The following is a 56,700-nucleotide window of genomic DNA, read 5'->3' as shown; positions in this document are numbered from 1 at the left end:
CAGCGGGGCCAGCTCCTCCCCCAGCCGGTGCCGGAACACCAGCCGGGTCAGCCGCAGCGGGTCGGCCACGTGCATCCGGTCGCCGCCCCTGGCGCTCAGCGGGAACGTGACCGCCTCCGGCAGGTCGAAGGCGAGCGCCTCGCGCGCCAGCAGCGCCCGGGGGGCCTGCCGCCCCGGATAGGCCGCGTAACAGCGCTCGACGCTCAGCCCCGCCGCCTCAAGGGCGCCGTCGAGCGCGCCCGGCCCGCTCGGGTAGCTCGGGTCGAACCCGTGGGGGGCCCACTGGTCGTCGCCGCCCTCCCGGTCGGCGGGCCTGGCCTCGATGAACCGGTCGACGCCCAGGTCGTTGCGCACGCCCAGCACGAGCCGCCCGCCGGGCGCGACGAGCGCGGACAACGCGTGCAGCGACTCGATCCACGCCGCCGCCGGCGCCTCGGCCGAGTGCGTGCGCAGCAGCCCGTCGAGCGCCAGCACCAGCTCGTACGGCTCGTCCGCGTCGAACACGTCGAGCCGCCCGCAGTGGACGGCGAGCTCCGGATGCCGTTCGCCGAGGGTGCAGGCGTCGGGGTAGGACCGCAGCAGCACGGCCGTCTCGCCCGCCCGGCCCACCACGTCGTCGACCAGGACCTGCGGATGCGGCCCGACCAGCAGCACCCGCCCGGTCGCCGGGATCATCCGCCCGACCAGCTCAAGGGCCGCGCCGCGCCAGTCGGTGACGCCGGCCATGTTGGACAGGTCCGACCACAGCAGCATCTCGCCGCCGATCAGGCGGACGTTGTCGGGCGCCTCGTTCACGCGCTCGCTCATGACGTCACCCCGTGGAGCAGGACCGGCCGCCCTGAGGCGGTCGCCTTCGCCCATGGCTCGGGCCGCCCGGCCCCCGCCGCGCCTCCTCCTGCCGGCGCTCCTCCGGGCACCCGCTTCCATCCGAACATTCGCCGTAGCTCCTCCGGTGTCGCCTGATGTTCGAATCCCAGCTCCTGCCGCGCCACCTCGGCGGCCAGCTCGGGATCGACGTGCGTGCCGTGCAGCTCGGGCCAGAGCCGCATGCGGCGCGCCGTGCCGCCGTACTCGGGGCGCTCGTCCTCGTACTGCATCGGGTCTCCGTACACGGCGACCTCGCAGCCGACCGAGGCGCCGTAGAACAGCGCGCTGCCGAGCCGGTTGGAGGCCACCCTGCGGTGGCGCCGCAACTGGATCAGCTGCCGGCGCAGGAAGTCGCGCCCCTTGGTCTCCCACCGGGAGCCGCGCTCACCGTGACAGATGACCTTGAATCCCCTCGATTCGTACGCCCGCCGGATGTCCGGATTCGCATATTCCAGCCAATATAGACAGACAGTTACCGGTTCGGTCTCGACATTTCGGATTTCGTCGGCGAGGTGGGCGTGGTCCCCGATCACGGAGGACTTTTCCCAGCCATGAAAGGGATACCAGATCGTACCCTTCCGCTCGGAGACCACGCCCAGATCCGGCTCCAGGTGAAGGAGGTAGATCCAGGGCGCGCCGATGAGATAGTGGCCACGTCTGCCCATCGACCAGCCTCGACGACGAAGCACGTCAGACCAGACGAAACGGGGATATCCGGGGCTGCACCAGTGGTCGTTCGGGGGAAATCCGTGGAGATAGTTCCATCCGTGTTGAAGGAAGCCCTGGATTCGCTTCGGCGTCTCGTCCGGCACGTCGCAGTACCTGCCCAGAATGCGCGAGTGCCCGTACCAGTGATTGGATTCGTCCATCATTCCCCCTGTAGCGGTTGGCGCGCCTCTTGGGACATTCCCAGCCCCGAACGACGACCACGCGCCGTTATACGCTTCCATTACTCACGTCGGGGGTTTGGTTTCTCCTGCCACCGCAATCACCGCTACACTTCGTCATGGCTTGAGGACAGAGAGTGAGACATTATGAGTCATCTCGACCGCCTGCGGGCCGTCTTCCGCACGGCGCTCAACCTGCCGGCCGACACACACGTCGACCGCCTCGAATACCGCGGCATCCCCCAGTGGGACTCCCTGGCCCACATGGCGTTGATCGCGGCGATGGAGGACGAGTTCTCCGTCATCATCGACACCGACGACATGATCGACATGAGCTCGTTCGCCAAGGCGGGCGAGCTGCTGGAGAAGCATGGAATCGGCGCAGCCGCGGTCTGAGGCCCGCGTCGCCCTGGTCACGGGGTCGACGAGGGGCATAGGCCGCGCCATCGCCACCACCCTGGCCGCGGCGGGCCACACCGTCGTCCTCCACGGCCGCGACGCCGAACGCGCCGACAAGGCCGCCGCCGAGGTGGCCGCGGCGACCGGCGGCCAGACGTGGTCCGTCCACGGCGACGTCGCCGACCGGGCCACGGTCGCCGGTCACATGCGCGACATCGCCCAGCGCCACGGACGGCTCGACGCCCTGGTGGTCAACGCCGGCGTCTACGCGTCCGGCCCGCTGGCCATGGCCCGCGCCGAGACCCTCGACGAGCTCTACCGCACCAACGCCCTGGCCCCGGCCCACACGCTGCAACTGGCCTTCCGGCTGCTGCTGCGCGGGCAGAGCCCGGCCGTCGTGCTGGTCTCCTCGCTCATGGGCCGCGCGGGCGGCGCCAACCAGGCGGCCTACTCCGCGACCAAGGCGTCCGTCATCGGGCTCACCGTGGCCGCCGCCAGGGAGATGGGCCCGGCCGGCATCAGGGTCAACGGCGTGGCCCCCGGCTACGTCGAGACCGACATGCTGAAGACGCTCCAGCCGGAGGCCCGCGAGACGGCGATCTCGGTGACCCCGCTCCGGCGCATCGGCAGGCCCGACGACGTCGCCCAGGCGGTCGCCTTCCTGCTCTCGCCCGGCGCGTCGTTCATCACCGGCCAGGTGCTCGGGGTCGACGGCGGGCTGGTGCCGTGATGTTCCCGTCCGGGCAGGCCCGGCTCGTCGTCGCCGGTGACCAGGAGGGGCTGGGCGGCGACGAGCTGACGCGACGCGTCGGCCGCGTGGCCGACGCCCTGTCCAGGCTGCGGCCGGGGCCGCTGTTCTGCGGCATGCGCAACAACCTGGCGTCCGTGCTGCGGTATCTGGCCGCCTGGCAGACCGGCAGGCCGATCGCGCTGCTCGACCCCGATCTGTCGGCCGCGGCCCTGGCCGACCTGGTGAACCGATTCCGGCCCGCGGCGCTGGTGGGGTTCACCCACGCGCCCGACGGCCCGCCGGGCTCCCGCGGCCAGGCCCCCGACCCGCATCCCGACCTGGCCGTGCTCCTGGCCACCTCGGGCTCGACGGGCAACCCCAAGCTGGTGCGGCTGTCCCGCGAGGCGGTCTCGGCCAACGCCGCCGCCATCGCCTCGGCATTGTCGATCATGCCCGGCGAGATCGCGCCCACGAGCCTGCCGCTGCACTACAGCTACGGCCTGTCCGTGCTCAACAGCCACCTCCACGCGGGGGCGACGGTCGTCCTGACCGAGGCCGGGCTGCTCGAACGTTCCTTCTGGACGCACCTCGACGAGCACAAGTGCACCTCGCTCGCGGCCGTCCCCTACCAGTACGAGATGCTGCGCAGGCTCCGCTTCGACCGCGCCGAGCATCCCACGATCTGCACGCTCACCCAGGCGGGCGGGCGGCTCAATCCCGAGCTGGTGTCCCTGTTCGCCACCCAGGCCGATCGCTTCTTCGTCATGTACGGGCAGACGGAGGCCACGGCCCGCATCGCCGTCCTGCCGCCCGACCGGCTCGCCGACAAACCGGGCTCGGCGGGGCAGGCCGTCCCCGGCGGGCGGCTGGCGATCCACGACGGCGAGGTCGTCTACCACGGGCCCAACGTGATGATGGGCTACGCCGAGACCGCCGCCGACCTGGCCAGGGGCGACGACCTGGGCGGGGTGCTGCGTACCGGCGACCTCGGCCGGCTCGACGACGAGGGCTTCCTCCACATCACCGGCCGGCTCAGGCGCATCGCCAAGATCTTCGGCGTACGGGTCAACCTCGACGACGTCGAGCTCCTGCTGCGCGACACCGTGCCGGTCGCGGCGACCAGCGGCGACGACCGGGTGACGGTGTGGGCGGAGGGGCTCGACGCGGCCGGGTGCCGCAACCTGGCCCGCCGGTTGGGCGCCGAGCTGCGGCTGCACTGGAGCGGCATCGACGTACGCGCCGTCGAACGACTGCCGCTGCTGCCCACCGGCAAGATCGACTACCGGACACTGGAGTCGAACCCGGAGGCCGGGTGATGGGGCTGTCCACGGTCGGGGTGGGTGTTCCGGAGGCGCGGGTGAAGCGGCTGCCCTTGGTCGGTGCGGGTGTTCCGGAGGCGCGGGTGAAGCGGCTGCCCTTGGTCGGTGCGGGTGTTCCGGAGGCGCGGACGATGCGGCTGGCCACGGTGGGGGTCGGGTTGTGGGGGGAGGCTGGGCGGTGAGTGTGTTCACGCTCGACGCCGCCGCGCGGGAGGCGGTGCTGGCCGGGGAGCTGGCGGCGCTGACCGAGCGGCACCGGCGGGCGTGCCCGCCCTACCGGCGCATCCTCGACGCGATCGACTCCCGTCCGCCCTACGAGCGGGTGGTCGACCTGCCGTGGCTGCCGGTGCGGCTGTTCAAGACGCACGAGCTGCGCAGCGTCCCGTCCGAGGAGGTGTTCCGGGTCCTGACCTCCAGCGGCACCACCGGGCAGCGCCCGAGCCGGGTCTACCTCGACCGGGAGGCGGCCGCCGCGCAGCCGCGCATGCTGGCCGCGACCCTGCGGGCGGTGCTGGGCGAGCGGCGGCTGCCGATGCTGATCGTCGACGGCCGCTCGGTCGTCCGCGACCCGACCTTGAGCGCCCGGGGAGCCGGGGTGCTCGGGATGATGAACTTCGGCAGAGACCACACCTTCGTCCTCGACGAGCAGGGCGAGGTCGACACGGAGGCCGTCGAGGCGTTCCTGGCCCGCCACGGCAGGAAGCCGTTCCTGATCTTCGGGTTCACCTTCATGGTCTGGCTCTACCTGCTCGATCTGGGGGCCGACCTGTCCGAGGGGGTGCTGATCCACTCGGGCGGCTGGAAGCGGCTGGCCGAGCAGGCGGTCGACAACGACGGGTTCCGCCGGCGGCTGGCGGCCGACTGCGGGCTGACCAGGGTCCACAACTTCTACGGCATGGTCGAGCAGATCGGCACGGTCTTCCTGGAGGGCCCCGACGGCGACGGGCTCTACTGCCCCGACTTCGCCGACGTCGTCATCCGCGACCCCGACACCTGGCGGGAGGCCCCGCCCGGCGTGCCGGGGCTGATCGAGGTGGTCAGCACCCTGCCCACCTCCTATCCCGGCCACGCACTGCTGACGGAGGACCTGGGCATGGTGCACGGCGTCGACGACGGCCACTGGCCGGGCAAGCGGTTCACCGTACTGGGCAGGCTGCCGAGGGCCGAGGCGCGCGGTTGCAGCGACACGTTCGGGCAGGGCGGCCGATGACCGATCAATCGATCACCGCCCGGATGCCGCGGCTGGGCGACGCGGCCGGGGTCGTGGTGCGCTTCCCGCCCGGCGCCTCGCCCGTCGCCGTCGAGGACCTGCTCGCGCAGATGCGGCAGGGCGTCCCCCTTGAGGTGGGCGACGAGCGGATGCGGGCGTTCCTGGCGGCGTTCGGCAAGCGGCTGCTGCGGCCCGCGCTGGCCCGCCGCCATCCCGAGCTGGGCTCGCTGGGGTTCTTCCTACGGCCCAGCGAGCTGGCCCGCACCCTCGAAGGGCTGCGCACCTCCCACGTACGCGTGCCGCGCGGCCTGGTCTTCCACCTGCCGCCCGCGAACGTCGACACCGTCTTCGTCTACTCCTGGGCCCTGTCGGCCCTGATGGGAAACCGCAACGTCGTCCGCCTGTCGCCGCGCGCGGGGGCGGTGGCCGAGGTCATCATCGACACGCTGCGGGAGGCGCTGGCCGACGCCGATCCGGTGGTGGCGGCCACGCAGCGCATCGTGTCCTACGACCGGCGGGCCGAGGCCGTCACCGCAGGTCTCTCGGCGGCCTGCGACCTGCGGGTGATCTGGGGCGGCGACGACACCGTACGCGAGGTGCGCCGCCATCCGCTCGCGCCGCACGCCCGCGACCTGACCTTTCCCGACCGGTCGTCGTTCGCGGTGGTGAGCGCGGCGGCGTGGCTGTGCGCGCCGCGCGCGGCCCGGGTGGCGGCGGCCGAGGGGTTCGTCAACGACAGCTACTGGTTCGACCAGGCCGCCTGCTCCTCGCCCCGGACGGTGTTCTGGGTGGGGGCCGACGGCGACTGCGAGGCGGCGCGGGGTGACTTCACCGAGCAGGTGTCGCGGGTGCTGGCCGGGCGCGGGTGGGAGGTCGACGCGGCGATGGCGGTGGAGAAGCGGGTCTCGGTCTACGGGCTGGCCGCCGACGGGCTGGTGGACCTGATCGAGTTCCGGGGCAACGCGCTGGCCAACGTCACGCTGGCGGCGGCGGCCGCCATGCCCCGGCGGTGGCTGGGCGCGGGCACCTTCGCGCACGCGCGGGTGTCGACTCTGGCGGAGCTGATCCCGATGGTCGAGCGTAAGGACCAGACGTTGACGCACTTCGGGTTCTCGCTGGGCGAGCTGGAGGAGCTGGCCCGGGGGCTCGGCGGGCGTGGGGTCGATCGCATGGTGCCGGTGGGGAGCGCGTTGAGCTTCCACCGGGTGTGGGACGGGGTCGACCTGCCGGGCGAGTTCACGCGACTGGTGACCGTGGTCAGATGAGCCCTCGTCGGACGAACCGGCCGCGCACGGGGCTGGGCCACCGATGACGGCGCTCTCTCCGCCTGCCGCCAGGCGACTGCTGACGACCGTCCCACCACTCGAAGGCACACCACCCCGAAGCCCAGACGCCCGCGCCCTCTGTCCCGCCGCTTGGTGCTGAGGGGGTCCTGAGGGAGGGGCCGCCGGCCGAGGGTGAAGCGGCCGGCGTTCTGAGGGAGGGGGCGCCGGTTGAGGGTGAGACGGCTGGTCCGCTGCCTGGGGCTGTCGTTCGGGGGTGAGACGGCTGGTCCGCTGCCTGGGGCTGTCGTTCGGGGGTGAGACGGCTGGTCCGCTGCCTGGGGCTGTCGTTCGAGGGGGAAACGGGTGTGCCTTCCCGTTCGCTGGGGGCTCGGCGGGAGGGTCGGGTTTGTGGGGTTGGTTGAGTAGGGGGTTGGTGGGATGACGGTTGTTCTGGCGGAGGGGGTGGCGGGGCGGAGGGGGCTCCGGTTTCCGGGGTGGGGGCTGTCGGGGTGGGCGCCGGCGGGGGTCGTGCTCGGTGCGGCGGTGTGGGTGCTGCTGTGGTGTGGGGTTTCGGTACGGGACCTGGCGGCCTTCGCCGCGTACGTCGGGCTCGGGGTGGCGCTGCCGGGGACGTTGCTGTGGCGGGCCCTCACCGGCGGCGGACGGTCGCTCGCCGAGGACGTGGCCGCCGGGCTGGCACTCGGGTACGCGGTCGAGGTCCTGGCCTACATCCCCGCCCGCGCGGCGGGCCTGCCGCTGCTCGTGCTGGGCTGGCCCGTCACGGTCGTCGGGGCGTTCCTCGTGGTGCCGCGGTTGCGGCGTCACTGGCGGGGCCGGGCCGAACGCGAACGCATGCCCTGGTGGTGCGCCTGGTCGCTGGCGGGGGTCGCCGGTTACCTGCTGGCCTTCTGCGCCCGGTCGCTCTACCGGGTGCCGATCACCGACGCGTACGTCGACATGCCCTACCACCTGGCCCTGCTCGGCGAGGTCAGGAACCACGTGCCGCCCACGGTGCCGTCGGTGCTGGGCGAGCGGCTGTCCTACCACTGGTTCGTCTACGCCGAGATGGCGGCCACGAGCTGGGTCACCGGGATCGAGCCGCTGACGCTGGTCTACCGGCTGTCCACGCTGCCGATGACGTTCGCGATGGTCGTGCTCGTGGCGGTGCTCGGGCGGCGGCTCGGCGGCCGGTGGGGGGCAGGGGTCGCGGCGGTCGGCGTCACGTACTTCCTGTTCGCCCCGGCGCTGCAGGAGGGCGTGGTGTTCACCTCGCGGTCGATGTTCACCGCGTGGGCCAGCCCGACGCAGACGTTCGGCGCGTTGTTGTTCGCGCCCGTGGTGCTGGTGCTCACCGCCATGCGGCCGAAGGGGTGGGCGGCGGTGGCCGTGCTGCTGCTCGCGCTGACCGGGGCGAAGGCGACGTTCCTGCCGATGCTGCTGGCCGGGCTGGTGTTCGTGCTGGTCGTGCGGTTGCCGGTGGACCGGCGGCCGCGGCTGGAGTGGGTGGTGCCGACGGCGATCACGTTCGGTTGCCTGCTGATCGCGCAGTTCGTGGTGTTCGGGCGGGGGGCGCAGGGCACGGTGGTGGCGCCGTTCGCCACGATGCGCACGTTGTGGGGGGTGGTGGCGGACGTGCAGCCGCCCGCGCTGGCCGCCGAGCCGTGGGGGCCGGTGCTGGTGTTCGCCGGCGTCCACCTGTTCTGCCTGGTCTGCGTGTGGGGCGGCGTGGCGGGGCTGAAGGCGCGGCTGCTGGACCCCGCGGTGCTGTTGCCGGTCGGGATCGGGCTGGCGGGCATCGGCGCGATCATGGTGCTCGGCCATCCCTCCGACGCGCAGCTCTACTTCCTCGAAGGGGTGCGGCCGTACCTGTCGGTGGCCGCGGTGTGCGGGGTGACGGCGGCCATGGACCGGCGGCGGGTGCCGTGGGCGGTGGTCGCGGGCCTGGCCGGGCTGGGGGTCGCGGTGGCCGTCGTGGCCGCGCGGCTGGAGCCGCCGGGCGAGACGCTGGTGCGGGTGATGGTGCCGTACCTGGTGCTCGCGGCGGTGGCCGTGGTGGTGCTGGCGTTCCGGCGGAAGGGGTTCTCGCTGGCGGTGGTGGCGCTGCTGGCGGGGTACGCCGTGCCGACCTCGCTGCGGGAGGTGGTCGTGCACGTCGCGCCCGAGTCGTGGGAGCGCGAGCGGCTGATCCCGGCCGGGGCGCTGGAGGCCGGGCGGTGGCTGCGCGACCACTCCTCGCCCGGCGACGTGGTCGCCACCGACCTGCACTGCCGCAACCCGGCGCCCCGCCGTACGTGCGACAGCAGGCACTTCTGGGTCTCGGGGTTCACCGAGCGCCGGGTGCTGGTCGAGGGCTGGGCGTACGCCGAGAGCACGTTGTCGCGCGCCGAGCTGTTCGTGACCCCCTACCTCCAGGTGCCGTTCGCCGACCAGGCCAGGCTGGCGGACAACGACGCGGCCTTCCGCGAGCCGTCGGCCGCGAACGTCCGCAGGCTCCGGCAGAAATACGGCGTCAAATGGCTGTTCACCGGCAATGATCCGGCGTTGGGGAAATACGCCGAACTGCGCTTCCGCAACGCCGACTCCTCCGTGTACGAGCTCACAGCCGGGTAAAGCTTGTCCCCGTTCATGGAATGGTGACGAGAAACGGCACGCGCCCCGCTGGACGCCCCCAGCACCATTTCCGTGAACCTACCGCCACAAGCGATCAGGGAACTCTATGGACACGCGCGCCGCCATGGACCCTAGCCCCAACGTCCTGGACACCTCGGCCGGCCTGGCGACCGTCGACATCGTCATACCGGTGCTCAACGAGGAACGGGCGCTGCCGGGCTGCGTGCGCACGCTGGCCGGGTTCCTGGAGGACAGGTTCCCGCTGCCGTGGCGCATCACGGTCGTGGACAACGGCAGCACCGACGACACCTGGAACATCGCCACCGGGCTGGCCGCCGAGCACGAGCGAGTGCATGCCCGCCGGCTCGACATCCGGGGCCGGGGGGCCGCGCTCAAGGCGGCCTGGCGGGAGAGCCCGGCCGACATCGTCGCGTACATGGACGTCGATCTGTCCACCGACCTCGGCGCGCTGTTCCCGCTGGTCGCGGCGGTGGCGAGCGGGCATTCCGAGATCGCCATCGGCACCCGGCTCGCGCACAGCGCCCGCACCCTGCGCTCGATCAGGCGCGAGGTGGTCTCGCGCAGCTACAACGCGCTGCTCCGGTACGGATTCGGGGTCAGGTTCAGCGACGCGCAGTGCGGGTTCAAGGCGGCCAGGACCGACGTGGTCAGGCCGCTCATGGACAAGATCGAGGACGACGCGTGGTTCTTCGACACCGAGCTGCTGCTGCTGGCCGAGCACAACGGCCTGCGCGTGCACGAGGTGCCGGTCGACTGGATCGAGGACACCGACTCGCGCGTCCGGGTGGTCAGGACCGCGATCGACGACCTGAAGGGGCTGGCCAGGGTCGCCTGGTCGATGTCGATGGGCCGGGCCGAGGTCGAGGTGACGCGTTCGGAGCTCACGCCCACGCATCCCGACGCGGTGGTCGCCCGGCCGAGGGCGGTGACGCTGGCGAAGTTCGCCTCGTTCGCCGCGATCGGCGTGTTCTCCGTCCTGCTGTACGCGCTCATCTACCTGCCGTTGCGCGGCGTCTGGGCGCCCGCGCCGGCCAACCTGGGCGCGCTCGTGCTCACCGGGTTCGTCAACACCGAGGCCAACCGGCGGTGGACGTTCAACCGGCTGGGCGGGCGGCGTACCGCGATGCACTTCCGGGCGGCGCTGCTCTTCGTGGCCAACTACCTCCTGACCACCTCCGCCGTGCTCGGGCTGCGCAGCGTCTCTCCGGGGGCCGGGCGGCTGATGGAGATGAGCGCGGTGGTCGCCACGTACGGACTGCTCACCCTGATCCGCTTCACCGCACTGGACCGCTGGGTCTTCTCCCGCACAAGGAACCAGGTACATGGAAACCACTGAAATCCGTCGGCTGCTCGACCTGGAGGACACCCACTGGTGGTACCGGGAGCGGCGCGCGATCCTCCGCAGGGAGCTGCGCGAGCTCGGCCGTCCCGGGCGGGCCCTCGACGTCGGCGCGGCCGGCGGCGGGAACACCCGGGTGCTGGTCGAGGCGGGCTGGGACGCCACCGCGACGGACTACTGCGAGACGGCGGTCGAGGTGGCCAGGGAGCGCGGGCTCAAGGCCGTGCACGCCGACGCGCGGGCGCTGCCGTTCGAGACGTCGAGCATGGACCTGGTGACCGCGTTCGACGTGCTCGAACACATCCACGAGGACCATCTCGTCACCGAGGAGATCGCCCGGGTGCTGGCGCCCGGCGGGCACGCGCTGATCGCCGTCCCGTGCGACATGGCGCTGTGGTCGGCGCACGACGACGCCGTGGGGCACGTACGCCGCTACGGCCGCGACACGTTGACCGTCGTGGTGGAGAAGGCCGGGCTGAAGGTGGACCGGCTGTGGAGCTGGAACGTGTTGCTGCGCCCGCTCGTGGCCCGGCACCGGCGGCGGTCGCAGGGCAGCGACCTGCAGCGGACGCCCGCGGTGGTCAACGCGGGCCTGTCGATGGTGGTGCGCGCCGAGCGCTACCTGCCGGTCAGGTCACTGAAGGGCGTGACGCTCTTCCTGCGGGCCAGGCTGGGACGGTAAGCGCGCGGGCTGCCGGAGCCGGGCCGAGGGCGGGTCCCACGCCGGAGCCGGATCGAGGGAAGGTCCCAAGCTCGCGGAAGGTCCCACGCCGGAACAGGCCGCGAGCCAGGGCGCAGGTCTCAAGTCGATGTCCGCGCGCACGGGCGGGCCCGGATGGTTCTAGGCTGTCGCCTGTGGTGATTCACGCCCTCCTCGCGGCCACTCTGGCCCTGACCGCCACGCCCGCGGCCGCCGCCCCGAAGATCGACTGTGCCCGGCTCAAGTGCCTGGCGCTGACCTTCGACGACGGCCCGAGCGAGCACACGGCGACGCTCCTCAAGGTGCTCAAGAAGGAAGGGGCCAAGGCCACCTTCTTCCTCGTCGGCAAGCAGGTCGAGCGGCGTCCGGCGCTGGCTCGGCAGGAGGCCGCCGAGGGGCACGCGATCGGCGACCACACCTACTCGCACCCCTCGCTGCCGACGCTGCGCGACGACGACATCATCGAGGAGCTGCGCACCACGCAGGCCCTCATCGAGGACGCCACGGGTCGCCGGCCGAAGATGTACCGCCCGCCCTACGGGCACACCGACGAGCGCGTGCTGCGGATGGCCGACCAGCAGGACCTCGCCGAGATCCTGTGGACGGGCACCACCCTCGACTGGAAGCTGCGCGACGCCAAGAAGATCAAGGCGACGGTTCTCAAGCTGGCCAAGCGCGACGGCGTCATCCTCATGCACGACACGGTCCCGCAGACCGTCAAGGCGATGCCTGAGATCCTCAAGGAGCTCAAGAAGCAGGGCTACACCCTCGTCACCGTCCCGACGCTGTTGCGCGGCAAGGTGCCGGAGTCCGGAGTGAGCTACTTCTGAGCACGCCTCCCTCCGAAGTGCTGGAGCCATGGAGAGTGTCGGTGCCGTAGCGCGTCCCAGGCCGTGGGGCGCGCTCGCGACCTTCCTGATCATCCAGGCGGTGCTCGCCTGCTGGTGGGCGGCCTTCTACCCCGGGCTGTTCAGCCGCGATTCGGTGCTCTATCTCAGCCACACGGTCGTCGGGCCGTGGATGAGCGATCATTCGGTGGCCTACGACGCGCTGCTGTGGCTGAGCTTCACCAAGACCGGTGACCTCGGGGCGGTCTCGTTCGCCCAGACCACGGCGATGGCGGGGGCGCTGACCTATCTGGCGCGGTCGCTCGGGGCGTCGGGGGCGCCGCGGTGGGCCACGACGCTGGTGGCGGTGCTGGCGCCGGTGACGCCGACGGTCGGGGCGTTCACGGTCACGCTGTGGAAGGACGTGCCGTTCACGATCTGCGCGATCATGATCGCGGGGGTCTGCGCGCGCATGGCCGCGCGCCGGCGGGTCTCCCTGGCCGGGCTCGGCGTGCTCATGACGCTGCTCGGGCTCTTCCGCGCGAACGGCTTCCTCGTCGTGGGCATCGCCGTCGTCGTCCTGCTGGTGGTCGTCGCCACGCGACGGGTACGCCTCGCGCTCGTCGGCATGGTGGCGGCCGCCGTGCCGCTGCTGCTCACCAACCTGCTGTTCCCGCGGTTCGGCATCACGCCGCCGTCCAGCACGTACGTCTACCACACGGCCTTCGCCGACGTGGCGGTGGCGTTCAGGGAGCGTCCTGAGCTGTTCACCGAGCAGGACAAGGCGCTCATGACCTCGGTCGCGCCGCTCACCAGGTGGTGGGAGGGCGGCACCTGCGCCACGGTCAACCTGCTCATCTGGCGGCGCGACTTCAGCTGGCAGGCCGCCGACGCGCACGCGACCGAGCTGCTCGACCTGTGGAAACGGCTGCTGACCAGCGAGCCCGGGATGATCGTCGACGCCCGGTTGTGCCGGGGGGCGATCGCGTGGAGCCCGGTGCAGGACCCGTTCGTGGTGGGCGGGATGACGTACCGGTTCTCCCGGCGGCCCACCGCCGACACGTACGTGGGGCCCGGCAAGGTGCCGGACTTCGCCGGTCGTGGGGTGTTCTCGCTCCGGCCGCTGTCGGCCGAGCTGAACCAGGTGGCCGAGCCGTGGCTGACGGGGGCGCTGGCCCCGGAGTGGGACTGGGTGTTGTGGCGGGGGGCGTCGTGGGCCTACCTGTCGTACGCGGCGGTGGCGCTCGGGGCGCTGGCCCTGCGCAACCGCTATGTGCTCGGGGTGGCGGCGGTCGTGGCCGGGCAGCAGCTCGCCGTGCTGGCCAACATCTCGGCGCAGGACTTCCGGTACATGGCCACGCCGATCTTCGTCGGGCTGCTGCTGGTGCCGCTGCTCGTCGGGAGCGTCGGACGACTGCTGCTCGCCGCGGCCAGGTGGGCGTGGCGGGCGCTGCGGCGCCGGGCCACGCCCGCCGCGGAAGGCGGCTAGGCCAGATCCTGGCCGTCGGGCAGCCGGGTACGGCCGGGCAGCCGCACCACGGTGACGAAGAACTCGTCGATCTGCCGGATGACGGCCATGAACTGCTCCAGGTCAACGGGCTTGGTCACGTACGCGTTGGCGAACAGCTTGTAGCTGCGCAGGATGTCCTCCTCGGCCGAGGAGGTGGTCAGGACGACGACCGGGATCGCCCGCAGCTCCGGATCGCCCTTGATCTTCTCCAGCACCTGCCGCCCGTCGTACTTGGGCAGGTTGAGGTCGAGCAGGACGAGGTCGGGCCGGGGCGCGCCGACGTGCGCACCGCGCTGGTAGATGAAGTCGAGCGCCTCCAGGCCGTCGCGTACGACGTGGAGGTTGTTGCGGATCTTGTTGTCCTCGAACGCCTCGCGGGTGATGAGCTCGTCACCGGGATCGTCCTCCACCAGGAGCACTTCGATGGGCTGGACGGTCATTCGGGTGCTCCTTCGTCGGTGACGGCGGGCAGGGTGAAGCTGATCCGGGCTCCCTCGGTGTGGCCGGTGTCGAGCCAGATCGTACCGCCGTGGTTCTCCACGATCTTCTTGCACATCGCCAGGCCGATGCCGGTGCCGCTGTACGCCTCCCGGCTGTGCAGGCGCTGGAAGATGACGAAGATCTTATCGGCGAACTCGGCGTCCACGCCGATGCCGTTGTCGGTGACCGAGAACAGCCACTCCTTCTCCCGCTGCTCGCAGGTGATCCGGACGCGGGGTGCGCGGTCGGGGGCGCGGAACTTCAGCGCGTTGCCGACGAGGTTCTGCCAGAGCATGCCGAGCATCGTGGGGTCGCCGATCACGTTCGGCAGCGGGTCGGGCCGCTCGATCTCGGCGCCGGTCTCCTCGATCACCGTCGACAGGTCCACCAGTGCCTTGTCGAGCGACTCCTCCAGCTCGACCGGCTTGCGGTCGTCGTACAGGCGGCCGACGCGGGAGAAGGTGAGCAGGTCGTTGATCAGGACCTGCATGCGGGTGGCGCCGTCGACGGCGAAGTGGATGTACTGGACGCCGCGCTCGTCGAGCACGTCGCCGTAGCGCTTCTGGAGCAGCTGGCAGAACGTGGCGATCTTGCGCAGCGGCTCCTGGAGGTCGTGGGAGGCGACGTAGGCGAACTGCTCCAGCTCGGCGTTCGACCGCCGCAGCTCCTCGGCCTGGGCGTCGAGGCCCGCCGCCTGCTCGCGCAGCAGGACGTGCTGCTTGCGGGAATCGTCGAGGGCGAAGACGATCTTCGTGCGCATCGACTCCACGTCCCGTGCGACCTCGCGGATGTCGGCCGGCCCGCTGACGGGGATGACCCGGTCGAAGTCGCCGCCGGCGATGTCGCGGGCGGCTTCGCGCAGCTCGTCGAGCGGACGGCCGATCGCCCGCCGCAGCAGGACCGCCATCGCGACGCCGGCCAGCAGGAACAGGATCAGCATGATGACGAAGGCCAGGTTGCGCACCTGCTCGACCTGCGCCAGCTCCTCCTGGGCGCGCTGGCGGGTCTTGGCCAGCCGGTCGTCCTGCCGGTCGAGCAGCGCCCTGATCTCGTCGAAGGCGTGCTTGCCGCTCTCGATGCGGCTCGCGGAGATGATGCCGTCGGCCCGCTTGTCGGCGGTGAGCGGCTCGGCGTAGTCGCGCCGCCAGGCGGCCGCCGTGTCGCTGACGGCCTGCAGCTCGCCCTTCAGCTCCGGACGGTCGCCGATGAGCGCGGCGATGCGTTCGCGGCTGCGCCGCTCGGCCTCCACGCCCGCCGTGTACGGCTCAAGAAAGTCCTCGTTGCCGGTCAGCAGGAAGCCGCGTACGCCGGTCTCCTGGTCGATGAGCGTGCTGCGCAACTGGGCGGCCTCGATCCTGGCCGGCGAGATGCGCAGGATGACCTGGTCCGACAGCCGGGCGGTGCGGTCGAGCATCACGGTGGCGACCACGACGCAGGTGACCACCAGGACCGACACGGCCGCGATCATCAGCACGAACCAGCCGTGCACGGTCAGCCGCCGCCAGCCCTGCTCATCCGCCCGCGTACGGGAAACCTTCTGCACGGCCCGCCTCTCCGGAGCGGACGCCTGTCCGCTCACGATTCGTCTTTCCAGCGCAGGTGCACGACGGCGACGTCGTCGGCCGTCGCGTCGTGGACGGAGGCCGCCTCGACGTCGGCGAGGATCGCGTCGAGCAGGGCCTCGCTGCCGAGGCCGGTCCACCGGTGGGACAGCTCCAGCAGGCCCTCCTCGCCCAGCCACCGCGGCGCCTCCCCCGGCAGCCGTCGCTCGAAGAGGCCGTCGGTGTAGAGCGTCACGCCGCCGCCCTCGGGCAGCTCCAGCAGGTCCTCCTCCCAATCGGCCTCGATGGGCAGGCCGAGCGCGGGCCCCTGGCGGGGGTCGGCGAGGAGCACCGAGTCGGCCGTGTGCAGCAGCAGGCCGGGATGCCCGGCGCGCCAGACGCGCATGGTGTGCCGGTCGGGCTCCAGGACGACGGTGGACATCGTGACGAAGATCTCCGAGCCGGCCCGTTCGGCCAGGAGGATGCGTTCGAGCTGGCGCAGCAGGGGGACGCCGGTCACGCCGTTGAGCACCAGCGCGCGCCAGGCGATGCGCAGGCAGACGCCGAGCGCGGCCTCGTCGGGTCCGTGGCCGCACACGTCGCCGATCACCGCGTGCACGACCTTGTCGTCGGTCTCGACGACGTCGAAGAAGTCGCCGCCCAGCGTGGACGACCCGCGGCTGGCCCGGTAGCGGGAGGCGACCTCCAGCGGCATCTGCTGCAGCAGCGGCGACGGCAGCAGGCCGCGCTCCAGGCGGGCGTTCTCCTTGGCCCGCATGCGCTCGGTGTGCAGCGCCACGGCCGCCTGCTCGGCCTGCTTGCGCTGGATGGCGTAGCGCAGGGTGCGGCCCAGCCATTCGGCCTCGACCCGGCCTTTGACCAGGTAGTCCTGGGCTCCGGCGGTCACCGCGGCGAGGCCCGCGCCCTCTTCGGCCAGGCCGGTCAGCACGACGACGGCGGCGTCCCCTGCCTCCTCCAGCACCGACGACAACGCGGAGAACTCGTAGGAGTCGGGCAGGCCGAGGTCGAGCAGCACGCACTGGGGACGCAGCCGGGCCAGCGCCCTGCGCGCCTCGTCGACCGAGCGCGCCCACTCCAGCCGCACGGCGAGGCCGCTGTCCTCCAGCAGCTCCTGGACGATCAGCGCATCCTGCGGATCGTCCTCCACGAGCAACACCAACGGCTGCCGGTCATCCTCACTCGCATGGGCCATGTTGGCAATTGCACCCTTCGTCACCGGCACCGAGCTCTAGCGAATCGACGCCTCAGGTGCCCCACTGCCCACTCCGGCCAAGATTTGGCCCAAACTCACCGACTTTTCCCAGAAAACTTTCCGGTATGCGTCCACGGGCTGAGCAATCGTCACGGGCCAGGATCCGGCGGGCACGGCGAATCGACCTCTTTCCACCATAACCAATGCTCTGACCTGCATTAACCGCTCATGGCCGGACATGCGAACGGTCCGGACCGAAGCCGGCCCGGACCGTCAGCACAACGGCGTCACTCCCACTCGATGGTGCCCGGGGGCTTGCTCGTCACGTCGACGACCACCCGGTTGACCTCGCGTACCTCGTTGGTGATGCGGGTGGAGATGCGCGACAGGACGTCGTAGGGCACCCGCGCCCAGTCGGCCGTCATCGCGTCCTCGGACGTCACGGGCCGCAGCACGACCGGGTGGCCGTAGGTGCGGCCGTCGCCCTGCACGCCCACCGAACGCACGTCGGCCAGCAGCACCACCGGGCACTGCCAGATCTGCCGGTCGAGGCCGGCGCGGGAGAGCTCTTCGCGGGCGATGGCGTCGGCCTCGCGCAGCAGCGCCAGGCGGTCGCGGGTGACCTCGCCCACGATGCGGATGCCGAGCCCGGGGCCCGGGAACGGCTGCCGCCAGACCATGGCGGGCGGCAGGCCCAGCTCTTCGCCGGCCCTGCGGACCTCGTCCTTGAACAGCGCGCGCAGCGGCTCGACCAGCTTGAACTGGAGGTCTTCCGGCAGGCCGCCGACATTGTGGTGGGACTTGATGTTGGCGGTGCCCGTGCCGCCGCCGGACTCGACGACGTCGGGGTAGAGGGTGCCCTGGACCAGGAAGTCGACCGGGCCGTCGGCCATGATGGCGCGCTGCTCGTCCTCGAAGACGCGGATGAACTCGCGGCCGATGATCTTCCGCTTCTCCTCCGGGTCGGTGACGCCCTCCAGCGCCTTCAGGAAGCGGTCGGAGGCGTCGACGACGCGCAGCTTGACGCCCGTGACGGCCACGAAGTCGCGCTCGACCTGCTCGGCCTCGCCCTTGCGCAGCAGCCCGTGGTCGACGAAGACGCAGGTGAGCCGGTCTCCGATGGCCCGCTGGACGATCGCGGCGGCCACCGCGGAGTCGACGCCGCCCGACAGCGCGCAGATGGCGCGGCCGTCGCCGACCTGGCGGCGCACGGACTCGACGGAGTCTTCGACGATGTTGAGCATCGTCCAGGACGGACGGCAGCCGGCCGCGTCGAGGAAGTGCTTGAGCACGGCCTGACCGTGCTCGGAGTGGAGCACCTCGGGGTGGAACTGCACGCCGTAGAGGCCGCGCTCGGGGTGCTCGAAGGCGGCGACCGGCGTCTCGCTCGTGGACGCGGTCACCGCGAAGCCCTCGGGGGCCGCGGCCACGCTGTCGCCGTGGGACATCCAGACCGTCTGCGCGGCGGGCAGCCCCTGGAAGATGACGCCCTCGTCGAGCACCTGGAGCGCGGTGCCGCCGTATTCGGCGACGCCCGTGCGGGCGACCTCGCCGCCCAGCGCCTGGGCCATGGCCTGGAAGCCGTAACAGATGCCGAACGTGGGCACGCCGGTCGAGAACAGGCCGTGCGGCACGGGCGGCGCGCCTTCGGCGTAGACCGAGGACGGCCCGCCGGACAGGATGATCGCCTTGGGCTTCTTGGCCATCATCTCCTCGACGGGCATCGTCGAGGGCACGATCTCGGAGTAGACGTGGCACTCGCGCACCCGCCTGGCGATGAGCTGCGCGTACTGTGCGCCGAAGTCGACCACCAGCACTGTGTCGAATTCAGACACCGTGAGAACCCCCCAAAGGCGAAATGCGGTGCCTTCATTGTATCGGCCTCGGGTATTACGCCTGGCCTCACACCCGCACTCGTGCTAACACAGAACGGTGGATCTTGTCTGGCCGGCCTTGGCGTGGGCCGTGTGGGCCGCCGCGCTGGCCGCCGCGTTCGGGTTGACGACGCGCCGGGCCGCCTCTCCCCCGCCCGTCCCTGCTCCCCAGGCGCCGCCGTCCGTCGTCGAGCTCTTACGCGGGCTGCGCGCCGGCGAGGTCTTCCACGCCACGGTCTTCGACCTGGCCAGGCGCGGGTTCCTGACGATCCGGGGCGACCGGCTCACGCTCTCCGCGAACGGCGAGGGGCAGTTGTGGCCGTACGAGCGGTGGGTGCTCGACCGGATGGCCGCACGGCTGGCGGGAGCGCCGCAGGCGCCGGTCGTCGCCGTGATGCCGGACAGCGGCGACCTCGACGCCGAGTTCGTGCCCCTGGTGCGGCAGAGCGCCATCGACCTCGGGCTGGCCCGGCGGCGCTGGCAGAGCATGCTCGTGCCGCTGCTGCTGGCCGCCGCGCTCGCCGTCCCCTGGTACGTCACCATCTCCCAGGCGGGCGTGTCGTGGCCCGGCTGGATCGCCACGGCGGGGGCGTTCGTGGCCGGGACCGCGCTGCTGCTCGGCGGGCGCGGCTTCCTGCTGACGCCGCTCGGCCGCGAGGTCGCCGGGCCCGAGCCCGCGCCGGTGGACCCGCGACAGGAGTGGATCTTCACCGGCGACGGGTGGCGCGGCGTCCTGGTCGAGCCCGCGCCCCGCGACGGCGGCGCGGCCAAGCGGCAGGAGGTCGAGGGCCGGGTGGTCAAGCGCTGGATCGTGACCGAGCACGGCGACGACCTGTCCTCCTCGCGCACCTGTTACGTGGCGGTGCACGACGGCACCTCGGAGCGGGCGCCGGCCTACCGGGCCAAGGAGCGGTTCTACCAGGACGTGCTGCCGGGCGACTTCGTCCGGCTGCTGGTCAATCCCCGGCGTGGGAGCGTGGTGAGCGTGCTGGTCCACGAGCGCCGCTGGTAGCGCCGGGCAGGTCGCCCGACAGCAGGAGCTCGGTCTGCCTGCGCAGGCGGTCGCCGAACTCGGGGTGGGTCAGCACGAGGAAACGTTCCTCGTGGATGGCCCGGACGACGAGGGCGGCGACCTCGGCGGGCTCGACGCCGCGCGCCATGGCCGCCGCGACGGCCTCGCGGGCGGCCGACTCGTCGTCCGTCGGGGTGGTGACCAGGTCGGCCGGGCGGGAGCGGTCGGAGTCGTCGATCCGCGTCCGGACCGCGCCGGGGCAGAGCGCGGTCACGCGGAGCTTGGAGCCCACGGTGGCGAGGTCCTGGGCGAGCGACTGGGAGGCGGCCAGCGCGGCGTACTTGGTGATCGCGTAGCCGCCCGCGCCCGGCGCGGCGAGCAGCCCGGCCACGGACACGGTGTTGACGACGTGCCCCTCGGTGTCCTGCCGGATCATGCGCGGCACGAACGCGTGCACGCCGTGCAGCACGCCCCACAGGTTCACGCCGAGCAGCCAGGCGAAGTCCTCGGCGGTCCTGGTCCACATGTGACCGCCCTGGTAGACGCCGGCGTTGTTGCACAGCACGTGCACCGCGCCCAGCTCGCCGAAGCTCCGGTCGGCCAGGTGCCGCACGGCGGCCGCGTCGGAGACGTCGGTGACCTGCGTGAGCACCTCGCCCGGCCCGGCGGACGCCTTCTCCGCGAGCGCGGCCGTCCCGGCCAGCCCGCCGGGGTCGACGTCGGCCAGCATCAACGCCATGCCCTCGGCGGCGAACCGGACGGCCAGGGCCCTGCCGATGCCGCTGGCCGCGCCCGTCACCACCGCGACCTTGCCGGACAGTTCACGCACCGCCTGAACCTCCCTAGCGCTCGCTCGGTCCCCCCGACGCTACAGGATCGCGCCGAGCAAACCCAGGGGCGGCGAGCCGAGATCGAACAGCGCCTTGTGGAAGCGCTGGAGCGTGAAGCCCGCTCCCCACTGCTCGCGCGCCTGCTCGCGCAGATCGAGGATGAGCAGCTTGCCCCAGGTGTAGCGGCCGTACGTCGGGTCGAAGGAGGCGCGGCGGGCCTCCGACAGCGCGGCGGGACCGGCCAGGTGGGTGTCGGACTCGAAGCGCCTGGCGCCCTCCTCGACCGTCATCTGCCCGGTGTGCACGCCGATCGCGCAGGCCAGCCGGGTGACCCGGATCAGGGCCTCCACCCAGACGCCGATCTCGAAGCGCGGGTCGTCGGGCGCGAAGCCCTCCTCGACGCACAACTCCTCGGCGTAGTGCGCCCAGCCTTCGACGAAGGCCATCGACTGCAGCAGCCGCCGCACGTCCGAGGGGGCCCGGCGCAGCGCGCGGGCGTGCGAGAAGTGGCCGGGGGCCACCTCGTGCACGTTGATGGCGGGCAGCGTGGTGGCGCTGAAGACCTCCAGCCACTCCTCCTGGTCGCGCTCGCTCCAGGACGCGTCCGGCGGGGTGATGTGGTACCAGGAGGGCCCCTCGGGCTCGCCCGGCGAGTTCCACGCCATCATGGCCATGGCCCAGCGGCGCGACTCCGGCGCCAGCCCGACCAGGCACTCGCCGTCGTGGTAGGGCACGAGGTCCTTCTCGCGGGTGAAGGCGATGGCCTGTTCGGTGCCGATCCTGGCCGCCTCGATCACGCCGTCGGCGTCGGGGTGGTCCTTGACCAGCTCGCGTACGACGTCGAGGGGCGGTTCGGAGCGTCCGAGCTTCGCGCAGGACTCGGCGAGCAGCCCCATGAGCCGGTCGCGTTCGGCGTCGGCGCGCTCGGCCAGCCTGCCCAGGTCGACCGGCAGGCCCTCGGCGCTGCTCATGAGCTTGACCAGGGCCGCGCCGCCGAGCGCCGCGTCGGGGTCGCCCTCGGCGGCGGCCCGCGCGACGTGCGCCACGAGCCTGCCGTGGGCCTCGATCGCGGCCTCGTCGGTGATGCCCGCGGCCAGGCCCTTCACCGCGCCCAGCAGGGACGTGGCGACCGGCGCCGCGACCTGGTCGAGCGAGGCGATCGCGGCGTCCACGGCGGCCGGCCACTGCGCCAGGTGGGCGGCCTTGGCGGCGGCGCGCTCGGCCTCGGGGCCGTAGTCGCGGTCGTAGCAGGCCAGGTCGAGGTTGGACAGGTGGATCAGCGGGTTCCTGCGGTGCAGCTCCAGCTCGCCGAGCTGGGCGCGCATGGTCTCCTCGAAGATCTGCAGGTGCTCGGCGTCGTGCGGGTCGGCCGGCGCCTCGCCCTTGCCCAGGCGCTCCAGACCGGCCCGTACGCCCTCGGGAGACAGGTCCTGGATCTGGCCGTCGTACTCGTGCCTGCCGCCCCCTTCGCGCGCCTCGGACACCATCAAGTCGGTGATCGCGCGCAATCTGGGGTCAAGTTCTGTCATGTCGCCGACGCTAGCGCACGGCCCTGATCCTGAGGACCCCGACGGAGCCGACCAGCGAGATCACGATGCCCACGACGAACAGCGCCGGGTAGCCGCCCGTCCCCACCACGACGGCGGCGAGGGCGGGCGCCAGGATCTGCGGCCCGGCGTTGGCGATGTTGATGACGCCCATGTCCTTGCCCGCGTCGTCGGGGTCCGGCAGCACCTTCGTCACCAGGGCCATGTCCACGGCCAGGTAGACGCCGAACGCGATGCCGTGCGCGACGTTGTAGACGATCATGCCCTCGAACGTCGGCATCACCAGCGGGATGCCCAGGAACACCGCCGAGGACAGTCCGGCGACGAGCGCGAACAGCCGGAAGCGGCCGAGGCGGTCGGAGATCGGGCCGATCACGAGCACCGCGAGCAGCGTGGCGGCCTGGCCCATGAGCATCAGCAGGCCCATCGTGGCGACCACCTCGCCCTTGGGGATCTTGATGAAGTCCTCAAGGAGGAAGAGGTTGAAGGTGAAGATGACGAAATATCCGAGCATGACGCCGAAGCGGGACACGAAGGCCCAGGTGAAGTCCGGGCTCTTCAGCGGGCGTACGAACCCGGCCAGGAACGCCCTCAGGCCGAACGGCTCGCGCGCCATCCCCACCGAGGACGTGTCCGGCGTCGCGACCACGACCAGCACCGCCGCGACCAGCAGCAGCACCATCGCCACGTAGTACGCCCCGCCGGCGGCCAACTGCGGGAACACGACGAACATGATCGACGCCGCGATGGTGGCCAGCGGCGTGCCGAGCCCGAACAGGCCGGAGTAGGTGCCGTACCGGCTCGGCGGGACCCGGTCGGGCAGGATCGCGGTCATGGCGGCCTGGTAGCCGTTCATGATGGTCTGCACGCCCGCCCAGCTGATGCCGAGCATGAGCACGCTGCCCGCGTTGGCCTGCGCGAACAGGGCGAGCACGCCGAGCAGGACGCAACCGAGTATCCACGGCGAGCGGCGGCCGAAGCGTGACCTGGTCCGGTCGGAGATCTGGCCGAAGACGGGGTTGGCGAGGGTGGCCATGAGCGGGCCGATCGAGTTGGCCAGGCCCAGCGCGGCCACGTCGTTGACGCCGGTGATGCGCTGCACGTGCACGGGCAGGACGAACGCGCCCACGCTCATCCACAGGAACATGACGGCGACGTTGGCCAGCGGAAGCGTCAGGTGGAGCGGCCCGAGCCGCCGGGTGTCCCTCTGCGCGCCGCTCAGAACTTCAGCCATGGGGGGACCTTTCCGAGCAGTGATGATACGTATCACCGACGATTGCTCTGGACTGTAGGTCGCACGGGAAGGGCTGACAAGACGCGCGTCCAACTTGTTACGCGCCTCAGGCGCTGGCCCTGATCACCAGCCGGGGCTCGAACCGGGCGACGACCTCGCCGGCCACGGACGGCCGCTCTCCCCGGACGATCCCGTCGATCTCGCCCGCCAGGTCGGCCGGGCTCGCGGTGGCGTCGAAGTGCACGCTGGTCAGCCGGGGCCGCATGAGCGTGCAGATCGGCAGGTCGTCGGCGCCGACGACGGCGACGTCCTCGGGGACCCGCAGACCGGCGTCCTGCAACGCGCTGATCAGCAACATCGCGTACTCGTCGTTGTAGGCGAAGACGCCGTCGGGCAGGTCTCCCGCGCGGACGATCCGCCCCGCCTCCTCCTCGGAGAAGGCCAGGTCGATGCGCGCGGCGCCGGGAACGACCTCCCGCACCCCCGCCAGCCGGGCCCGTCCCATGGCGTCGACGCCCTCCTCCCGGGGCACGACGGCCGCCAGCCGCCGGCTCCCCCGTTCGACCAGGTGGCGGGCGGCCGCGGCGCCGAGGGCCCGGTGGTCGAACACCACGGCCGGCACCAGGGGGGAGGGCTGGTCGGACAGGCCGACGACGGCCCGGACGCCCGAGGCGTGCAGCAGGTCCACGGCGGGCCTGGTCAGCCGCGCGGCCTCGACGATGACGGCCGAGGGCCGCAGGGCGAGCCAGCTCCTGGCCGCCGCCACGCCCTTGAGGGTGCGCTCGCCGTACTGGACGAGGGTGTAGCCGCGGGTCCTGAACTCCTCCTCCAGCTCGTCGAACACCTGCTGCGCCAGCCGGCCCACCCTGGCCCGCGACAGCGGCATGAGCACGATGCCGCTGCGGCCCGTACGCAGCGTGCGGGCGGCGGCGTCGGGCACGTAGCCCAGCCGGGCGGCGGCGTCGCGGACCCGCCTGCGGGTCTCCTCGCTCACGCGGGCGTGGGGGTTGTCGGTGAGCACGTAGGAGACCGTGGCCTGTGAGACTCCCGCGGCCCTGGCCACGTCGACGCTGGTCGGCGGGCGGTCCCCCCTTGTCGTGTTCACGGGGTGGATGGTATCAACTGCTTATACGTATAATCAGGAGAGGTTGCCGCATGAAGCTGCACACTCGTGAATGGGGCTCGGGCGACCGCCTGGCCGTCCTCGTCCACGGCATCATGGCCGACTCGCGATGCTGGTGGCGGGTGGGCCCCGAGCTGGCCGCGCGCGGCTACCGGGTCATCGCCGTCGATCTTCCCGGCCACGGCGAGAGCCCCCGCGCCGACGCCTATCCGCCCGAGCTGTTCGCCTCGTCGCTGGCGGAGTCGGTGCCCGCGCACCCCGAGCTGGCCATCGGGCACTCGCTCGGCGGTCTCACGCTCGGCCTCGCCGTCGAACGGCTCATGCCCGTACGGGCGATCTACTCCGATCCGGCCTTCCGCCTGCCGACGCCGGAGAGCGGCGCCCTGGAGTCGATGGCCGAGTTCACCGACGAGACCGGCGAGCTGATCGCCGCTCTGCACCCCGGCTTCTCGGCCGAGGAGGTGGCGGTCGAGGTCGAGATGCTCGCACGCTGGGACCGCGGGTCGGCGCTGTCGCTCGTCGAGGCGTCCGGCATGGACTTCACGCCCGCGCCCGTCGTGCCGTCGCTGGTGCAGGTGGCCGACCCGAGTCTCCTGGTGCCGCCGGCGTTCCAGGAGGAGTTGCGGGGCAAGGGGTTCGAGGTGCGCGTGGTCACGGGGGCCGAGCACACGATCCACCGCCACCTGTTCGAGGACTTCCTGGCGGGGCTGGAGGGCTGGATCAGACCCGCTTCCGCAGCTCGGTGAGGCGTGCGGCGACGTCGAGGCCCTTGGCGGCGGCCCAGGCGTCGTCGTGGTACGTCGCCAGGTGCCGGTCGGCCGCGTCGCCCACCAGCGAGACGACCGTGCCGGTCTCGCCCCTGGCCCGCATGCGCGCGGCCAGGTCGAGCGCGGCCCACAGCGCGGTGCCGGACGAGCCGCCCACCGGCAGCCCGGTGACCTCCCTGATGAGCCGGGCCCCCGCCACGCTCGCCGCGTCGGGCACCGGGACCACCAGATCGACCAGGTCGGGCCGGAACCCCGGCTCCACGCGCGGACGACCGACGCCCTCGATCCGCGAGGGCATGCCGGTGGCGTAGTCGGGCACGTCGAGCGTCCAGCCCGGGAAGTACGCGGAGTTGTCGGGATCGGCGACGGCCACCCGGCAGCCGAACCGCCCGGCCACGGCCCCCAACGTGGCCGAGGTCGCGCCGGTGCCCGCGCCCGTCACCACCCAGTCGGGACGGACCTGGGCGAACAGCTCCTCGGCCAGATCGTGCGGCGCGGCCCGGCCGAACTGGTCGAGGAAGTGGCCGCCGATCCGCCTGGCCGCGTCGTAGATGGCCAGCGGCGGCGTGACGAACCGGCACTCGCCGCCCAGCGCCTCCACCGCGCGAGCCCGCGCCGGGTCGTGCCTCCCCGGCATGACCACGACATAGGGCAGGCCGAGCCGCCGGGCGAACCACGCCTGCGCGACCGCCGCGTTGCCGCCGGTGGCCTCGACCACGGTGGTGCCCTCGGTGACCAGGCCGTCGAGCACCGCCTGCCGGAACAGGGCCCTGGCGTGCCGGTGCCGCAGGCTGCCCGTCGGCTGGCCGGACTCGTCCTTCAGCAGCAGGCGCACGCCCGGGACCCGGACGGGGAAGTCGATCAGCCTGGTGGGGGGCCCGGCGGCCAGCGCGTCGAGCGCGCGCGTGCTCCAGCTCACCGGACCACCATGTCAGGACGAGGTCAGGAAAGCTCCACCTGTTCGCCAGGGGCGAGCAGCACGAACCGCTCGCCGAGCCCCGCGAACGCCTTCTCCAGCGTGTCGCGGCCCTGCGTGAAGTGCGCCCACTGCTCGAAGTGCAGCGGGACGACGTGCCGCGCGCCCAGGATGTCGGCGGCGGTGACGGCGTCCTCGCTGGTCAGCGTCAGGAAGCCGTCCACCAGCGGGGTGCGCGCGCCGCCCGCGAACAGCAGCGCCACGTCGATCTGGGGGAACCTGGCGGCCACGGCCCGTACGACGTCGAGCGAGGCGTTGTCGCCGCTCACGTAGACGGTGGGCAGGCCCTCGCCGCTCAGCACGAAGCCGGTGACCTCGCCCGTCAGGTGCTCGGTCCCGTCGGGGCCGTGCTGGGCGGGCACGCCGGTCACCCGCACCGGGCCGACCTCGGTCTCGCTCCAGTTGGGCAGGGCGCGCACCGGCTCGCCCACCCGCTCGGCCGCCGACGCGGTGGACAGCGCCAGCGGCACCGTGGCGAGGAGCGCGCGGCCCGCATTGTCCAAGTTGTCGGGGTGCTGGTCGTGCGAGAGCAGCACGGCGTCCACCGGGCCCACCTCGTCAGGGGCGAAGGCGGGGCCGGCCGTCTTCTTGAGCACCCTGGCGCCGACCGGGTGGTCGCCCGGCGCGTCGAAGGTGGGGTCGACCAGCAGCCGCACGCCGCCCAGCTCGATGACGGCGGTAGGACCACCGGCGTAACGAATCTTCATGTCCGTCAACGACACGGCGGCACGGCGGGTTTATTCCGCAGGCCGTCGAGCACCCGGGTCAGCGTGCGGTGGCAGAGCGCGCGGAAGTCGGGCGCCGCCATGCCCATCCGGCCGCTCAGGTACTGCTGGACCAGGCCCTGGGTGCTCGCCGTGACCGCGAGCGTGGTCTCCAGCGGGTCGTCCTCGCGCAGCACGCCCGTGCGCATTCCCTCCTCGACCAGCGCCACGACCACGCTGAACGGCGGGCCCTGGCCGTCGCGGAAGTCGTCGGGGAAGCGGCGGGCCCGCGCCCAGGCGTCGGAGGTCAGGAAGTGGTACAGGTGGGGGCTGCCGAGCGCGAAGTCGAGGAAGTCGTCGAGCGCCGCCCTCACGCGTTCCTCCAGGCCGCCCGTCCGGGGCCGGCGGGCCCACGCCTCGGCCAGCTCGCGGGCGGCGGCGTCGGCGACGGCACGCAGCAGGGCCTCCCTGTTGGGGAAGTGCCGGTAGATGGCCATGGCGGTGACGCCCACGGCCTCGCCCACGCGCCGCATGCTGACGGCCTCGGCGCCCTCCTCCAGCAGGATGCGCCGGGCCACGGCCTCGATGCGCGCCGCCGTCCCTCGCTCACTCACGTTTACAGTGTATACAGACGCAGTGCGCCCGGAGCCCGCTCCGGCACGGCCGGACTGCGGGGCGCCACCGGGGACAGCCGCACGTACGGCGCGCCCGGGGCGGGCCTGGGGTCGGGGTCGCCCGCGTTGGGCCACAGGGACATGGCCCGTTCGGCCTGCGCGGTGATGGTGAGCGACGGGTTCACCCCCAGGTTGGCCGACACCGCCGAGCCGTCCACCACGTGCAGCCCCTCGTGGCCGTGGACGCGGTGGTAGGCGTCGATCACACCGGTCTCGGGCGAGTCGCCGATCACGCAGCCGCCGAGGAAGTGGGCCGTGGTCGGGATGTCGAACAGGTCGAGCCAGGTGCCGCCGGGCACCCCGCCGATCTCGGCCGCCGCGTGCCGTACGGCCTCGTGCCCGGCCGGGATCCAGGTCGGGTTGGGCTCGCCGTGGCCGCGGGCCGACCGCAGGCCCCAGCGGGTGCGCCGGATGGTGATCGAGTTGTCCTTGGCCTGCATGACCAGCGCGATGACGGTCCGTTCCGACCAGCGGCGCAGGTCGAGCAGGCGTAGCGCCTTCATGGGCCGCGCGGCGACCTCCCGGAGCAGGCCGCGCCAGCGGGACTGGCCGCCGTCCACGAGCAGGGTGCGGAGCAGGCCCATGGCGTTGGAGCCGTCGCCGTAGCGCACGGGCTCGATGTGGGTCTCGGCGTCGGGGTGGATGGAGGAGGTGATGGCCACGCCCTTGTTGAGCTTCTCGCCGCCCGCCGAGGTGCGTTCGAAGCCGAGCAGGGCCTCGGAGTTGGTCCTGGTCAGCGTGCCGAGCCTGGGTGACAGGCGGGGCAGGTCGCCGGTGGCGCGCAGCTTGTGCAGCAGGCGCTGGGTGCCGTACGTGCCGGCCGCGAAGATCACCTGCTTGGCCGTGAACGAACGGCGGCGCAGCGCCGACCCGGTCCGGCGGGCGACGACCCGGTAGCCGCCGGAGGGCAGCGGACGCACCGAGGTGACCGTGCACTCCGGGTAGACCCGGGCCCCCGCCTGCTCGGCCAGGTGGAGGTAGTTCTTGACCAGCGTGTTCTTGGCGCCGTGGCGGCAGCCCGTCATGCACTGCCCGCACTCGATGCAGCCGCGCCGCTCAGGGCCCGCGCCGCCGAAGTACGGGTCGACGCCGTCCTCGCCGAAGTAGACGCCCACCGGGGCCAGGTGGAAGGTGTCGCCGACGCCCATCTTGTCGGCGACCCTGCGCATGATGTCGTCGGCGCGGGTGAAGGTGGGGTTCGTGACCGCGCCGAGCATGCGTTTGGCCTGGTCGTAGTGGGGGGCCAGCTCCGACTTCCAGTCGGTGATGCCGGCCCACTGCGGGTCGCGGAAGAAGGGGTCGAGCGGCTCGTAGAGGGTGTTGGCGTAGACCAGCGAGCCGCCCCCCACCCCGGCTCCTGCCAGCACCATCACGCCGGTGCCGCGTTCGCCGCGCAGCACGTGGATGCGCTGGATGCCCTTCATGCCGAGCCAGGGCGCCCACAGGAAGTCGCGCAGCTTCCACGACGTGGCCGGCAGCGTGGACTCGTCGAAGCGGCGGCCCGCCTCCAGCACGCCGACCTTGTACCCCTTCTCGCTCAGCCGCAGCGCCGAGACGCTGCCGCCGAACCCCGAGCCGATGACCAGTACGTCGAACGTCACTTGATCCGCAGCTTCCGCATCGTCTTGAGGGTGCCGGCCAGGACGTCGGCCCACGTCTCGTACGTCAGGTCGAAGGGCGGCTCGAAGCCCAGCCAGGACGCCTGCGAGGCCACGGTCTTGGACTCGGTGTACCGCAGCAGGCCCTCCGCGCCGTGCCGGCGGCCGAGACCGGACGCCTTCATGCCGCCCATGGGCGCGTCGTAGGAGGCGTAGGCCGAGCCGTACCCCTCGTTGATGTTGACCGTGCCGGCCTTGACGCGGGCGGCCAGGGCGCGGCCGCGGGCCAGGTCGGTGGTCCAGATGGAGGCGTTCAGGCCGTAGATGGTGTCGTTGGCCAGCTCGACCGCCTCCTCCTCCGAGGTGAAGGGGTAGAGGGCGACCACCGGCCCGAACGTCTCGTTGCGGCACAGGTCCATGTCGTCGCGCACGCCGGTGAGCACGGTCGGCTCGTAGAACAGCGGGCCGAGGTCGGGTCTGGCCCGCCCGCCGGTCAGCACGGTCGCGCCCTTGGCCACGGCGTCGTCCACGTGGGCGCTGACCGCGTCGAGCTGGCGTCGCGAGGTGAGCGAGCCCATCTGGACCGACCAGTCGTGGCCCGCGCCGAGCTTGAGGTTCCCGACCTGCTTGACCAGGCGCGCGGCGAAGTCGTCGAACACGGACGCGTGCACGTACAGCCGCTCGATGGACAGGCAGAGCTGGCCCGCGTTGGTGAAGCAGGCCCTGATCGCCCCCTGGACGGCGAGCGCCAGGTCGGCGTCGGCGAGCACCACCATCGGGTTCTTGCCGCCGAGCTCCAGCGAGCAGCCGATGAGCCGCTTGGCCGCCTCCTCGGCGATCTTCCTGCCACCCCTGGTCGACCCCGTGAACGCGACGTAGTCGGCGTCGTCGAGCAGCGCGTCGCCGATCTCGGCGGGCTCGCCCAGCACGACCTGCCAGATCTCGCGCGGCATGCCCAGCTCGGCCAGCAGGTCGATGGTCCACAACGTGGACATGGCGGTCTGGGTGTCCGGCTTGTGCACCAGCGCGTTGCCGGCCAGCAGCGCGGGCACGGCGTCGGTCACGCCCAGGGAGAGCGGGTAGTTCCACGGGGAGATCAGCGCGACCACGCCCTTGGGCTGGCGCAGCTCGGCCACGCGGGTGGCGCCGGGGAAGATGCCCTTGCGGCCGCGCGGCGCGAGCAGGCCGGGGGCCCGCCGCGCGTAGTAGAGGCTGCACCCGGCGACGTCGAGCACCTCCTCGAAGGCGTGCTTGCGGGCCTTGCCGGTCTCGTCCTGGACGATGTCGAGGATCTCGTCCCTGCGGTCGAGGATGGCGTCGTGCAGCAGCAGGAAGGGTCTGGCCCGCGCCGCGGCGGGCCTGGCCGCCCACTCGGCCTGGGCGGCCCTGGCTCGCTCGTAGGCCAGGCGTACGTCGTCGGCCGTGGAAATGGGCAGCTCGGCGAGCGGCTCGCCGGTGAAGGGGGCGGTGATCTGCCGGGTCTTGCCGCTGGACGTGACGTGCATGCCAGAAGGATATTCCGCTTGGCTACCGGCGGGTAGTTTTTGCGGATTCGCGGGGTGGGGTCAGAATCCTCTTATGCCATCGTTCGCTCCGCTACGGCCGGGAGATCCGGCGAGTCTGGCCGGCATGGATCTCCTCGGCAGGCTTGGCGAGGGCGGCCAGGGCGTCGTCTACCTCGCGAAAGATCATTCCGGCACGCATGTCGCCGTCAAATGGCTGCGTCCCGACCTGTCCGGCGACGACGTGAGCGTCGAACGGTTCCTGCGCGAGGTCCAGGTGGCCCAGCAGGTGGCGCCGTTCTGCACCGCGGCCGTCCTCGGCACCGGCGTCGAGCAGGAACGGCCGTTCATCGTCAGCGAGTTCATCGAAGGGCCGTCGCTGCAGCGGGTGGTGCAGGAGGAGGGGCCGCGCACCGGGTCCACGCTGCACCGGCTGGCCATCGGCACCGCGACCGCGCTGGCCGCGATCCACCAGGCCGGCATCGTCCACCGCGACTTCAAGCCCGCCAACGTCATCCTGGGCGCGGACGGCCCGCGGGTGATCGACTTCGGCATCGCGCGGGCGCTCAACGCGACCTCGACGATCAGCAGCATGGTCGTGGGCACGCCGTCGTACATGCCGCCCGAGCAGATCATGGGCCACACCGTCGGGCCGGCGGCCGACATGTTCTCCTGGGCGAGCGCGATGGTCTACGCGGCGTCGGGGCGGGCGCCGTTCGGCAGCGACACCATGCCCGCCGTGATCAACCGGGTCCTCAACCAGCAGCCCGACCTGGGCGTGCTCGACGGCGCGCTGCGTGACGTGGTGGCCGCGTGCCTGGCCAAGGACCCGGCGCAGCGGCCGACGGCCGAGCAGGTGATCATGCGCCTGCTCCAGCACCCGATGCCGGCGAACTCGCCGATCCTCGCGGCGGCCGCCGCCGAAGCCGTCCCGGCCGGGCCTCCCCGGCCCGGGCCGATGACCGCGCCCTCGCAGGGGCCCTTCCAGGGACCGCATCAGGGGCCGCCGCCGGGGCCGATGACCGGGCCCGTGCCCGGGGGCCCGCAGCCGTACCCGCAGCAGCAGCAGCAGTGGCATCCGGCCGGACCGTACGCGCAGCCCACCCACCCGAACGTGCACCCCGGGCACCCGGCCAGGAAGAGCAGGGCGCCGCTGGTCATCGGGGTCACGCTGGGCGTCGCCATACTCGTGCTGGCCGGGCTCGCCGTGCTCATCGCCAACGACAGGGCGACCGTGGCCGCCGACGACGGCCGCACGACCCCCGCGTCCGCCCAGCCGTCCGACCGGAGCCTCCCGACCGTCTCGCCGTCGGTCGCGCCGTCGGTCGCCGAGGTCTCCGTCCCCAAGGAGGGCCCGCGCCAGGCGCTGCCCGGCGCCGCGATCGGCCTGTACGAGAACACCTCCGACGCCATCGTCCTGACCTCGTACGAGATCTACGACAAGAAGAAGGACGACTGGATCGACCACGCCAGGGACTCGCTGCGCGGCCCGTTCCGCAAGTACGCCGGCAACTGGGAGTCGAACGTCTCCCCAGGCGGCCGCTACCTGGCCACCCGGGGCCGCAAGTACACCGACGACAACTACGACTACATCATCGTCAGCGACCGCCAGACGGGCGAGCGCACCACGATCAAGACCGTCCGCGGCCCGCTGATCGCCAGCATCCGCGGCTGGTCCGAGGACGGCTCGAAGATCCTGCTCAACATCGAGCGGAAGAGCGGCGAGACCTGGACCTACCCGGGCTTCGTCATCGTGGACGTCGCCACGAAGAAGGCCAGGATCGTCATGGTGGACGACACCGCCGTCCGCAAGACCGCCTTCGGCTGGGACGGTGAGGGCCAGGGCGTGGTCAACGTCTTCGGCCCCGAGAAGAACCGCAGCCTGCGCTTCTTCGACGCCGCCGGCAAGGCCACGCGCGACGTGCGCTCGATCGGCACGCTGCCCGCCGGCACCCAGGACATCTTCTCCCCCTCGGGCGAGTCGTTCCTGTCCACCTGCCCCAACGGCAGCGACGGCGACACCTGCGTGTGGGACACCGAGTCGGGCGACCGCACGCACAAGTTCACCTCCGACTGCGACAAGGTGCTCGGCTGGTACGACGACAGCCGCCTCTACTGCTGGGAACAGGACAACAACACCAAGGACGAGATCCAGGTCGTCGACTTCAAGGGCACCCTCCTGCGCAGGATCCTCGACGTGCCCGGCGACGTGGACTTCAGCCCGGTCTTCACCGCCAACCCGGCCAAGGGCTCCTGAACCATCCGGCCCGCGCAGCCGTCAAGGAGGTCATGAAGACGCTGATCCGTACGGCCGTGACCGCCGCGGCCCTCGCCACGGTCACGGCGGCCTGCACCTCGGCGGCGACGGGCCAGGCGCCCGTGCCGAAGGTCACGCTCGACGCCGTCCGCCTGGTCGCCTACGACAGTTGCGACGACATGCTGTCGGGCCTGCGGGAGCACGCCGCGGAGAACGTCGGCCCCTGGGGCTTCGGCGGCCCGCAGATCATGTACATGGAGGACACCGCCACCACCGCGAGGGCGAAGACCACCTCCGACACCCCTGAGCACTCCACCACGAACGTGCACGAGGCGGGCGTGGACGAGCCCGACCTGATCAAGACCGACGGCAACCGGATCGTCACGGTCGTGGACGGCAACCTGCGGATCATCGACACCGCGACCAAGAAGGTCACCGCGTCGCTCAAGCTCACCAAGAAGGACGAGCCGACCTTCGCCCCCGCCGACCTGCTGCTGTCCGGCGACCGCGCGCTGGTGCTGTTCCGCGGCGGCGACATCATGCTCAAGCGCTTCGCGCCGCCCGGCGAGACCCGCTACGTCGTGGTCGACCTGGCCGGGCAGCCGAAGGTGCTCAGCACGATCCGGGCGCAGGGCTCGTACGTGGACGCCCGGATGATCGGCTCCACGGTCCGGCTCGTCACCCGCAGCCAGCCCGACATCACCTTCCCCGAGCCCAAGAGCCCGGACACCACCGAGGCCGACCGCAAGAAGGCCAACCAGGCCGTCGTACGGCAGGCGCCGCTCACCGCCTGGCTGCCCACGGTCGAGATCACCAGCGGGTCCGGCACGGTCAAGAAGGACACGGTCAAGTGCGAGCGGGTCAGCCACCCCGCCGACTACACCGGCACCTCGCTGCTGACCGTCCACACCATCGACCTGGCCCAGGACGTCGCCGCGACCGGCACCGAGCCCATCAGCCTGGCCGCCGACGGCGACACCGTCTACGGCAGCGGCAAGAGCCTGTACGTCGCCAGCAACCCCCGCTGGTGGTTCCCGGTGGTCACCGACCCGATGCCCGTCGAGCCCGTGCCGACGGCCACCGACGGTGCCCCGGCCGTCGAGCCCACGCCGAGCGACCCGGCCGTGACCACCGGCCCGGCCGAACCGGCGGTCACCAGCAGCGCCCCCGCCACGCCCGCCACGTCCGAGCCCGCCCCCGACCCCACTCCGACGGCCCCGCCCGAGGAGACCGAGGTCCACCGGTTCGACATCGGCGCCCCCGGCGCCCCCACGTACGTGGCCTCCGGCAAGGTCCCCGGCCGCCTGCTGAACCAGTACTCGCTGTCGGAGTACGAAGGCCACCTCCGCGTCGCCACCACCCTCACCTCCACCGACGGCAAGAACAGCGCCAGCAGCGTGTACGTGCTCGCCGCCGACACCATGGCCAAGGTCGGCGAGGTCGGCGGCCTCGGCCGGGGCGAGCGCATCTACTCGGTCAGGTTCATCGGCCCGGTGGGCTACTGCGTGACGTTCAAGCAGGTGGACCCGCTCTACACGCTCGACCTGCGCGACCCGGCCGCCCCCAAGGTGACCGGCGAGCTGAAGATCACCGGCTACTCGGCGTACCTGCACCCGGGCGCCGACGGCCGGCTGATCGGCATCGGCCAGGAGGCCAGTGACAAGGGCAGGACGCTCGGCACACAGGTCTCGCTGTTCGACGTCAGCGACCCGGCCGCCCCGCGCAGGCTGTCGCAGCTCTTCCAGAAGGAGGCGGGCTCCGAGGCCGAGTGGGACCCGCACGCGTTCCTGTACTGGCCCAAGACCGGCCTGTCGGCGATCCCGCTGATGACCCCCAAGGAGTCGGGCGCGCTGGTGCTGAAGATCGACGACTCGGCCGTGACGAAGCTCGGCATGATCAAGCACCCGACGCACCAGGCCGAGGACTACGCCTACCAGCCCGGCATCCAGCGTTCGATCATCATCGGCGACGCCCTCTGGACGCTGTCCTGGGACGGCCTCCAGGTCAACGACGCCACGACGCTGGCCCGTCAGGGGTGGATCGCGCTGCGCTGACCCCCGCGGCCCCTCGCGAGGGCGGGTGACCGGTCCGCCGGGACGGTCACCCGCGCTCCGGCGCGACGACGGGGACGATCTCGGGCGCGCCCAGCCGGATGGCGTCGGCCTCCTGGTCGGAGTCCTGCTCCTGCGAGCGCCGCTCGGCCTCGACGCGCTTGGTGTAGTACTCCACCTCCCGCTTGACCTGCTCGGCGTCCCAGCCGAGCGGCCCGGCCAGCAGCTCGGCGGCCTCCTGGGCCACGGCCAGCCCGCGGTGGAAGGTCTCGATGGAGATGTGCGTCCGCCTGGTCAGCACGTCGTTGAGGTGCCTGGCGCCCTCGTGGGTGGCGGCGTAGACGATCTCGGCCCGCAGGTAGTCGTCGGCCCCGGCCAGCGGCCTGCCCAGCGACGGATCGCCCTCGACCAGCACCAGCACCTCGTCGATGAGCGAGCCGTAGCGCTGGAGCAGGTGCTCGATCCGGGCGACGTGCAGGCCCGAGGTGTGGGCGAGGCGGTAGCGGGAGTTCCACAGCGCCTGGTAGCCCTCGGCCCCGGCCAGCGGCACGCGGTCGGTGCACGAGCGCGGCACCCGCTGGTCGAGCCCGTGCGCCACCGCGTCCACCGCGTCGCGCGCCATGACCCGGTACGTCGTGTACTTCCCGCCGGCGATCATCACCAGCCCCGGCACCGGATGCGCCACGACGTGCTCGCGCGACAACTGCGACGTCTGGTCGGACTCCCCCGACAGCAGCGGCCGCAGCCCGGCGTAGACGCCCTCGACGTCGTCGCGGGTCAGCGGCACCGCCAGCACCTCGTTGACGTGGTCGAGCAGGTAGTCGATGTCGGTGCGGGAGGCCGCCGGGTGGCCCTTGTCGAGCGTCCATTCGGTGTCGGTGGTGCCGATGATCCAGTGGCGGCCCCACGGGATCACGAACAGCACCGACTTCTCCGTGCGCAGGATGACGCCGGTGCTGGAGTGGATGCGGTCGCGCGGCACCAGCAGGTGGATGCCCTTGGAGGCCCGTACGTGGATCTGGCCGCGCCCGCCGACCAGCTCCTGGATGTCGTCGGTCCACACGCCGGTGGCGTTGACGACCTGCTGGGCGCGTACGTCGAACTCCGCGCCGGTCTCCAGGTCGCGCGCCCGCACGCCGGTGACCCGCTCGCCCTCCCGCAGGAACCCGACCACCTGGGCGCGCGGCGCGACCCGGGCGCCGTAGGTGGCGGCGGTGCGCAGCATGGTCATCACGTAGCGGGCGTCGTCGACCTGGGCGTCCCAGTACTGGACGGCGCCGGTGAAGGCGCTCTTCTTCAGCGCCGGGGCCAGCCGCAACGCCCGTGACCTGGACAGGTGCCGATGGCCCGGCACCCCGCGGGTGAGCCCGGAGGCGAAGCCGAGCGTGTCGTAGAGCGCCACCCCGGCCCCCACGTATGGACGCTCCCACCCGAAATGGGTCATCGGGAACAGGAACGGCACCGGCCGGACGAGGTGCGGGGCCAGGCGCTGGAGCAGCAGGGCCCGCTCCTGCAAGGCCTCGCGCACCAGCTCGAAGTTGAGCTGCTCCAGGTAGCGCAGGCCGCCGTGGATGAGCTTGGACGAGCGCGAGGAGGTGCCGGAGGCGAAGTCACGGGCCTCCAGCAGAGCCACGTCGAGCCCTCTGGTCGCGGCGTCGAGCGCGGTCCCGGCCCCCACCACGCCGCCGCCGACCACGACCACGTCGAACTCCTGGGCGGACATCTCCGCCAGCGCCGCCGCGCGCTCGGCCGGCCCGAGCCGGGCCACACTCCTACCAGCCGTCATCATCCCCCCATGGGTCGTCTGCGGTCAGTACCTACCCGTACGCCCGGTTCCATGTAACGCCGGACGGATTCAGGCGCGTACGACCTTGACGCCCGCGTCGGTGAGCCGGCCGGTGAGCTCGTCGGAGAGCCGGGCGTCGGTGACCAGCGTGTCGATCTGCTCGATCGGGCAGATGCGGGAGAAGGCCCGCCGGCCCACCTTGGAGGAGTCGGCCACCACGACGACCTGGGCAGCCCGGCTGATCAGCAGGTTGTTCACGCTGGCCTCGCCCTCGTGGTGGGCCGAGGCGCCGAGGTCGACGTCGATCGCGTCGACGCCGAGGAAGGCCACGTCGAGGGTGACCTGTTCGAGCACGCCCGAGGCCAGCGGGCCGATCAGCTCGTACGACTGCTGCCTGGCCACCCCGCCGGTGACCACGATCTTGACGTGCTGCCGCACGGTCAGCTCGGCGGCGATGTTCAGGGCGTTGGTGACGATCGTGAACCCGCTCTCCAGCGTGGACAGCGTGGCGAGGGTGCGGGCCAGCTCGGAGGTCGTGGTGCCGCCGTTGAGGCCGACCACGGCCCCCGGGGCGACCAGGCCGGCGGCCGCGGCGGCGATGCGGTGCTTCTCGTCGGCGTGCCTGGCGGTCTTGTAGCGCAGCGGCAGGTCGTAGCTGACGCTCTGGGTGACGGCTCCGCCGCGGGTGCGCATGAGCATCTGCTGCTGGGCGAGCTGGTCGAGATCCCGCCGGATCGTGGCGGTGGAGACGTCGAGCGCCTCGGCCGCCTCCTCCACCGACAGCCGGCCCTCCTGCGCGAGCAGCTCCAGGATGGCGTTCCAGCGATCGTAGCGGGACACGAAGCCTCCAATGAGATCCGGACAGGATCAAGCGTGGCACAGACGGACAGGTCTGAGCGACCACTGCACAAAGATGCGCTTTTACTGTATAAAAAAGGCAGAAACAAACAACTACGGGGAGGAACGCGGTGACCACCCATACCGAAGCAGAGATCGAGTCCCAGCCGTCCTGCTGGCGGCGTGCCGTGGCCGACGTGCCCGCCGGCGCGCTGCCCCAGCCCGGCGAGCGGGTGGCCGTCATCGGCTGCGGCACGTCGTGGTTCATCGCGATGGCCTACGCCACGCTGCGCGAGCGGGCCGGGCAGGGCGAGACCGACGCGTTCGCCGCCTCCGAGGCGCCGGTCGGCCGCTCGTACGACCGGGTGCTCGCGCTGACCCGCTCGGGGACCACGACCGAGGTCCTGGAGCTGCTGTCCAGGACGGACGCCCGCACCACGGCCATCACCGCCGACCCGAAGACGCCGGTCATGACGGCCGCCGACGAGGTCATCGTGCTCGACTACGCCGACGAGACCTCGGTCGTGCAGACCCGCTTCGCCACCACCCAGCTCGCCATGCTCCGCGCCAGCCTCGGCGAGGACCTCACGGGCGCGATCGCCGACGCCGAGCGGGCCCTGGCCGAGCCGCTGCCCGCCGAGCTGATCGAGGCCGAGCAGTTCAGCTTCCTCGGCAGCGGCTGGTCGGTCGGCCTGGCCCAGGAGGCCGCGCTGAAGATGCGCGAGGCGTCGCGGTCGTGGACGGAGGCGTACCCGGCGATGGAGTACCGGCACGGCCCGATCAGCATCGCGGGCCCCGGCCGCGTCACCTGGATGCTCGGCACCGCCCCCGAGGGCCTGCGCGAGCAGGTCGAGGCGACCGGCGGCACGTTCGTCGAGAGCGGCCTCGACCCCATGGCCGAGCTGGTGCGCGCCCAGCGGGTGGCGGTCGCGCGGGCCTTCGCCCGTGGGCTGAACCCCGACGAGCCCATGCACCTCACGCGATCTGTGATCCTTTCTTCATGAGCCTTACTCTCGCCGACGCCCGGATCGTGACCCCCGAAGGGGTGCACGAAGGATGGCTGACCATCGAAGACGGCCGCATCACGCATGTCGGCCACGGATCGGCGCCCAGCCCCGGCCTGAGCCTCGGGGGGCGGCACGTCGTCCCCGGGTTCGTCGACATCCACAACCACGGCGGCGCGGGCGGGTCGTTCCCGACCGGCGACCAGGACAAGGCGCGCGACGCCGTGGCCCTGCACCGGCGGCACGGCACGACCACGATGATGGCCAGCCTGGTCACCGACGCGCTCGACGGGCTGTCCAGGGCCGCCTCCTCGCTGGCCGAGCTGTGCGAGGAGGGGCTGCTGGCGGGCATCCACTTCGAGGGGCCGTACATCGCCAAGGCGCGTTGCGGCGCGCACGACCCCTCCCTGCTGCGCGAGCCGTCGCCGCAGGAGCTGTCCGGGCTGGTCAAGGCCGCGCGCGGGCACGCGCGCATGGTCACCGTCGCCGCCGAGCTGCCCGGCGGCCTCGACACGATCCGCACGGCCGTCGGCGAGGGCCTGATCGCGGCGCTCGGCCACAGCGACGCCGACTACGACCAGGCGATCGCCGCCATCGAGGCGGGCGCCACCGTCGCCACCCACCTCTACAACGCGATGCCGCAGCTCGGCCACCGCGCGCCCGGCCCGATCGCCGCCCTGCTGGAGGACGAGCGGGTGACGGTCGAGCTGGTCAACGACGGCGTCCACGTGCACGCGGCGATGTTGCGCCTGGCCTACGAGGTGGCCGGCCCCGGCCGTACGGTGCTGATCACCGACGCGATGGCGGCCACGGGCCTCGGCGACGGCGACTACGTGCTCGGCCCCATGCGGGTGCGCGTGAGCGACGGCGTGGCCAGGCTGGTCGAGGGCGGCTCGATCGCGGGCTCCACCCTCACCATGGACGCCGCCTTCCGCCGCGGCGTGCGGGAGCTGGGCATGTCGCTGCCCGACGCGGTCCAGGTGGCCTCGCTGACCCCCGCGCGGGTGCTCGGCCTGGCCGAGGAGATCGGCTCGATCGCCGTCGGCAAGGCCGCCGACCTGGTCGTGCTCTCCGGCGAGCTGGAGGTCGACGGCGTGATGAAGAACGGCGACTGGATCACGGAGCCCTGATGATCATCACCGTGACGCTCAACGCCGCGCTCGACGTGACCTACGAGGTCCCGTCCGTCACCTGGGACGGCGTCAACCGGGTCGGCGCCGTCCACCGGCGCGCCGGCGGCAAGGGCGTCAACGTGGCCCGCGTGCTGGCGGCCCTCGGCCAGGAGGTCCTGGTCACGGGGCTGGCGGGCGGGCCCACCGGGCAGGCGATCGAGCACGACCTGCGGGCCGCCGGCCTGCCCGCCGCCCTGACCGGCGTCGCCGCCGACTCCCGCACCACGCTGGTGGTCTCCGAGCCGGGCGGCGCCACGTTGTTCAACGAGCCCGGCCCCGAGGTCACGGCGGCCGAGCTGGCGGCGTTCACGGAGCACTACACGTCGCTGCTGGCCGAGGCCGAGGCCGTGGTCATCTCCGGCAGCCTGCCCCGCGGCGTGCCGGCCGACGTCTACGCGACCCTGGCCTCCCTCGCGGCCGGCGCGGGCGTGCCGGCCATCGTCGACGCCGACGGCGACCCGCTGCGCCACGCGCCGGAGGGGCGCCCGTCCGTCGTCAAGCCCAACGCCGAGGAGCTGGCCAGGGCCGTCCCCGGCGGCACCCCCGAGGAGGGCGCCCACGCGCTGCGCGAGCGGGGGGCCGAGGCCGTGGTCGTCTCCATGGGCGCCGACGGGCTGCTCGCGGTGACGGGCGAGGGCACCTTCCGGGCGCGGATGCCGTACACCGTCCAGGGGAACCCGACCGGGGCCGGCGACTCGCTGGTCGCAGGGCTGGCACTGGGCCTGGTCGAGGGCTCCCCGTGGCCCGACAGGCTGCGGCGGGCCGCGGCGCTGGGCGCGGCGGCCGTCGCCGCGCCGGTCGCCGGCGACTTCGACGGCGAGGTCTACGCCGACATACACCCCCAGATCATCATCACGTAAGGAGCTCGTCATGGCCCTCGCCGGAATCGGCGACATCGTCCGGCAGTCCCCCGCTGGGGTGGGCGCGTTCAACGTGATCCAGCTGGAGCACGCCACGGCCATCGTGGCCGGCGCGGAGGCGCTCGGCCTGCCGGTCGTGCTGCAGATCAGCGAGAACTGCGTGCGCTACCACGGCGCTCTGGAGCCCGTCGCGCTGGCCGCGCTGGCCGTCGCGCGCCGCGCGGAGGTGCCGGTCGCGGTCCACCTCGACCACGCCACCGACCGCGCGCTGGTGGAGGAGGCGGTGTCGCTGGGCCTCGGCTCGGTCATGTACGACGCCTCCGCCCTGCCCGACGAGGAGAACGTGGCCGCCACGGCCGAGGTCGCGGCCTGGTGCCACGAGCGCGGCGTCTGGGTGGAGGCCGAGCTCGGCGAGGTCGGCGGCAAGGACGGCGTGCACGCGCCCGGCGCCCGCACCAAGCCCCACGAGGCGGTCGACTACGTCGCCAGGACCGGCGTCGACGCGCTCGCCGTGGCCGTCGGCACCTCGCACGCCATGACCACCAAGGACGCCGTGCTCGACCTGGAGCTCATCGCCGAGCTGCGGGCGGCGGTGCCGGTGCCGCTGGTGCTGCACGGCTCGTCCGGCGTGCCCGACGACGTGCTGCGCGAGGCCGTGCGCAACGGCATGAAGAAGATCAACATTGCCACCCACCTGAACAAGGCGTTCACCCGGGCCGTACGCGACTACCTGGCCCACGACGAGCGGGTGGTCGACTCCCGCAAATACCTCAACGCGGGCCGCGACGCCGTGGCCCGCGAGGTGAGTCACCTGCTGGGCGTGCTCACCGGCTGAGCTCCTTGCGCATCCGCACGGCCGAGCGGCCTTCGAGATCGACCCGGCCGGTCTCGACGTAGCCGAGCGAGGTGTAGAGCGCGATGTTCGAGGCCATCTTGACGTTGGTGTAGAGGCGCAGGGCGGGCAGGCCGAGCCGGGCGGCCTCCTGCTCGGCGTAGGCCAGCAGGCCGCGGCCGATGCCCCTGCCGTGCAGGTCGGGCCGGACCGCGACGTTGTCGACCAGCAGCGCGCCCTCCTCGGGGATGAGCACGACGAGCCCTTCGAGGCCGTCGGTGACGTGCACCCGGCCCGCGGCGATGAGGGCCGGGTAGTCGGCCTCCATGGGCAGCGGCCGCGTGCCGATGATCTCGGCCCAGGGCTGGTAGGCGTCGTGGACGAGTTGTTCGACGGCGGCCCTGTCGGCCTCCTGCGCCAGTCTCATGCGCCCAATGATCGCAGCACCCTCTCGACCTGACGAGCGAAGGTGCCGGGGGGATTGCGCGGGCTGTCGTGCGAGAGCAGGAACAGCCAGACCAGGCTCTGCAGCTTGCGGCAGTCGCGCAGCCGGCGTTCCTCCGGCCCGCTCAGCTCGAACCGGCGGGCGATCTCCACCTCGCCGTCCACCCACATCGAGACGTGCTCGGACAGCTCGGCCACCTCGTGGGCCAGGTCGCTGCGGCCGGAGTCCTCGAAGTCGACGATGCGCACGCGGACGCCGTCCCACAGGAAGTTCGCCAGGTTGCCGTCACCCGCCCCGAACGCCGGCCGCACCCCCGCCTCACCGGGACGCCAGGCCTCCAGCCAGCGCACGCCCTCCTCGACCGCGCGGTCGGCCAGCGGGTCGCGGGGCCGCCAGGCGGCCGCCCGTTCCCTGACCCAGTCGCTGACCGCCTCGATCTGCCACGGACGTACCGGGACGGCCTGGAGCACGCCCGACGGGACGGCCTCGTACAGCTCGGTGAGCGCCGCGGCCATGGCGGCCAGGGGCGACTCCTCGGCGGCCAGGCCGCGCAGCGGCTCGCCGTCGATCCTGGTCATGCGCACGACGCCGGCCTCGAAGGCGATCGGCCGCGGTGACAGGCCCGGCGCGTGCTCGGCCAGCAGGGTGAGCGCCCGCCACTCGCGCTCGGCCGCGCCCGGCTTGCCGTCGATGTAGCGCTTGGTGACGACGTCTCCGTCGAAGTCGAGGAGATGGGTGTGCACAAGATCGGCCATGCTACGGCAGGATACGCTCGACCGCCTGCCGTACGAGCTCGCGGATCTTGTCCTCGCCGAACACGTCGGGCAGCGTGAGCCGTTCGACCACCAGCCAGTTCATCGCCAGGTAGAGCAGCTCCACGCTGGTGGCGTCGCCGGGCAGCCCCGACTCCAGGTGGTAGCCGACGTTGGCCTCGACGTCGGCGCGGATGCGCTCGGTCAGCACGGCCCGCAGCTCCGGCCGCCTGGTGGCCTCCAGCCGCAGCTCCAGGAGCGCCAGGTAGCCCGGCGTGAACGCCGAGATCCGGTCGACCAGCTCGATCATGAGCCGCACCACGCGCTCGCGGTCGCGGGGGCCGGACAGGCTCGTGGCGATCGTCTGCGCGTCCGGCTGAAGCCGCTCGTAGATCCGGCCGCCGGCCTGGGTGAAGAGCTCGTCCCGGCTGGCGAAGTAGTTGGAGGCCGTGCCCGTCGGCACCCCGGCCTGCGCGTCGACCGCGCGGAAGGTCAGGCCGCGGGCGCCCTCGGCGGCCAGCACCTCGATCGCGGCGTCGACGAGCGCCGCCCGCCTGGCCAGGTTCTGTCGGACCATGTTGACACCACTCCATTTGTAGTACTACGGTGTGACCACTTCACTCATAGTACTTCAAACGGAGTTGCGTATGCGCAAGCTTGTCTACTACGTCGGCGTCTCCATCGACGGTTACATCGCCGGCCCCGGTCACGAGGTGGACTTCTATCCCGTGAGCGAGGCCCTGATGGGCTACATCAACGGCGAGGTCCCCGAGGCCGTGCCGACGCACATCAGGGCCCAGATCGGCCTCGACGCGCCCAACCAGCGCTTCGACACCCTCGTGATGGGCCGCGGCACCTACCAGCCGGCGCTAGACGTCGGCATCACCAGCCCGTACGCCCACCTGCGCCAGTACGTCGTGTCCAGCACGATCGGCAAGATCGACGACCCGGCCGTCGAGCTGGTCGAGAGCGACCCACTCGCCCTGGTGCGCCGCCTGAAGCAGGAGAACGGCCTCGACATCTGGCTCTGCGGCGGCGGCAAGCTGGCCGCGGCCCTGCTGCCCGAGATCGACGAGCTGATCATCAAGTCCTACCCGGTGGTGGCCGGAGCGGGCGTCTCCGCGTTCGACGGGGCGTTCCGGCCGACCACGTTCACTCTGACCGGCACCCGACAGTTCGAGGGCGGTGTGGTCCTCATGACCTACACCCGCTGATCACCACGGCAGCGGCACCCCGTCGCGGAAGAACCCACCGGTCGGCCCGCCGTCGGACAGATCCGCCGCCCACAACACGCTCCGCGCGCCCTCGGCGACCGGCCGCCCGCCCGGGCCGCCCATGTCGGTCGCCACCCAGCCCGGGCAGACGGCGTTGACCAGGATGCCGTCGCCGCGCAGCTCGGCCGCGAGCATCTTCGTCAGCGCGTTCAGCGCCGTCTTCGACACCGTGTACGCGGGCGTGCCACCCCCCATCGAGGCGAGCGAGCCGACCTCGCTGGAGACGTTGACGATCCGCCCGTGCGCGCCGGCGCGCAACAGCGGCAGCAGTGCGAGGGTGACCCGCCAGGCGCCCAGCAGGTTCGTCTCCAGCGCCTCCGACACCACGCCCAGGTCCGCGTCGCAGGCCCGCTGCCAGGTGTCGTAATGGATGGCGGCGTTGTTGACCAGCACGTCGACCCGCCCATGAGTCGACTCCAGCTCCCGCGCCAGCCCTGCCGCCGACCGCTCGTCGGCGACGTCGAGCCGGCGCGGCAGCACGTCGCCGGGGATGCCCGCCGCGGCGTCGCGGGCCTTGCGCTCGTCCCTGGCGGTCAGCACGACGGTGTCGCCGGCCGCCGCGAGCTGCTTGACCACCTCCAGCCCGATCCCCCGATTGGCCCCTGTGACCACACACACCCGGTCCACCTTCACGTCCCCCTCAACGTCGCGCGTCTGCGGCGCAGGAACTCCCGCTCGACCTCGTTGCCCGCGCAGGCGATCGCCTCGCCGTACGCCTGTGCCGCCTCCCCGTCGCGTCCCAGCCGTCGCAGCAGGTCGGCCCGTACGGCGTGGAACAGGTAATAGCCTGTCACCTCCAGCCCCTCGACCAGCGTCAGCCCCGCCTCGGGCCCGTCCACCTCGGCCACCGCCACCGCGCGGTGCAACGCCACGACCGGCCCCGGCGTGAACGTCAGCAGTAGGTCATAAAGCTGGACGATCTGCCCCCAGTCGGTCTCCCCCACGCTCGGCGCGTCGCCGTGCACGGCGTTGATCGCGGCCTGCACCTGGTACGGCCCCGGCCGCCCCCACCCCAGGCAGCGCCGCACGATGTCCTGCCCCTCCTCGACCAGCGCGCGGTCCCAGAGCGCGCGGTCCTGCTCGGCCAGCGGCACCAGCTCCCCGCCCGCGGTCCGCGCCGGCCTGCGCGCCTCGATCAGCAACATCAGCGCCAGCAGGCCCCACACCTCGGGCTCGTCCGGCATCAGCTCGGCGAGCAGCCGCCCGAGCCGGACGGCCTCCGCGCACAGGTCCTCCCGGACCAGCCGCTCGCCCGAACTGGCCGTGTACCCCTCGTTGAAGATCAGATAGACGACCGCCAGCACCGCGCGCAGCCGGTCCGGCAGATCCGCCGCCGCCGGCACCCGGTACGGGATCCCCGCCTGCCGGATCTTGTTCTTGGCCCTGACCAGCCGCTGGGCCATGGTCGCCGCCGGCACCAGGAACGCGTGCGCGATCTCGTCCGTGGTCAGCCCGCCGAGCAGCCGCAACGTGAGCGCCACCCGCGCGTGCGGGGCGAGCGCCGGATGGCAGCAGGTGAAGATCAGCCGGAGCCGGTCGTCCCGCACGGGCCCCTCCTCGGCGGGCTCGTCCCGGGCGTGCAGCAGCGCCGCCTGCACGTGCCTGTCGTGGCGGCCGGACTCCCTGCGCAACCGGTCGACGGCCCGGTTCCTGGCGGTCGTGATGATCCAGCCGGCGGGGCTCGGCGGCGGGCCCGCCTGCGGCCACTGCCGCGCCGCCACCGCGAACGCCTCCTGCACCGCCTCCTCGGCGACGTCGATGTCGCCGAAAGCGCGGACGAGCACGGCCACCGCCCGGCCGTACTCCTCCCGGAAGGCGCGTTCCACCTGATCGTCCCGGTCGGACATCCTGCAACCACCTCGCCGTGACGGGCGTCCCTGTGCATGTCCTGAACGAACGGCGGCCCCCGGAATCGACACGGCGCCCGCCGGAAGAACACTCGGCTCCCGGAGGTCGCAACCCCCGGGAGCCGTCGCGGACGTCGGTCAGCGCTGGATCGGCGCGACCACGACCTCGACCCGCTGGAACTCCTTGATGTCGGAGTAGCCGGTGGAGGCCATCGTGCGCTTGAGCGCGCCCATCAGGTTCATCGAGCCGTCGGCCACGCTGGAGGGGCCGTGGAGGATCTGCTCCAGCGTCCCGACCTGGCCGAACTCCACGCGGCGGCCGCGCGGCAGGTCGGGGTGGTGGGCCTCGGAGCCCCAGTGGAAGCCGTGCCCGGGGGCCTCGGACGCCCTGGCCAGCGGCGAGCCCACCATGACGGCGTCGGCCCCGCACGCGATGGCCTTGGCGATGTCGCCCGAGGTGCCCATGCCGCCGTCGGCGATCACGTGGACGTACCGGCCGCCGGACTCGTCCATGTAGTCGCGGCGGGCCGCGGCCACGTCGGAGATCGCGGTGGCCATCGGGACGGCCACGCCCAGCACGTTGCGGGTGGTGTGCGAGGCGCCGCCGCCGAAGCCGACCAGCACGCCCGCCGCGCCGGTGCGCATCAGGTGCAGCGCCGCGGTGTACGTGGCGCAGCCGCCCACGATGACCGGCACGTCGAGCTCGTAGATGAACTGCTTGAGGTTGAGCGGCTCTGCGCGGCCCGAGACGTGCTCGGCCGAGACGGTGGTGCCGCGGATGACGAAGATGTCCACCCCGGCGTCGATCACGGCCTTGTGGTACTGGACCGTGCGCTGCGGCGACAGGCGGACGGCCGTCGTCACCCCGGACGCCCGGATCTCCTCGATGCGGCGCCCGATCAGCTCTTCCTTGATCGGCGCGTCGTAGATCTCCTGGAGCCGGCGGGTCGCGGCCGCGGCATCGAGGGCGGCGCACTCCTCCAGCAGCGGGGACGGGTCCTCGTAACGCGTCCAGAGCCCTTCGAGGTCGAGCGGGGCCAGGCCGCCGAGCCGGCCGATCTCGATCGCGGTGGCGGGCGAGACCACGCTGTCCATGGGGGCGACGACGACGGGCAGCTCGAACCGGTAGGCGTCGATCTGCCAGGCGATCGACACCTCTTCCGGGTCACGGGTGCGTCGCGAGGGCACGAGCCCGATCTCGTCGAGCGCGTACGCCCTCCGCCCGGTCTTGCCCCGGCCGATCTCCACCTGCTGAGTCATGAACTTACCTTCTGTGATAGTTCGGAGCTTCCACGGTCATCTGGATGTCGTGGGGGTGGCTCTCCTTGAGGCCCGCTGCCGTGATCGGCATGAGCTCGCAGTCGGTGTGCATCTGCGTGATCGTGCGGCAGCCGGCGTACCACATGCCCTGGCGCAGCCCGCCGATGAGCTGGTGGGCGACGGCCGCGACCGGCCCGCGGTAGGGCACCTGCCCCTCGATGCCCTCGGGGATGTACTTGTCCTCGCCGCCGACGTCGGCCTGCGCGTAGCGGTCCTTGCTGAAGGAGGTGCCGCCGCGCTCGCGGTTGCGCACCGCGCCGAGCGACCCCATGCCCCGGTACGACTTGAACTGCTTGCCGTTGATGAAGATCAGCTCGCCCGGCGACTCCTCGCAGCCGGCCAGCAGCGAGCCCAGCATGACCGTGTCGGCGCCGGCCGCGATGGCCTTGACGATGTCGCCGGAGTACTGGAGGCCGCCGTCGCCGATCACCGGCACCCCGGCGGGACCGCACGCCTTGGACGCCTCGTGGATGGCCGTCACCTGCGGCGCGCCCACCCCGGCCACCACGCGGGTGGTGCAGATCGAGCCCGGGCCGACGCCGACCTTGACCGCGTCGGCGCCCGCGTCGACCAGCATCTGGGCGCCCGCCCTGGTCGCGATGTTGCCGCCGATGACCTGGACCTTGCTGTTGGCCTTGAGCTTGGCGATCATGTCGGCCAGCCCCTTGGAGTGGCCGTGGGCCACGTCGACGACGACGACGTCGACGCCGGCCTCGATCAGCGCCTTGGCCCGCAGCTCGGCGTCGCCGCCCACGCCCACGGCCGCGCCGACCAGCAGGCGGCCGTCGGCGTCCTTGGTGGACAGCGGGTACTGCTCGCTCTTGGTGAAGTCCTTGACCGTGATCAGGCCGCGCAGCCTGCCGTCGGGGTCGACCAGAGGCAGCTTCTCGATCTTGTTCTGCCGCAGCAGCGCGAACGCCTCGTCACGCGACACCCCGACCGGCGCGGTGACCAGCGGCATCTTGGTCATGACCTCGCGCACGGGGCGGGTCTGGTCGCTCTCGAAACGCATGTCGCGGTTGGTCACGATGCCGACCAGCGTGCCCGCCACGTCCGTCACCGGCACCCCGGAGATCCGGTACGTCGCGCACAACCGTTCGACGTCGGCCAGCGTGTCGTCGGGGCTGCAGGTGACCGGGTTGGTCACCATGCCGGCCTCGGACCGCTTGACCAGATCGACCTGCTGGGCCTGCTCCTCGACCGACAGGTTGCGGTGAAGGATGCCGATGCCGCCCTGGCGCGCCATGGCGACCGCCATGCGGGCCTCGGTCACGGTGTCCATGGCCGCGCTGACGAGCGGGATGGACAACGTGATGTCCCGTGACAGGCGGGACCCCGTGTCTGCCTCACCTGGCTGGAGATCGGAGTAGCCGGGCACCAGCAGCACGTCGTCGAAGGTCAAACCCATCTCGGTGAACTTGGACATGCCTCGGCCCCCTCCTGACCTCTGCGCTGATTGACCTAAGTCTAGGGCCTGCCTCCAAAACGCAATGAAGCCGGGAGGACGACGACCCCCATGGTCCGTCGTCCTCCCGGCTTCGCCGTCCGGAACGTCAAAAGTGCCGGGGGATGGGACGGTCGGTGATCCGTCCCATACCCCGGCCACCGGCACCCAGGCCCTGCGGCGCGTTCACGCCACCGAACCCCCCTCCGCGTCCTGATGGCGGCTGCCGCAAGGCCCCGCTTCAGGGTGCCGACGCTAGGTAAAGCCTGCGTCACTCAGCGGCACGGCGCAATGTGAAAACGTGCAATTGCACGAAGTTGCACGTTCCGCCGATGATTCCGGGCAAGGTCCGGACACGCACGCGGCAGGGGGTTATCCTCGCGGCACGCCCGTGTCCCCCCGACGGAGCCGCCCATAATGCGAAACCAGCCTCGGCGTGTTGCAGAGCCCTTCGAGACGCTGGGCCTCGACCCGGCGCAGACCGCCCTGTACACGGCGTTGCTGCGCCTGCACAGAGCCACGCGCACCGACCTCGCCCAGGCCATGGACGGCCCCGTCGAGAAGGTCGGACGCCAACTCGACGACCTGGTCAAGCTGGGGGTGGTCGACGAGCAGTCCGGCGAGTACCTGGCCAGGCACCCGGCGGCGGCGCTCGGCCGGGTCATCGCCGAGCGGCTCGACCGGCTGGCCGAGGAGAGCCGCAGGATCGATTCCGCGCTCGGCTCGATCCGCGGGCTGATCCACGACTACGACGCCGGTCGCGATTATCAGAGCGGAACATTTCCGGTGGAGATGGTGAACGGCGCGGACGTGCTCTACGAGAGCGTCGTCGGCATAGCCGTGCAATCGCCACCGATGGAGTTGTTGACCGCAATCCCCGACGAGCGCACAATGGCAGATTTTGTTCGTAAATTTGCGGACCCATGGATTGATGCGCAGAAACGGCAGCTTCTTACCGTCCAGGTGATCATCCCGGTCTCCACGCTGAGCCTGCCGGGCGTACGCGAGCAGCTCACCCGCCTGCTCGACACCGGCGGCAAGGTGCGCACACTCGACCGGGTGCCGAGCTGGTTCATGACGGCCGGGCCCGAGGTCGCCGGCCTGCCCGCGCTCTGGGGCGGCAACCTGCCCGACCACGCCTACAACTTCTACCTGGTGCGCACGCCGATCGTCGTCGGCGTGCTGCGCTCGCTGTTCCACGAGCTGTGGGGCCGCGCCGTGCCCCTGCCCTGGGGGCGCAGGGGCGACGGGATGGTCCAGGTGCTGCGCCTGGCCGCGCAGGGCGTGTGCGACGACTCCATCGCCCGCCAGCTCGGCGTCTCGGTCCGGACCGTACGCGCGAGGTTCGCCGACGCCATGGCCGAGCTGGGCGCGCAGTCGCGTTTCCACGCCGGCGTGGAGGCCGCCAGACGGGGATGGCTCAGCTAATACTCTCCGCCGGGGCCGCTTCGGTCATATGGTGGGAAGGTGCTGGAAGACGTCCCCCGCGACCCGTTCGCGGACGACCCGAACGACCCGTCCTCGGCGATGGGCGCTCTCGACGACGCCGAGCCACTCACCGCGGCCGAGCGCGACGAGGCCATCACCGACCTGGCAGACGTCGAGGTCTTTCGCTCCCTGCTCGAACCGCAGGGGGTGCTGGGCCTGGTGCTCGACTGCCCCGAGTGCGGCGAGCAGCACTTCTTCGACTGGGAGCTGCTGCGCGGCAACCTTCGCCAGATGATCGAGAAAGGCCAGCCGCAGGTGCACGAGCCGGCCTTCCACCCCGACCCCGCCGACTACGTCAGCTGGGAGTACGCCCGAGGCTACGTCGACGGCGTCATCGACACGGAGGAGCGCCGCTGATCGACTTCCGAGACATCGTCCAGTAGCGCGCCCAGCAACCGCACCGCAGGGTCGGACGAGTCACGCGCCCGGCCCTGTGCGACCGCGTCGAGCAGCTCGTCGGTCTTACGCAGGTCGTCGGCCTCGAGGAGCGCATGGAGCTCGTCGTCCTCCGGCGTCAAGCCGACTCCAGCTCGGCCATCTGCCGCAACCTGGCCAGCGCCCGATGCTGGGCTACGCGGACCGCACCTGGTGACATACCGAGTACATTACCGGTCTCCTCGGCGGACAGCCCCGACACCACCCGCAACAGCAGCAACTCCCGCTGGTTGTCGGGCAGCCTGGCCAGCAGTCTGCGCGCGTGCTCGACCTCGATGTAGCGGACCACCGTCTCCTCGGGCCCCGGGCCGTCGTCGGGCCCGTCAGGCAGGTCCTGGGTGGGCACGGCCGAGCGCACCGAGCTGCGCAGCGCGTCGGCCACCTTGTGCGAGGCGATCCCGAACACGAAGGACGCGAAAGGGCGCCCCATGTCCCGGTATCGCGGCAACGCGGACAACACCGCGATGCACACCTCCTGGGCTACGTCATCGGCAATGTGATATTGCCCTGAAACCCTGCCCAGCCTGGCGCGGCAATACCGCACCACCATGGGACGCAACTCCCCGAGCAGAGATTCGATCGCACTGCGATCTCCCTGCACGGCGAGGCTCGTCAGTTCCCTTAGGTCGGAGTCATCCGTTCGTGCCGGAAGTCTCGACGCGAGCCTTACCCCAATTTTGGCGTCGGCGACGCTTCCCTCGCTCACGATAGGCATGATGCCCGCACTGATCCGGCCTGTCCCCATGGCGAACGGCTACGGATTGGTCACATTGAAGCGGCGATAACTACCAGTAATCGAATGACCACACTAAGCCTTAAGAGCTGACATAATATTTCACCTGATAACCCGAAATGCACGACAATTGCCAGCCCCCGACGCTTAACCTCCACTCCCGGTTTACTCCCATAATCCACCTCTTCCCTCACTTTTTCTCACCGCATGCCCTCAGCCACCAGGAGCCCCAACCGTATTTCCGGCCCCACCCGAACGCCTCCCACCCCTCGGGGCGCGCCCGAAAGCCACCGACAGCCCACACCGGAAGGACCGCGACAGGCTGGAAGGGCCGGCACCCCGCACCAGAGGGCTCGGCGCGCCAGGACCGCATCTGAGCGGTCGCGACAACTCGAGAGAAGCCGACACGAGGTGAAGGCGGCCTGAGACCACACCGGGGGGGCGGGATGGGCCCAGGGAAGCCGAGAGCCCGCACCCGGAGAGGTCGGGGGCTGAGCCGGGAAGGCCGACAACCCGCGTGACGACCCACGTCCGGAGCAGCCGGAACGGCCGGGAAGCCGACGGCCCGCGTTCGGAGGAATCAGAGGGGGCCGGGAACGCCGACGGCCCGCACCGGAGGGAACCGGTGCGGGCCGTACAGGCGCGGGGGAACCAGGCGGGTCAGTGACCGTGGCCGTGGCCGTGGCCCTGGCCGGCGGCCGGAGCCTCGTCCTCGGGCTTGTCCACCACGAGCGCCTCGGTCGTCAGGAGCATGCCCGCGATCGAAGCCGCGTTCTGCACCGCGGACCGCGTCACCTTGACGGGGTCGATGACGCCCTGGGCGACCAGGTCGACGTACTCGCCGGTGGCGGCGTTGAGGCCCTGGCCGGCGGGCAGCTCGGCGACCTTGTGGGTCACCACGTAGCCCTCGAGGCCGGCGTTCTCGGCGATCCAGCGGGCCGGCTCGACCAGCGCGCGGCGCACGACGCCGACACCGGTGGCCTCGTCGCCCGTCAGGCCGAGGTCGTCGAGCTCCTTGCCCACGTGGATGAGGGCCGAGCCACCGCCGGAGACGATGCCCTCCTCGATCGCGGCGCGGGTCGCGGAGATCGCGTCCTCAAGACGGTGCTTCTTCTCCTTCAGCTCCACCTCGGTGGCGGCGCCGACGCGCAGCACGCACACACCGCCGGCGAGCTTGGCCAGGCGCTCCTGCAGCTTCTCGCGGTCCCAGTCGGAGTCGGACTGCTCGATGGCAATCTTGATCTCCTTGACGCGGTCCTCGATCGCCTGCTGGTCACCGGCGCCGTCGACGATGGTCGTGGCGTCCTTGGTGACGACGACGCGGCGGGCCGTGCCGAGCACCTCGAGGCCGACGTGCTCGAGCTTGAGGCCGACCTCCTCGCTGACGACCTGGCCGCCGGTGAGGATGGCCATGTCCTGGAGCATCGCCTTGCGGCGGTCACCGAAGCCCGGGGCCTTGACGGCCACGGAGGTGAAGGTGCCGCGGATCTTGTTGGTGACCAGGACGGCCAGGGCCTCGCCCTCGACGTCCTCGGCGACCACGAGCAGCGGCTTCTTGGTCTGGGCGACCTTCTCCAGCAGCGGCAGGAAGTCGGCGATGGAGGAGATCTTGCCCTGGGTGAGCAGGATGTACGCGTCCTCCAGGACGGACTCCATGCGCTCGGGGTCGGTCACCATGTAGGCCGACAGGTAGCCCTTGTCGAACTGCATGCCCTCGGTGAACTCGAGCTCCATGCCCATGGCGTTGGACTCTTCGACGGTGAGGACACCGTCCTTGCCCACCTTGTCGAACGCCTCGGCGATCAGCTCGCCGATCTTGGCGTCCTGGGCGGAGATGGTGGCGACGTTGGCGATCTCCTTCTTGTCGCCCACCTCGCGAGCGCTGGCCAGCAGCCGGTCGCTGATCTCCTTGGCGGCCTTGTCGATGCCACGCTTGAGCGACAGCGGCGAGGCGCCGGCGGCCACGTTGCGCAGGCCCTCGCGGACCATGGCCTGGGCCAGCACGGTGGCGGTGGTGGTGCCGTCGCCCGCGATGTCGTTGGTCTTGGTGGCTACTTCCTTGGCGAGCTGGGCGCCGAGGTTCTCGTAGCGCTCCTCCAGCTCGATCTCACGAGCGATGGTCACACCGTCGTTCGTGATCGTCGGCGCACCGAACTTCTTGTCGATGACGACGTTACGGCCACGCGGGCCGAGGGTTACCTTCACGGCGTCCGCGAGGGCGTTGACACCGCGCTCAAGCGCGCGGCGGGCGTCCTCGTCGAACTGCAGGATCTTCGCCATGCTGAAAGTCCTCTCCTGGCGTCGAAAGCCCCGGGCCCTCAAGAGCGCCCGGGGCTCGACACAACCGGCCTACTTCTCGATGATCGCGAGAACGTCGCGGGCGGAGAGCACGAGGTACTCCTCGCCGCCGTACTTGACCTCGGTGCCGCCGTACTTGCTGTAGAGGACGACGTCGCCCTCGGAGACGTCGAGCGGAATGCGCTTGTCGCCGTCCTCATCCCAGTTGCCGGGGCCCACCGCGAGGACCTTGCCCTCCTGCGGCTTCTCCTTGGCGGTGTCCGGGATGACCAGACCGGAAGCGGTGGTCTGCTCTGCCTCAAGCGGCTGAACCACAATGCGGTCGCCGAGCGGCTTAACGGGAACCTTGGTGGCGGTCGTCACGATCGGACCTCCCCTTCAGATTTGAATGATCTAGAAGAGGCGACCAGCGGGGCCTGCCGTCGCGGGTGTCAGACCTGCCTCGTCGCACGTTGGCACTCTCAAGGTGAGAGTGCCAACAGGAAACATATGCAAGAGGGCCTTGACAGTCAACACGAACGCGTCTGCTCAGAGCGATCAGACGTAGGAGCCCTCCACCAGATCGGCGACGACACCGGGCCGGGAGGGGTTCCAGCCGAGCTCGGCGCGCGTGCGTGTCGCGCTGACGCGCTGGCCGAGCGCCAGGGCCTCGGCGAAGCCTTCCCCCAGCACCTGGGCCGCCTCGGCCACCGGCCAGGGCTCGGCCTGCGGCTTGACGCCCGCGGACCGGGCCGCTGCCTCGGCCACGTCGGCGACGGACACGGCCTCCTCGCTGATGCCGTGGTAGACGCGGGCGCCGCCCCTCTCCAGGACGGCGACGACGAGGTCGGCCAGGTCGTCGACGTGCACGAACGTCCAGGTGTGCGGCTCGCCGCCGGCGGTGACGTACACGCCGGCGCCGCGCTCGGCGGCCTGCGCGCGCATCAGGGCGGGGATGCCCCCGCCGCGCCCGTGGACGACGGCGGGCCGGATCACCGAGCCGCCGCCGTCGGTGACCAGCCGCTCGATCTCGTGCCGGTACGCCACGAGCGGAATCGGGTCGGCCGGGCTGTCCTCGTGCCCCTCGGCGGTGGCTCCCAGCACCCACACGCCGCTGGTGAAGACGACCTTCCGGCCCGACGCGACGAGCACGCCGATCGAGGCGAGGTCGGCCTCCTTGTCGCCGCCGAGCTGGGCGGCGACCACGATCGCGTCGATGTCCGGGGTGATCGCGGCGGCCAGCGCGGCAGTGTCGGCCAGGTCCCCGTAGCGCTCGTCCGCCACGCCCGGCACCCGCCTGGACCCGTCGGCGGCGGGCCGCACCAGGACGGCCACCTCGTGCCCCTGATCGGCCAGCCGCTCGACCACAGCGCCGCCGATGTAACCTGTCGCGCCCAGCACCAGCACCTTCATGATGAACCTACCTCGAACATTTCCATGTTGAACATTTCGACGTCGTGGACACTACCGCACGACCCCGAACATTTCAACGTCGAAGCTTTGGTAGGGTGATCCCCGTGGATGACGCGGTCGACGCGATACTCGGACAGTGGGCACGGACACGGCCCGACGTCGACGTGTCCCCGATGGGCGTGATCGGCCGGGTCTCACGGGCCTCGCGCCTGCTGGAGCGCGGCGTGAAGGACTTCCTCGCCGAGCACGGCCTGGAGGCGTGGGAGTTCGACATGCTGGCCACGCTGCTGCGCAGCGGCGCCGACGCCATGTGCATGAAGGACCTGTCCTCCTCCGCCATGGTCAGCCCCGGCGCGCTCACCAACCGGATGGACCACCTGGTCCGGCGCGGCCTCGTCCACCGCTGGCCCGCGCCGCACAACCGCCGCATGACGCTGGTCGCCCTCACCGACGAGGGCAGGAGGGTCGCCGACGAGATGCTCGTCCTGCACGCCGCCAACGAGGAGCGGCTGCTCGCCGGGCTGTCGGAGGAGGAGCGCGGAGCCCTGGCCGGGCTGCTGCGCACGCTCCTGGTGTCCCTGGGCGACACCACCCTGTGAGCCGTCCCGAGTTGTGAGCGATCCCGAGAGCGGAGTGCGTACATGGATCTCGACGCCTTCGGCGAACTGCTGACCCCGCACGGGCAGCGGGCGCTCGCCGAGGCCGCCGAGCTGACCGGGACTGATCCGGTGGCGGCGGCGACCAGGCTGCGCCGCACCTACGACGCGGCGCTCACCTCCGCCGCGCTCACGCAGGCGGCGCTGCGCGAGCGCGCCAGGGCGAAGTTCGGCGCGGACGCCGCGGTCATGTACTTCACCCCGCACGGCCTGGAACAGTCCACCCGCCGGGAGGTCGCCGACCACCGCGCCCGCCGTATGGGCGGCGCCCGGGTGATCGACGCCTGCTGCGGGATCGGCGGCGACCTCCTGGCGCTCGCCCGCGCCGGCTGCGAGGTCGACGCCGTCGACCTCGACCCGCTGACCGTCGCCGTGGCCACGGCCAACGCCGACGCGCTCGGGCTGGCCGACCGGGTGCGGGTGCGCGCGGGCGACGCGGCGCAGGTCCGGCCCGAGGAGTACGATGCGCTGTTCGCCGACCCGGCCCGCCGCAGCGGCAAGGGCCGGACGTTCGACCCGATGGCCTACTCGCCGCCCTGGCCGGTCGTGCTCGACCTGGTCGCGCGGGCCCCGCGGGCCTGCCTGAAGGTCGCCCCCGGCATCCCGTACGAGTTCATCCCCGACGGCGCCGAGGCCGAATGGGTCTCCTGGAAGGGCGAGGTCAAGGAGGCCACCCTCTGGACCGGCCCAGAGGACGGTCCGGCCGACGGCACCGACCTCGCCCGCCGCGCCACCCTCCTCCCCGGCGGGCACACCCTGACCGCCACCGGCGTGCAGGCCCCCGTCGGCCCCATGGGCCGCTACGTCTACGAGCCCGACGGCGCCGCGATCCGGGCCCACCTCGTGGGCGAGGTGGCCGAAATGATCGACGGACGCCTGGCCGACCCCATGATCGCCTACATCACCGCCGACGAGCCGAGACACACCCCCTGGGCCGCCGGATACGAGGTGGACGAGGTCATGCCGTTCTCACTGAAAAAGCTCCGCGCGGCCCTGCGCGAACGCCGGATCGGCAATGTCACCATCAAGAAACGCGCGTCGGCGGTCGACATCGAACG

General features: G+C 71.9%; 52 protein-coding genes (2 of these 52 cut by a window edge). 23 read left to right on the top strand and 29 right to left on the bottom strand.

Features of this window, described 5'->3' with window-relative positions:
- Together ACIA8R_RS48755 and ACIA8R_RS48750 are read right to left on the bottom strand one after the other, a co-directional pair.
- Window positions 1–807 carry the start of a hypothetical protein gene (locus ACIA8R_RS48755; protein ID WP_397044727.1) on the bottom strand. Its footprint begins 918 nt before the window's first position, so the window shows 807 of its 1,725 coding nt (coding positions 1–807); the start codon lies at window positions 805–807; the stop codon falls past the left edge of the window.
- Window positions 804–1,739 carry a hypothetical protein gene (locus ACIA8R_RS48750; RefSeq protein ID WP_357705833.1) on the bottom strand — a complete coding sequence of 312 codons (936 nt, stop codon included), beginning with the start codon at window positions 1,737–1,739 and terminating at the stop codon, window positions 804–806. The genes ACIA8R_RS48755 and ACIA8R_RS48750 overlap by 4 nt, the downstream gene beginning before the upstream one ends.
- 162 nt (window positions 1,740–1,901) lie before the next feature.
- On the opposite strand from ACIA8R_RS48750, the gene ACIA8R_RS48745 reads away from it, so the two are divergent.
- The 10 genes from ACIA8R_RS48745 to ACIA8R_RS48700 all read left to right on the top strand — a co-directional run bounded on the left by ACIA8R_RS48745 (window position 1,902) and on the right by ACIA8R_RS48700 (window position 13,663).
- Window positions 1,902–2,150, top strand: coding sequence for an acyl carrier protein (locus ACIA8R_RS48745; RefSeq protein WP_357705834.1), 249 nt, complete (start codon window positions 1,902–1,904; stop codon window positions 2,148–2,150).
- Entirely contained in the window at window positions 2,125–2,883 is a 759-nt protein-coding gene (locus tag ACIA8R_RS48740; protein ID WP_364085952.1) for an SDR family oxidoreductase, read from the top strand. The genes ACIA8R_RS48745 and ACIA8R_RS48740 overlap by 26 nt, the downstream gene beginning before the upstream one ends.
- Window positions 2,883–4,199 carry an AMP-binding protein gene (locus tag ACIA8R_RS48735; RefSeq protein ID WP_357705836.1) on the top strand — a complete coding sequence of 439 codons (1,317 nt, stop codon included), beginning with the start codon at window positions 2,883–2,885 and terminating at the stop codon, window positions 4,197–4,199. Before ACIA8R_RS48740 ends, ACIA8R_RS48735 begins: the two co-directional genes overlap by 1 nt.
- Before the next feature lie 181 nt (window positions 4,200–4,380).
- Complete coding sequence (locus ACIA8R_RS48730; RefSeq protein ID WP_397044724.1) at window positions 4,381–5,412, top strand: acyl-protein synthetase; 1,032 nt, start codon at window positions 4,381–4,383, stop codon at window positions 5,410–5,412.
- On the top strand, window positions 5,409–6,677 hold the full coding sequence (locus tag ACIA8R_RS48725; protein WP_397044722.1) for an acyl-CoA reductase: 1,269 nt from the start codon (window positions 5,409–5,411) through the stop codon (window positions 6,675–6,677). Before ACIA8R_RS48730 ends, ACIA8R_RS48725 begins: the two co-directional genes overlap by 4 nt.
- A 438-nt stretch (window positions 6,678–7,115) precedes the next feature.
- On the top strand, window positions 7,116–9,287 hold the full coding sequence (locus ACIA8R_RS48720) for a hypothetical protein (protein ID WP_397044720.1): 2,172 nt from the start codon (window positions 7,116–7,118) through the stop codon (window positions 9,285–9,287).
- A gap of 106 nt (window positions 9,288–9,393) precedes the next feature.
- On the top strand, window positions 9,394–10,644 hold the full coding sequence (locus ACIA8R_RS48715; RefSeq protein WP_397044718.1) for a glycosyltransferase: 1,251 nt from the start codon (window positions 9,394–9,396) through the stop codon (window positions 10,642–10,644).
- On the top strand, window positions 10,631–11,329 hold the full coding sequence (locus tag ACIA8R_RS48710) for a class I SAM-dependent methyltransferase (protein ID WP_357705841.1): 699 nt from the start codon (window positions 10,631–10,633) through the stop codon (window positions 11,327–11,329). Before ACIA8R_RS48715 ends, ACIA8R_RS48710 begins: the two co-directional genes overlap by 14 nt.
- A 173-nt stretch (window positions 11,330–11,502) precedes the next feature.
- Entirely contained in the window at window positions 11,503–12,177 is a 675-nt protein-coding gene (locus tag ACIA8R_RS48705; protein ID WP_364085937.1) for a polysaccharide deacetylase family protein, read from the top strand.
- Window positions 12,178–12,205: 28 nt separating this feature from the next.
- The gene (locus ACIA8R_RS48700; RefSeq protein ID WP_397044715.1) at window positions 12,206–13,663 is read left to right on the top strand and encodes a hypothetical protein; all 1,458 of its coding nucleotides are present in this window, start codon (window positions 12,206–12,208) and stop codon (window positions 13,661–13,663) included.
- On the opposite strand, the gene ACIA8R_RS48695 is transcribed toward ACIA8R_RS48700, so the two are convergent.
- The 4 genes from ACIA8R_RS48695 to guaA all read right to left on the bottom strand — a co-directional run bounded on the left by ACIA8R_RS48695 (window position 13,660) and on the right by guaA (window position 18,753).
- Window positions 13,660–14,124, bottom strand: a complete 465-nt coding sequence (locus tag ACIA8R_RS48695; RefSeq protein WP_357705844.1) for a response regulator — start codon at window positions 14,122–14,124, stop codon at window positions 13,660–13,662. The genes ACIA8R_RS48700 and ACIA8R_RS48695 overlap by 4 nt on opposite strands.
- Complete coding sequence (locus ACIA8R_RS48690; RefSeq protein ID WP_397044713.1) at window positions 14,121–15,707, bottom strand: CHASE3 domain-containing protein; 1,587 nt, start codon at window positions 15,705–15,707, stop codon at window positions 14,121–14,123. Before ACIA8R_RS48690 ends, ACIA8R_RS48695 begins: the two co-directional genes overlap by 4 nt.
- Window positions 15,708–15,739: 32 nt before the next feature.
- Window positions 15,740–16,918, bottom strand: coding sequence for a SpoIIE family protein phosphatase (locus tag ACIA8R_RS48685; RefSeq protein WP_364085927.1), 1,179 nt, complete (start codon window positions 16,916–16,918; stop codon window positions 15,740–15,742).
- A gap of 287 nt (window positions 16,919–17,205) precedes the next feature.
- The gene (gene guaA / locus ACIA8R_RS48680) at window positions 17,206–18,753 is read right to left on the bottom strand and encodes a glutamine-hydrolyzing GMP synthase (protein WP_357705847.1); all 1,548 of its coding nucleotides are present in this window, start codon (window positions 18,751–18,753) and stop codon (window positions 17,206–17,208) included.
- Window positions 18,754–18,850: 97 nt separating this feature from the next.
- On the opposite strand from guaA, the gene ACIA8R_RS48675 reads away from it, so the two are divergent.
- Complete coding sequence (locus ACIA8R_RS48675) at window positions 18,851–19,804, top strand: hypothetical protein (protein ID WP_397044710.1); 954 nt, start codon at window positions 18,851–18,853, stop codon at window positions 19,802–19,804.
- Here ACIA8R_RS48675 and ACIA8R_RS48670 read toward each other — a convergent pair.
- From ACIA8R_RS48670 to ACIA8R_RS48655, 4 genes are all read right to left on the bottom strand, one after another.
- A complete protein-coding gene (locus ACIA8R_RS48670) occupies window positions 19,749–20,633 on the bottom strand; it encodes an SDR family NAD(P)-dependent oxidoreductase (RefSeq protein ID WP_364085921.1) in 885 nt (294 codons plus the stop codon). The two genes, ACIA8R_RS48675 and ACIA8R_RS48670, sit on opposite strands and share 56 nt — an antisense overlap.
- Before the next feature lie 39 nt (window positions 20,634–20,672).
- On the bottom strand, window positions 20,673–22,163 hold the full coding sequence (locus ACIA8R_RS48665; protein ID WP_357705850.1) for a DUF885 family protein: 1,491 nt from the start codon (window positions 22,161–22,163) through the stop codon (window positions 20,673–20,675).
- Between the two features lie 10 nt (window positions 22,164–22,173).
- Window positions 22,174–23,415 carry an MFS transporter gene (locus ACIA8R_RS48660; protein WP_364085917.1) on the bottom strand — a complete coding sequence of 414 codons (1,242 nt, stop codon included), beginning with the start codon at window positions 23,413–23,415 and terminating at the stop codon, window positions 22,174–22,176.
- Window positions 23,416–23,521: 106 nt separating this feature from the next.
- Window positions 23,522–24,520 (bottom strand): LacI family DNA-binding transcriptional regulator, encoded by a 999-nt coding sequence (locus tag ACIA8R_RS48655; protein ID WP_364085913.1) that lies wholly within the window; start codon window positions 24,518–24,520, stop codon window positions 23,522–23,524.
- A gap of 50 nt (window positions 24,521–24,570) precedes the next feature.
- Between ACIA8R_RS48655 and ACIA8R_RS48650 the strand changes: the two genes are divergently transcribed.
- Window positions 24,571–25,284: an alpha/beta fold hydrolase gene (locus tag ACIA8R_RS48650; protein ID WP_364085909.1), complete on the top strand. Its 714-nt coding sequence runs from the start codon at window positions 24,571–24,573 to the stop codon at window positions 25,282–25,284.
- Here ACIA8R_RS48650 and ACIA8R_RS48645 read toward each other — a convergent pair.
- The 5 genes from ACIA8R_RS48645 to ACIA8R_RS48625 are packed head-to-tail and all read right to left on the bottom strand — an operon-like array spanning window position 25,259 to window position 30,762.
- Window positions 25,259–26,224, bottom strand: coding sequence for a pyridoxal-phosphate dependent enzyme (locus ACIA8R_RS48645; protein ID WP_364085905.1), 966 nt, complete (start codon window positions 26,222–26,224; stop codon window positions 25,259–25,261). The two genes, ACIA8R_RS48650 and ACIA8R_RS48645, sit on opposite strands and share 26 nt — an antisense overlap.
- A gap of 23 nt (window positions 26,225–26,247) precedes the next feature.
- Entirely contained in the window at window positions 26,248–26,988 is a 741-nt protein-coding gene (locus tag ACIA8R_RS48640; RefSeq protein ID WP_357705855.1) for an MBL fold metallo-hydrolase, read from the bottom strand.
- Between the two features lie 5 nt (window positions 26,989–26,993).
- Complete coding sequence (locus tag ACIA8R_RS48635; protein WP_364085901.1) at window positions 26,994–27,599, bottom strand: TetR/AcrR family transcriptional regulator; 606 nt, start codon at window positions 27,597–27,599, stop codon at window positions 26,994–26,996.
- A 2-nt stretch (window positions 27,600–27,601) separates the two neighbouring features.
- Window positions 27,602–29,260, bottom strand: coding sequence for a GMC oxidoreductase (locus tag ACIA8R_RS48630; protein WP_397044706.1), 1,659 nt, complete (start codon window positions 29,258–29,260; stop codon window positions 27,602–27,604).
- Window positions 29,257–30,762 carry a succinic semialdehyde dehydrogenase gene (locus ACIA8R_RS48625; protein WP_364085895.1) on the bottom strand — a complete coding sequence of 502 codons (1,506 nt, stop codon included), beginning with the start codon at window positions 30,760–30,762 and terminating at the stop codon, window positions 29,257–29,259. The genes ACIA8R_RS48630 and ACIA8R_RS48625 overlap by 4 nt, the downstream gene beginning before the upstream one ends.
- 124 nt (window positions 30,763–30,886) lie before the next feature.
- Between ACIA8R_RS48625 and ACIA8R_RS48620 the strand changes: the two genes are divergently transcribed.
- Complete coding sequence (locus ACIA8R_RS48620) at window positions 30,887–33,016, top strand: serine/threonine protein kinase (protein ID WP_397044704.1); 2,130 nt, start codon at window positions 30,887–30,889, stop codon at window positions 33,014–33,016.
- A gap of 32 nt (window positions 33,017–33,048) precedes the next feature.
- A complete protein-coding gene (locus ACIA8R_RS48615; RefSeq protein WP_397044702.1) occupies window positions 33,049–35,070 on the top strand; it encodes a beta-propeller domain-containing protein in 2,022 nt (673 codons plus the stop codon).
- A 46-nt stretch (window positions 35,071–35,116) separates the two neighbouring features.
- Here the strand turns inward: ACIA8R_RS48615 and ACIA8R_RS48610 are convergent, their stop codons facing one another.
- Window positions 35,117–36,853 carry a glycerol-3-phosphate dehydrogenase/oxidase gene (locus tag ACIA8R_RS48610; protein ID WP_357705916.1) on the bottom strand — a complete coding sequence of 579 codons (1,737 nt, stop codon included), beginning with the start codon at window positions 36,851–36,853 and terminating at the stop codon, window positions 35,117–35,119.
- Between the two features lie 69 nt (window positions 36,854–36,922).
- The gene (locus tag ACIA8R_RS48605) at window positions 36,923–37,693 is read right to left on the bottom strand and encodes a DeoR/GlpR family DNA-binding transcription regulator (protein WP_397044700.1); all 771 of its coding nucleotides are present in this window, start codon (window positions 37,691–37,693) and stop codon (window positions 36,923–36,925) included.
- Between the two features lie 128 nt (window positions 37,694–37,821).
- Between ACIA8R_RS48605 and ACIA8R_RS48600 the strand changes: the two genes are divergently transcribed.
- The 4 genes from ACIA8R_RS48600 to ACIA8R_RS48585 are packed head-to-tail and all read left to right on the top strand — an operon-like array spanning window position 37,822 to window position 41,561.
- Window positions 37,822–38,694 (top strand): SIS domain-containing protein, encoded by an 873-nt coding sequence (locus ACIA8R_RS48600; RefSeq protein ID WP_364085882.1) that lies wholly within the window; start codon window positions 37,822–37,824, stop codon window positions 38,692–38,694.
- A complete protein-coding gene (nagA, locus tag ACIA8R_RS48595; protein WP_364085879.1) occupies window positions 38,691–39,824 on the top strand; it encodes an N-acetylglucosamine-6-phosphate deacetylase in 1,134 nt (377 codons plus the stop codon). Before ACIA8R_RS48600 ends, nagA begins: the two co-directional genes overlap by 4 nt.
- Window positions 39,824–40,726: a 1-phosphofructokinase family hexose kinase gene (locus tag ACIA8R_RS48590; protein WP_364085876.1), complete on the top strand. Its 903-nt coding sequence runs from the start codon at window positions 39,824–39,826 to the stop codon at window positions 40,724–40,726. The genes nagA and ACIA8R_RS48590 overlap by 1 nt, the downstream gene beginning before the upstream one ends.
- A 10-nt stretch (window positions 40,727–40,736) precedes the next feature.
- Entirely contained in the window at window positions 40,737–41,561 is an 825-nt protein-coding gene (locus tag ACIA8R_RS48585) for a class II fructose-bisphosphate aldolase (RefSeq protein ID WP_364085873.1), read from the top strand.
- Here the strand turns inward: ACIA8R_RS48585 and ACIA8R_RS48580 are convergent.
- The 3 genes from ACIA8R_RS48580 to ACIA8R_RS48570 are packed head-to-tail and all read right to left on the bottom strand — an operon-like array spanning window position 41,551 to window position 43,332.
- Window positions 41,551–41,985, bottom strand: coding sequence for a GNAT family N-acetyltransferase (locus ACIA8R_RS48580; protein WP_357705866.1), 435 nt, complete (start codon window positions 41,983–41,985; stop codon window positions 41,551–41,553). The two genes, ACIA8R_RS48585 and ACIA8R_RS48580, sit on opposite strands and share 11 nt — an antisense overlap.
- Window positions 41,982–42,758: a phosphotransferase family protein gene (locus ACIA8R_RS48575; RefSeq protein WP_397044696.1), complete on the bottom strand. Its 777-nt coding sequence runs from the start codon at window positions 42,756–42,758 to the stop codon at window positions 41,982–41,984. The genes ACIA8R_RS48580 and ACIA8R_RS48575 overlap by 4 nt, the downstream gene beginning before the upstream one ends.
- 1 nt (window position 42,759) lies before the next feature.
- Window positions 42,760–43,332: a TetR/AcrR family transcriptional regulator gene (locus tag ACIA8R_RS48570; RefSeq protein WP_397044694.1), complete on the bottom strand. Its 573-nt coding sequence runs from the start codon at window positions 43,330–43,332 to the stop codon at window positions 42,760–42,762.
- A 70-nt stretch (window positions 43,333–43,402) separates the two neighbouring features.
- On the opposite strand from ACIA8R_RS48570, the gene ACIA8R_RS48565 reads away from it, so the two are divergent.
- Complete coding sequence (locus ACIA8R_RS48565; protein ID WP_397044692.1) at window positions 43,403–43,969, top strand: dihydrofolate reductase family protein; 567 nt, start codon at window positions 43,403–43,405, stop codon at window positions 43,967–43,969.
- Here ACIA8R_RS48565 and ACIA8R_RS48560 read toward each other — a convergent pair whose 3' ends face one another.
- From ACIA8R_RS48560 to guaB, 4 genes are all read right to left on the bottom strand, one after another.
- Window positions 43,970–44,647: an SDR family NAD(P)-dependent oxidoreductase gene (locus ACIA8R_RS48560; protein ID WP_397044690.1), complete on the bottom strand. Its 678-nt coding sequence runs from the start codon at window positions 44,645–44,647 to the stop codon at window positions 43,970–43,972.
- An 11-nt stretch (window positions 44,648–44,658) separates the two neighbouring features.
- Window positions 44,659–45,876, bottom strand: a complete 1,218-nt coding sequence (locus ACIA8R_RS48555; RefSeq protein ID WP_397044688.1) for an RNA polymerase sigma factor — start codon at window positions 45,874–45,876, stop codon at window positions 44,659–44,661.
- Between the two features lie 138 nt (window positions 45,877–46,014).
- Window positions 46,015–47,136 carry a GuaB3 family IMP dehydrogenase-related protein gene (locus tag ACIA8R_RS48550; protein WP_357705872.1) on the bottom strand — a complete coding sequence of 374 codons (1,122 nt, stop codon included), beginning with the start codon at window positions 47,134–47,136 and terminating at the stop codon, window positions 46,015–46,017.
- 4 nt (window positions 47,137–47,140) lie between these two features.
- Window positions 47,141–48,622 (bottom strand): IMP dehydrogenase, encoded by a 1,482-nt coding sequence (gene guaB, locus ACIA8R_RS48545; protein WP_357705873.1) that lies wholly within the window; start codon window positions 48,620–48,622, stop codon window positions 47,141–47,143.
- A 435-nt stretch (window positions 48,623–49,057) separates the two neighbouring features.
- Here guaB and ACIA8R_RS48540 point away from each other — a divergent pair, with 435 nt between their 5' ends.
- A complete protein-coding gene (locus ACIA8R_RS48540) occupies window positions 49,058–50,068 on the top strand; it encodes a LuxR C-terminal-related transcriptional regulator (RefSeq protein ID WP_357705874.1) in 1,011 nt (336 codons plus the stop codon).
- Window positions 50,069–50,107: 39 nt separating this feature from the next.
- Window positions 50,108–50,485 carry a DUF5319 domain-containing protein gene (locus ACIA8R_RS48535; RefSeq protein WP_090930411.1) on the top strand — a complete coding sequence of 126 codons (378 nt, stop codon included), beginning with the start codon at window positions 50,108–50,110 and terminating at the stop codon, window positions 50,483–50,485.
- On the opposite strand, the gene ACIA8R_RS48530 is transcribed toward ACIA8R_RS48535, so the two are convergent.
- From ACIA8R_RS48530 to ACIA8R_RS48510, 5 genes are all read right to left on the bottom strand, one after another.
- Complete coding sequence (locus ACIA8R_RS48530; protein WP_357705875.1) at window positions 50,446–50,646, bottom strand: hypothetical protein; 201 nt, start codon at window positions 50,644–50,646, stop codon at window positions 50,446–50,448. The two genes, ACIA8R_RS48535 and ACIA8R_RS48530, sit on opposite strands and share 40 nt — an antisense overlap.
- Complete coding sequence (locus ACIA8R_RS48525) at window positions 50,643–51,278, bottom strand: sigma-70 family RNA polymerase sigma factor (RefSeq protein ID WP_090930520.1); 636 nt, start codon at window positions 51,276–51,278, stop codon at window positions 50,643–50,645. The genes ACIA8R_RS48530 and ACIA8R_RS48525 overlap by 4 nt, the downstream gene beginning before the upstream one ends.
- Window positions 51,279–51,956: 678 nt before the next feature.
- A complete protein-coding gene (gene groL / locus ACIA8R_RS48520; RefSeq protein ID WP_364085840.1) occupies window positions 51,957–53,576 on the bottom strand; it encodes a chaperonin GroEL in 1,620 nt (539 codons plus the stop codon).
- A gap of 69 nt (window positions 53,577–53,645) precedes the next feature.
- Window positions 53,646–53,960 (bottom strand): co-chaperone GroES, encoded by a 315-nt coding sequence (groES, locus tag ACIA8R_RS48515; RefSeq protein ID WP_226899011.1) that lies wholly within the window; start codon window positions 53,958–53,960, stop codon window positions 53,646–53,648.
- A gap of 171 nt (window positions 53,961–54,131) precedes the next feature.
- Window positions 54,132–54,986, bottom strand: a complete 855-nt coding sequence (locus ACIA8R_RS48510; protein ID WP_364085836.1) for an NAD-dependent epimerase/dehydratase family protein — start codon at window positions 54,984–54,986, stop codon at window positions 54,132–54,134.
- A gap of 104 nt (window positions 54,987–55,090) precedes the next feature.
- Between ACIA8R_RS48510 and ACIA8R_RS48505 the strand changes: the two genes are divergently transcribed.
- Window positions 55,091–55,585, top strand: coding sequence for a MarR family transcriptional regulator (locus tag ACIA8R_RS48505; protein ID WP_357705878.1), 495 nt, complete (start codon window positions 55,091–55,093; stop codon window positions 55,583–55,585).
- 42 nt (window positions 55,586–55,627) lie between these two features.
- On the top strand, window positions 55,628–56,700 hold the 5' portion of the coding sequence (locus ACIA8R_RS48500; RefSeq protein ID WP_397044684.1) for a methyltransferase domain-containing protein. The gene runs 109 nt beyond the window's last position; the window shows 1,073 of its 1,182 coding nt (coding positions 1–1,073); the start codon lies at window positions 55,628–55,630; its stop codon lies beyond the right edge, outside the window.

The organism is Nonomuraea sp. NPDC051191 (genome assembly GCF_044455665.1).
In the GTDB taxonomy this organism is placed as follows: domain Bacteria; phylum Actinomycetota; class Actinomycetes; order Streptosporangiales; family Streptosporangiaceae; genus Nonomuraea.
This window is presented reverse-complemented; position numbering and strand designations above follow the sequence as displayed.

Coding starts and splice junctions, on each gene's coding strand:
- ACIA8R_RS48570 (WP_397044694.1), bottom strand. CDS start 43,332: ATGGTCCGACAGAACCTGGCCAGGCGGGCGGCGCTCGTCGACGCCGCG.
- ACIA8R_RS48575 (WP_397044696.1), bottom strand. CDS start 42,758: ATGGCCGATCTTGTGCACACCCATCTCCTCGACTTCGACGGAGACGTC.
- nagA (WP_364085879.1), top strand. CDS start 38,691: ATGAGCCTTACTCTCGCCGACGCCCGGATCGTGACCCCCGAAGGGGTG.
- ACIA8R_RS48660 (WP_364085917.1), bottom strand. CDS start 23,415: ATGGCTGAAGTTCTGAGCGGCGCGCAGAGGGACACCCGGCGGCTCGGG.
- ACIA8R_RS48590 (WP_364085876.1), top strand. CDS start 39,824: ATGATCATCACCGTGACGCTCAACGCCGCGCTCGACGTGACCTACGAG.
- guaB (WP_357705873.1), bottom strand. CDS start 48,622: ATGTCCAAGTTCACCGAGATGGGTTTGACCTTCGACGACGTGCTGCTG.
- ACIA8R_RS48550 (WP_357705872.1), bottom strand. CDS start 47,136: ATGACTCAGCAGGTGGAGATCGGCCGGGGCAAGACCGGGCGGAGGGCG.
- ACIA8R_RS48720 (WP_397044720.1), top strand. CDS start 7,116: ATGACGGTTGTTCTGGCGGAGGGGGTGGCGGGGCGGAGGGGGCTCCGG.
- ACIA8R_RS48625 (WP_364085895.1), bottom strand. CDS start 30,762: ATGCACGTCACGTCCAGCGGCAAGACCCGGCAGATCACCGCCCCCTTC.
- ACIA8R_RS48685 (WP_364085927.1), bottom strand. CDS start 16,918: ATGGCCCATGCGAGTGAGGATGACCGGCAGCCGTTGGTGTTGCTCGTG.
- ACIA8R_RS48650 (WP_364085909.1), top strand. CDS start 24,571: ATGAAGCTGCACACTCGTGAATGGGGCTCGGGCGACCGCCTGGCCGTC.
- ACIA8R_RS48700 (WP_397044715.1), top strand. CDS start 12,206: ATGGAGAGTGTCGGTGCCGTAGCGCGTCCCAGGCCGTGGGGCGCGCTC.
- ACIA8R_RS48540 (WP_357705874.1), top strand. CDS start 49,058: ATGCGAAACCAGCCTCGGCGTGTTGCAGAGCCCTTCGAGACGCTGGGC.
- ACIA8R_RS48620 (WP_397044704.1), top strand. CDS start 30,887: ATGGATCTCCTCGGCAGGCTTGGCGAGGGCGGCCAGGGCGTCGTCTAC.
- ACIA8R_RS48740 (WP_364085952.1), top strand. CDS start 2,125: ATGGAATCGGCGCAGCCGCGGTCTGAGGCCCGCGTCGCCCTGGTCACG.
- groL (WP_364085840.1), bottom strand. CDS start 53,576: ATGGCGAAGATCCTGCAGTTCGACGAGGACGCCCGCCGCGCGCTTGAG.
- ACIA8R_RS48750 (WP_357705833.1), bottom strand. CDS start 1,739: ATGATGGACGAATCCAATCACTGGTACGGGCACTCGCGCATTCTGGGC.
- ACIA8R_RS48565 (WP_397044692.1), top strand. CDS start 43,403: ATGCGCAAGCTTGTCTACTACGTCGGCGTCTCCATCGACGGTTACATC.
- ACIA8R_RS48615 (WP_397044702.1), top strand. CDS start 33,049: ATGAAGACGCTGATCCGTACGGCCGTGACCGCCGCGGCCCTCGCCACG.
- ACIA8R_RS48555 (WP_397044688.1), bottom strand. CDS start 45,876: ATGTCCGACCGGGACGATCAGGTGGAACGCGCCTTCCGGGAGGAGTAC.
- ACIA8R_RS48640 (WP_357705855.1), bottom strand. CDS start 26,988: ATGAAGATTCGTTACGCCGGTGGTCCTACCGCCGTCATCGAGCTGGGC.
- ACIA8R_RS48710 (WP_357705841.1), top strand. CDS start 10,631: ATGGAAACCACTGAAATCCGTCGGCTGCTCGACCTGGAGGACACCCAC.
- ACIA8R_RS48580 (WP_357705866.1), bottom strand. CDS start 41,985: ATGAGACTGGCGCAGGAGGCCGACAGGGCCGCCGTCGAACAACTCGTC.
- ACIA8R_RS48665 (WP_357705850.1), bottom strand. CDS start 22,163: ATGACAGAACTTGACCCCAGATTGCGCGCGATCACCGACTTGATGGTG.
- ACIA8R_RS48715 (WP_397044718.1), top strand. CDS start 9,394: ATGGACACGCGCGCCGCCATGGACCCTAGCCCCAACGTCCTGGACACC.
- ACIA8R_RS48745 (WP_357705834.1), top strand. CDS start 1,902: ATGAGTCATCTCGACCGCCTGCGGGCCGTCTTCCGCACGGCGCTCAAC.
- ACIA8R_RS48610 (WP_357705916.1), bottom strand. CDS start 36,853: ATGACGGCTGGTAGGAGTGTGGCCCGGCTCGGGCCGGCCGAGCGCGCG.
- ACIA8R_RS48510 (WP_364085836.1), bottom strand. CDS start 54,986: ATGAAGGTGCTGGTGCTGGGCGCGACAGGTTACATCGGCGGCGCTGTG.
- ACIA8R_RS48585 (WP_364085873.1), top strand. CDS start 40,737: ATGGCCCTCGCCGGAATCGGCGACATCGTCCGGCAGTCCCCCGCTGGG.
- ACIA8R_RS48525 (WP_090930520.1), bottom strand. CDS start 51,278: ATGCCTATCGTGAGCGAGGGAAGCGTCGCCGACGCCAAAATTGGGGTA.
- ACIA8R_RS48725 (WP_397044722.1), top strand. CDS start 5,409: ATGACCGATCAATCGATCACCGCCCGGATGCCGCGGCTGGGCGACGCG.
- ACIA8R_RS48735 (WP_357705836.1), top strand. CDS start 2,883: ATGTTCCCGTCCGGGCAGGCCCGGCTCGTCGTCGCCGGTGACCAGGAG.
- ACIA8R_RS48695 (WP_357705844.1), bottom strand. CDS start 14,124: ATGACCGTCCAGCCCATCGAAGTGCTCCTGGTGGAGGACGATCCCGGT.